The 54275-nt window shown below is 67.7% G+C and carries 56 protein-coding genes (2 of these 56 only partly in view); 35 read left to right on the top strand and 21 right to left on the bottom strand.

From position 1 onward, the window contains the following. The 5 genes from ACZ5V4_RS12280 to ACZ5V4_RS12260 form a co-directional block, all read left to right on the top strand. Positions 1-134, top strand: partial view of an AraC family transcriptional regulator gene (locus ACZ5V4_RS12280; RefSeq protein WP_464315145.1) — the final stretch only. The gene continues 697 nt to the left of window position 1, outside the view; the window shows 134 of its 831 coding nt (coding positions 698-831); its start codon lies beyond the left edge, outside the window; its stop codon occupies positions 132-134. Positions 135-327: 193 nt separating this feature from the next. Further along, a complete protein-coding gene (locus ACZ5V4_RS12275; protein WP_464315144.1) occupies positions 328-1188 on the top strand; it encodes a DMT family transporter in 861 nt (286 codons plus the stop codon). 71 nt (positions 1189-1259) lie between these two features. Beyond that, positions 1260-2699 carry a UTP--glucose-1-phosphate uridylyltransferase gene (locus ACZ5V4_RS12270; protein ID WP_464315143.1) on the top strand — a complete coding sequence of 480 codons (1440 nt, stop codon included), beginning with the start codon at positions 1260-1262 and terminating at the stop codon, positions 2697-2699. Between the two features lie 2 nt (positions 2700-2701). Further along, the gene (locus tag ACZ5V4_RS12265) at positions 2702-3388 is read left to right on the top strand and encodes a winged helix-turn-helix domain-containing protein (RefSeq protein ID WP_464315142.1); all 687 of its coding nucleotides are present in this window, start codon (positions 2702-2704) and stop codon (positions 3386-3388) included. After that, on the top strand, positions 3366-4841 hold the full coding sequence (locus ACZ5V4_RS12260; RefSeq protein WP_464315141.1) for a sensor histidine kinase: 1476 nt from the start codon (positions 3366-3368) through the stop codon (positions 4839-4841). The genes ACZ5V4_RS12265 and ACZ5V4_RS12260 overlap by 23 nt, the downstream gene beginning before the upstream one ends. Here ACZ5V4_RS12260 and ACZ5V4_RS12255 read toward each other — a convergent pair. Beyond that, positions 4824-6065 carry a glycosyltransferase family 87 protein gene (locus tag ACZ5V4_RS12255; protein ID WP_464315140.1) on the bottom strand — a complete coding sequence of 414 codons (1242 nt, stop codon included), beginning with the start codon at positions 6063-6065 and terminating at the stop codon, positions 4824-4826. The two genes, ACZ5V4_RS12260 and ACZ5V4_RS12255, sit on opposite strands and share 18 nt — an antisense overlap. A 246-nt stretch (positions 6066-6311) precedes the next feature. Here ACZ5V4_RS12255 and ACZ5V4_RS12250 point away from each other — a divergent pair, with 246 nt between their 5' ends. Beyond that, positions 6312-7697: a DegQ family serine endoprotease gene (locus ACZ5V4_RS12250; protein WP_464315139.1), complete on the top strand. Its 1386-nt coding sequence runs from the start codon at positions 6312-6314 to the stop codon at positions 7695-7697. A 181-nt stretch (positions 7698-7878) separates the two neighbouring features. On the opposite strand, the gene ACZ5V4_RS12245 is transcribed toward ACZ5V4_RS12250, so the two are convergent. Further along, a complete protein-coding gene (locus tag ACZ5V4_RS12245) occupies positions 7879-8298 on the bottom strand; it encodes a hypothetical protein (protein ID WP_464315138.1) in 420 nt (139 codons plus the stop codon). A gap of 126 nt (positions 8299-8424) precedes the next feature. On the opposite strand from ACZ5V4_RS12245, the gene ACZ5V4_RS12240 reads away from it, so the two are divergent. Then, positions 8425-10305 (top strand): potassium transporter Kup, encoded by a 1881-nt coding sequence (locus ACZ5V4_RS12240; protein WP_464315137.1) that lies wholly within the window; start codon positions 8425-8427, stop codon positions 10303-10305. 10 nt (positions 10306-10315) lie between these two features. On the opposite strand, the gene ACZ5V4_RS12235 is transcribed toward ACZ5V4_RS12240, so the two are convergent. After that, a complete protein-coding gene (locus tag ACZ5V4_RS12235) occupies positions 10316-10726 on the bottom strand; it encodes a response regulator (RefSeq protein WP_464315136.1) in 411 nt (136 codons plus the stop codon). A gap of 110 nt (positions 10727-10836) precedes the next feature. Continuing rightward, positions 10837-11589, bottom strand: a complete 753-nt coding sequence (gene surE / locus ACZ5V4_RS12230; protein WP_464315135.1) for a 5'/3'-nucleotidase SurE — start codon at positions 11587-11589, stop codon at positions 10837-10839. Between the two features lie 120 nt (positions 11590-11709). On the opposite strand from surE, the gene ACZ5V4_RS12225 reads away from it, so the two are divergent. The 7 genes from ACZ5V4_RS12225 (at position 11710) to ACZ5V4_RS12195 (ending at position 16642) form a co-directional block, all read left to right on the top strand. Next, positions 11710-12741, top strand: a complete 1032-nt coding sequence (locus tag ACZ5V4_RS12225; protein WP_464315134.1) for a 3'-5' exoribonuclease YhaM family protein — start codon at positions 11710-11712, stop codon at positions 12739-12741. Next, on the top strand, positions 12717-13346 hold the full coding sequence (tmk, locus tag ACZ5V4_RS12220) for a dTMP kinase (protein WP_464315133.1): 630 nt from the start codon (positions 12717-12719) through the stop codon (positions 13344-13346). The genes ACZ5V4_RS12225 and tmk overlap by 25 nt, the downstream gene beginning before the upstream one ends. 222 nt (positions 13347-13568) lie before the next feature. Next, positions 13569-14369, top strand: a complete 801-nt coding sequence (locus tag ACZ5V4_RS12215) for a transporter substrate-binding domain-containing protein (protein WP_464315132.1) — start codon at positions 13569-13571, stop codon at positions 14367-14369. Positions 14370-14417: 48 nt separating this feature from the next. Further along, positions 14418-15206 (top strand): amino acid ABC transporter permease, encoded by a 789-nt coding sequence (locus tag ACZ5V4_RS12210; RefSeq protein ID WP_464315131.1) that lies wholly within the window; start codon positions 14418-14420, stop codon positions 15204-15206. Then, on the top strand, positions 15203-15454 hold the full coding sequence (locus ACZ5V4_RS12205; RefSeq protein ID WP_464315130.1) for a glutaredoxin family protein: 252 nt from the start codon (positions 15203-15205) through the stop codon (positions 15452-15454). Before ACZ5V4_RS12210 ends, ACZ5V4_RS12205 begins: the two co-directional genes overlap by 4 nt. Before the next feature lie 4 nt (positions 15455-15458). After that, positions 15459-15803 carry a ferredoxin-thioredoxin reductase catalytic domain-containing protein gene (locus ACZ5V4_RS12200; protein WP_464315129.1) on the top strand — a complete coding sequence of 115 codons (345 nt, stop codon included), beginning with the start codon at positions 15459-15461 and terminating at the stop codon, positions 15801-15803. A gap of 194 nt (positions 15804-15997) precedes the next feature. Further along, positions 15998-16642 carry a response regulator gene (locus ACZ5V4_RS12195; protein WP_464315128.1) on the top strand — a complete coding sequence of 215 codons (645 nt, stop codon included), beginning with the start codon at positions 15998-16000 and terminating at the stop codon, positions 16640-16642. Between the two features lie 91 nt (positions 16643-16733). On the opposite strand, the gene ACZ5V4_RS12190 is transcribed toward ACZ5V4_RS12195, so the two are convergent. From ACZ5V4_RS12190 to ACZ5V4_RS12165, 6 genes are all read right to left on the bottom strand, one after another. Then, on the bottom strand, positions 16734-17036 hold the full coding sequence (locus ACZ5V4_RS12190) for an Hpt domain-containing protein (RefSeq protein WP_464315127.1): 303 nt from the start codon (positions 17034-17036) through the stop codon (positions 16734-16736). Then, positions 17033-18424: a sigma-54-dependent transcriptional regulator gene (locus ACZ5V4_RS12185; protein WP_464315126.1), complete on the bottom strand. Its 1392-nt coding sequence runs from the start codon at positions 18422-18424 to the stop codon at positions 17033-17035. Before ACZ5V4_RS12185 ends, ACZ5V4_RS12190 begins: the two co-directional genes overlap by 4 nt. After that, the gene (locus ACZ5V4_RS12180) at positions 18421-20148 is read right to left on the bottom strand and encodes a two-component system sensor histidine kinase NtrB (protein ID WP_464315125.1); all 1728 of its coding nucleotides are present in this window, start codon (positions 20146-20148) and stop codon (positions 18421-18423) included. Before ACZ5V4_RS12180 ends, ACZ5V4_RS12185 begins: the two co-directional genes overlap by 4 nt. 3 nt (positions 20149-20151) lie before the next feature. Continuing rightward, the gene (locus ACZ5V4_RS12175) at positions 20152-21366 is read right to left on the bottom strand and encodes a DUF4405 domain-containing protein (protein ID WP_464315124.1); all 1215 of its coding nucleotides are present in this window, start codon (positions 21364-21366) and stop codon (positions 20152-20154) included. A 160-nt stretch (positions 21367-21526) separates the two neighbouring features. Continuing rightward, positions 21527-22057, bottom strand: coding sequence for a periplasmic heavy metal sensor (locus ACZ5V4_RS12170; protein ID WP_464315123.1), 531 nt, complete (start codon positions 22055-22057; stop codon positions 21527-21529). Between the two features lie 47 nt (positions 22058-22104). Continuing rightward, entirely contained in the window at positions 22105-22377 is a 273-nt protein-coding gene (locus ACZ5V4_RS12165; protein ID WP_464315122.1) for a hypothetical protein, read from the bottom strand. A 232-nt stretch (positions 22378-22609) separates the two neighbouring features. Between ACZ5V4_RS12165 and ACZ5V4_RS12160 the strand changes: the two genes are divergently transcribed. From ACZ5V4_RS12160 to ACZ5V4_RS12150, 3 genes are all read left to right on the top strand, one after another. Next, positions 22610-23587 carry a GDP-mannose 4,6-dehydratase gene (locus ACZ5V4_RS12160; RefSeq protein ID WP_464315121.1) on the top strand — a complete coding sequence of 326 codons (978 nt, stop codon included), beginning with the start codon at positions 22610-22612 and terminating at the stop codon, positions 23585-23587. After that, positions 23584-24675 (top strand): GDP-mannose 4,6-dehydratase, encoded by a 1092-nt coding sequence (gene gmd, locus ACZ5V4_RS12155; RefSeq protein WP_464315120.1) that lies wholly within the window; start codon positions 23584-23586, stop codon positions 24673-24675. The genes ACZ5V4_RS12160 and gmd overlap by 4 nt, the downstream gene beginning before the upstream one ends. 173 nt (positions 24676-24848) lie before the next feature. Beyond that, positions 24849-25703 carry a PEP-CTERM sorting domain-containing protein gene (locus ACZ5V4_RS12150; protein ID WP_464315119.1) on the top strand — a complete coding sequence of 285 codons (855 nt, stop codon included), beginning with the start codon at positions 24849-24851 and terminating at the stop codon, positions 25701-25703. Between the two features lie 79 nt (positions 25704-25782). Here the strand turns inward: ACZ5V4_RS12150 and ACZ5V4_RS12145 are convergent, their stop codons facing one another. The 5 genes from ACZ5V4_RS12145 to ACZ5V4_RS12125 all read right to left on the bottom strand — a co-directional run bounded on the left by ACZ5V4_RS12145 (position 25783) and on the right by ACZ5V4_RS12125 (position 32085). Next, positions 25783-26553 carry a sulfite exporter TauE/SafE family protein gene (locus ACZ5V4_RS12145; RefSeq protein WP_464315118.1) on the bottom strand — a complete coding sequence of 257 codons (771 nt, stop codon included), beginning with the start codon at positions 26551-26553 and terminating at the stop codon, positions 25783-25785. Positions 26554-26632: 79 nt separating this feature from the next. After that, positions 26633-27163: a cyclase family protein gene (locus ACZ5V4_RS12140; RefSeq protein WP_464315117.1), complete on the bottom strand. Its 531-nt coding sequence runs from the start codon at positions 27161-27163 to the stop codon at positions 26633-26635. Then, complete coding sequence (locus ACZ5V4_RS12135; protein WP_464315116.1) at positions 27150-30272, bottom strand: efflux RND transporter permease subunit; 3123 nt, start codon at positions 30270-30272, stop codon at positions 27150-27152. The genes ACZ5V4_RS12140 and ACZ5V4_RS12135 overlap by 14 nt, the downstream gene beginning before the upstream one ends. Further along, the gene (locus ACZ5V4_RS12130; RefSeq protein ID WP_464315115.1) at positions 30269-31447 is read right to left on the bottom strand and encodes an efflux RND transporter periplasmic adaptor subunit; all 1179 of its coding nucleotides are present in this window, start codon (positions 31445-31447) and stop codon (positions 30269-30271) included. Before ACZ5V4_RS12130 ends, ACZ5V4_RS12135 begins: the two co-directional genes overlap by 4 nt. Continuing rightward, positions 31447-32085 (bottom strand): CerR family C-terminal domain-containing protein, encoded by a 639-nt coding sequence (locus tag ACZ5V4_RS12125; protein ID WP_464315114.1) that lies wholly within the window; start codon positions 32083-32085, stop codon positions 31447-31449. Before ACZ5V4_RS12125 ends, ACZ5V4_RS12130 begins: the two co-directional genes overlap by 1 nt. A gap of 94 nt (positions 32086-32179) precedes the next feature. Between ACZ5V4_RS12125 and ACZ5V4_RS12120 the strand changes: the two genes are divergently transcribed. Beyond that, positions 32180-33595 carry a DHA2 family efflux MFS transporter permease subunit gene (locus tag ACZ5V4_RS12120; RefSeq protein WP_464315113.1) on the top strand — a complete coding sequence of 472 codons (1416 nt, stop codon included), beginning with the start codon at positions 32180-32182 and terminating at the stop codon, positions 33593-33595. Positions 33596-33655: 60 nt separating this feature from the next. Continuing rightward, positions 33656-35212, top strand: a complete 1557-nt coding sequence (locus ACZ5V4_RS12115; RefSeq protein ID WP_464315112.1) for a hypothetical protein — start codon at positions 33656-33658, stop codon at positions 35210-35212. A 69-nt stretch (positions 35213-35281) separates the two neighbouring features. On the opposite strand, the gene ACZ5V4_RS12110 is transcribed toward ACZ5V4_RS12115, so the two are convergent. Together ACZ5V4_RS12110 and ACZ5V4_RS12105 are read right to left on the bottom strand one after the other, a co-directional pair. Further along, on the bottom strand, positions 35282-35959 hold the full coding sequence (locus ACZ5V4_RS12110) for a hypothetical protein (RefSeq protein ID WP_464315111.1): 678 nt from the start codon (positions 35957-35959) through the stop codon (positions 35282-35284). A 173-nt stretch (positions 35960-36132) separates the two neighbouring features. Next, entirely contained in the window at positions 36133-37230 is a 1098-nt protein-coding gene (locus ACZ5V4_RS12105; RefSeq protein ID WP_464315110.1) for a VgrG-related protein, read from the bottom strand. A 32-nt stretch (positions 37231-37262) separates the two neighbouring features. Here ACZ5V4_RS12105 and ACZ5V4_RS12100 point away from each other — a divergent pair, with 32 nt between their 5' ends. Next, positions 37263-37541: a cysteine-rich small domain-containing protein gene (locus ACZ5V4_RS12100; protein WP_464315109.1), complete on the top strand. Its 279-nt coding sequence runs from the start codon at positions 37263-37265 to the stop codon at positions 37539-37541. Positions 37542-37640: 99 nt separating this feature from the next. On the opposite strand, the gene gltX is transcribed toward ACZ5V4_RS12100, so the two are convergent. After that, on the bottom strand, positions 37641-39026 hold the full coding sequence (gene gltX / locus ACZ5V4_RS12095) for a glutamate--tRNA ligase (protein ID WP_464315108.1): 1386 nt from the start codon (positions 39024-39026) through the stop codon (positions 37641-37643). Positions 39027-39315: 289 nt separating this feature from the next. On the opposite strand from gltX, the gene ACZ5V4_RS12090 reads away from it, so the two are divergent. The 4 genes from ACZ5V4_RS12090 (at position 39316) to ACZ5V4_RS12075 (ending at position 42925) form a co-directional block, all read left to right on the top strand. Continuing rightward, positions 39316-39720: a DUF2318 domain-containing protein gene (locus ACZ5V4_RS12090; RefSeq protein ID WP_464315107.1), complete on the top strand. Its 405-nt coding sequence runs from the start codon at positions 39316-39318 to the stop codon at positions 39718-39720. A gap of 10 nt (positions 39721-39730) precedes the next feature. Then, complete coding sequence (locus ACZ5V4_RS12085) at positions 39731-40891, top strand: ABC transporter permease (protein ID WP_464315106.1); 1161 nt, start codon at positions 39731-39733, stop codon at positions 40889-40891. A gap of 9 nt (positions 40892-40900) precedes the next feature. Next, the gene (locus tag ACZ5V4_RS12080) at positions 40901-41572 is read left to right on the top strand and encodes an ABC transporter ATP-binding protein (protein ID WP_464315105.1); all 672 of its coding nucleotides are present in this window, start codon (positions 40901-40903) and stop codon (positions 41570-41572) included. 114 nt (positions 41573-41686) lie between these two features. After that, the gene (locus tag ACZ5V4_RS12075) at positions 41687-42925 is read left to right on the top strand and encodes a GGDEF domain-containing protein (protein ID WP_464315104.1); all 1239 of its coding nucleotides are present in this window, start codon (positions 41687-41689) and stop codon (positions 42923-42925) included. 190 nt (positions 42926-43115) lie between these two features. Here ACZ5V4_RS12075 and rpmB read toward each other — a convergent pair whose 3' ends face one another. Beyond that, positions 43116-43328: a 50S ribosomal protein L28 gene (gene rpmB / locus ACZ5V4_RS12070; RefSeq protein ID WP_464315103.1), complete on the bottom strand. Its 213-nt coding sequence runs from the start codon at positions 43326-43328 to the stop codon at positions 43116-43118. Positions 43329-43478: 150 nt separating this feature from the next. Here rpmB and ACZ5V4_RS12065 point away from each other — a divergent pair, with 150 nt between their 5' ends. The 11 genes from ACZ5V4_RS12065 (at position 43479) to ACZ5V4_RS12015 (ending at position 53089) form a co-directional block, all read left to right on the top strand. Next, positions 43479-44015, top strand: coding sequence for a YceD family protein (locus ACZ5V4_RS12065; protein WP_464315102.1), 537 nt, complete (start codon positions 43479-43481; stop codon positions 44013-44015). A 12-nt stretch (positions 44016-44027) separates the two neighbouring features. Then, complete coding sequence (gene rpmF, locus ACZ5V4_RS12060; RefSeq protein ID WP_173086757.1) at positions 44028-44213, top strand: 50S ribosomal protein L32; 186 nt, start codon at positions 44028-44030, stop codon at positions 44211-44213. After that, positions 44197-45249, top strand: coding sequence for a phosphate acyltransferase PlsX (gene plsX, locus ACZ5V4_RS12055; protein WP_464315101.1), 1053 nt, complete (start codon positions 44197-44199; stop codon positions 45247-45249). Before rpmF ends, plsX begins: the two co-directional genes overlap by 17 nt. A 13-nt stretch (positions 45250-45262) precedes the next feature. Then, positions 45263-46258 (top strand): beta-ketoacyl-ACP synthase III, encoded by a 996-nt coding sequence (locus ACZ5V4_RS12050; RefSeq protein WP_464315100.1) that lies wholly within the window; start codon positions 45263-45265, stop codon positions 46256-46258. A gap of 70 nt (positions 46259-46328) precedes the next feature. After that, a complete protein-coding gene (gene fabG / locus ACZ5V4_RS12045) occupies positions 46329-47075 on the top strand; it encodes a 3-oxoacyl-[acyl-carrier-protein] reductase (protein WP_464315099.1) in 747 nt (248 codons plus the stop codon). Positions 47076-47116: 41 nt separating this feature from the next. Further along, positions 47117-47350, top strand: coding sequence for an acyl carrier protein (gene acpP / locus ACZ5V4_RS12040; RefSeq protein ID WP_464315098.1), 234 nt, complete (start codon positions 47117-47119; stop codon positions 47348-47350). Between the two features lie 64 nt (positions 47351-47414). Beyond that, positions 47415-48659, top strand: coding sequence for a beta-ketoacyl-ACP synthase II (gene fabF / locus ACZ5V4_RS12035; RefSeq protein ID WP_464315097.1), 1245 nt, complete (start codon positions 47415-47417; stop codon positions 48657-48659). Positions 48660-48784: 125 nt separating this feature from the next. Then, positions 48785-50023 carry a serine hydroxymethyltransferase gene (gene glyA, locus ACZ5V4_RS12030; protein ID WP_464315096.1) on the top strand — a complete coding sequence of 413 codons (1239 nt, stop codon included), beginning with the start codon at positions 48785-48787 and terminating at the stop codon, positions 50021-50023. A gap of 119 nt (positions 50024-50142) precedes the next feature. Further along, a complete protein-coding gene (locus ACZ5V4_RS12025; protein WP_464315095.1) occupies positions 50143-50604 on the top strand; it encodes a deoxycytidylate deaminase in 462 nt (153 codons plus the stop codon). 10 nt (positions 50605-50614) lie between these two features. Continuing rightward, positions 50615-51712, top strand: coding sequence for a bifunctional diaminohydroxyphosphoribosylaminopyrimidine deaminase/5-amino-6-(5-phosphoribosylamino)uracil reductase RibD (ribD, locus tag ACZ5V4_RS12020; protein WP_464315094.1), 1098 nt, complete (start codon positions 50615-50617; stop codon positions 51710-51712). A gap of 18 nt (positions 51713-51730) precedes the next feature. Further along, positions 51731-53089: a DUF945 family protein gene (locus ACZ5V4_RS12015; protein WP_464315093.1), complete on the top strand. Its 1359-nt coding sequence runs from the start codon at positions 51731-51733 to the stop codon at positions 53087-53089. Positions 53090-53093: 4 nt separating this feature from the next. Here the strand turns inward: ACZ5V4_RS12015 and ACZ5V4_RS12010 are convergent, their stop codons facing one another. Together ACZ5V4_RS12010 and ACZ5V4_RS12005 are read right to left on the bottom strand one after the other, a co-directional pair. After that, entirely contained in the window at positions 53094-53999 is a 906-nt protein-coding gene (locus ACZ5V4_RS12010; RefSeq protein ID WP_464315092.1) for a hypothetical protein, read from the bottom strand. A gap of 84 nt (positions 54000-54083) precedes the next feature. Continuing rightward, on the bottom strand, positions 54084-54275 hold the 3' end of the coding sequence (locus ACZ5V4_RS12005; RefSeq protein WP_464315091.1) for an O-antigen ligase family protein. 1740 nt of this gene lie beyond the right edge of the window; only the last 192 of its 1932 coding nucleotides appear in the window; the start codon falls outside the window, past its right edge; the stop codon is at positions 54084-54086.

The following is a 54275-nucleotide window of genomic DNA, read 5'->3' as shown; positions in this document are numbered from 1 at the left end:
TGCTGGCGGACGGGGCGACCATCGCCAGCGCGGCCGCGGAATCCGGCTTCACGGACCAGAGCCACTTGAACAGGGCCTTCAGGCGCTACGCCGGGGCCACCCCCGGGCAGTACCGGGCCGCCTCCGGCGGCTAGTGTGGCGCCCGCCAAACAAGCGTACATTTATTTTGTGGATAATAATTTGAAATAGTTATTCTTATCCCTGAGGGGCATGTTCATGCCCTTCAAGGGCGCGACGCCAGGAAAAGCGCGCCCGCGCAATTTCATCCAAGAAATCCCGGCCCGCCGGCGCTATCCCCCACGCATCCGTTTCTCCTGGGGGTTTTCCATGATTCGTGGAGGTTTCGCCGCGTTCCCGGCCCTGTGCGCGGCCGCGCTGTTCTGGGGGCTGTCCTTCACCGCCACCAAGGTGGCGCTCGAGCACCTGCCGCCGTTCACCATTCTCTTCCTGCGCTTCGCCCTGGCCTTCGCCCTGCTCGCGCCCGTCGCGCTCCGCGGGCTGCGGGGGGTCCCGCCCGGGACCCACGCCAAGGCCTTCGCCATATCCCTGCTCTTCCCGGGCTGCTACTTCGCCCTGGAAACATACGCCCTGCGCCTGACTTCGGCCGTGAGCGCCTCGCTCATCTCGGCGGCCATCCCGGTGATGGTCCTGGCCCTGGCCTCGGCCTGGCGCCGTGCCTGGCCGGGGGGGCGAAGCGTGGCGGGCGTGGCGGCCTCCCTGGCGGGGGTGTGCCTGCTGGTGGGAATATCCACCGGCCCGGTGAACGCGGGCGACGTGCTGATGCTCTTGGCCGTGGCCTCGGCCTCGGTGTACATGGTGGCCACGGCGGGCCTCGCCAGGGAGCTCTCCCCCCTGTCGCTCACCTGCCTGCAGATGTTCTGGGGCCAGGCGTTCTTCCTGCCCTTCTTCGCGGCCTCCCCGCCGGACTGGGCGGCGGTCCCCGCGGCCGCGCTCGCCGCCGTGGCCGCGCTCGGGCTCTTCGCCACGGTGGGGGCCTTTTTGGCCTACAACTATGCGCTCTCCAAGGTGCAGGCCTCCACGGCTTCGCTCTTCATCAACGCCGTGCCCGTGGTGGCCGTGGCCGGGGCGCACTTCGGGCTGGGCGAGCCGGTGTCCTGGGCGCAACTCGCCGGTGGCGCGCTGATACTCGCCTCGGCCCTGGCCACGGCCGCGCGCGAGCCGTCTTGACGCGGGGGGTCATTTCACGCACACGGGGGATGAAACCGACGTGACACACGCACGCGCAAGGACATTCCGCCATGATAATGGACTGCATGAAGACCGCCGATCCCCAGATGATCGAGATGTTCCGCCCCTTCGGCCTGAAGATGGAGGAGCAGGGCATCCCGCCCATCGTCATCAACATCTTCAAGTGCTACTACGCCCGGCTGCTCTACGGGGCGCAGGGCAAGCTGCCCGAGGACGAGCTGCTCCCGCTCACCGAGCACGAGGTCCCGGACTACGACACCCTGGCCCCCTACGCCGAGGCCGGGCGCGAGGCCATCGCCCACTGCGCGGTGATCAAGCTGAACGGCGGGCTGGGCACGTCCATGGGCCTTGAGAAGGCCAAGAGCCTGATCACGGTCAAGGACGGCATGAGCTTCCTGGACCTGATCATCGGGCAGATGCGCGTGTTGCGCAAAAAGCACGGCAAGAACATCCCGCTTCTGTTCATGAACAGCTTCAAGACCCACCTGGACACCATGCTCAAGGTGGAGGGCTTCGACAACGGCCCCGGCGGGCTACCCCTGGCGTTTTTGCAGCACCGCTACCCCAAGATACTGCTCAAGGACCACTCCCCGGCGGTCTGGCCCGGCAACCCCGAGCTGGAATGGAACCCCCCGGGCCACGGCGACCTCTACACCGCGCTGGTGACCTCCAAGGTGCTGCGCAAGCTTTTGGACCGGGGCATCCACTACGCGTTCATCTCCAACTCGGACAACCTGGGCGCGGTGATGGACGAGCGCCTGCTCGGCTTCATGGTCAAGGAGGGCGCGCCCTTCGTCATGGAGGTGGCGGGCCGCACGCCCTCGGACCGCAAGGGCGGGCACCTGGCCAGGCTGCGCACCAACGGACGCCTCGTGCTGCGCGAGATCGCCCAGTGCCTGGAGCGCGACCTGGGCTCCTTCCAGGACATCAACCGGCACAGGTTCTTCAACACCAATTCCCTCTGGATCGACCTCAGGGCCATGGAAAAGGTCTTCGTGGCCAACGGCATGATGCCCCTGGACCTGATCCTGAACCCCAAGACCCTGGACCCGCGCGACCACAAGTCCCCGGCGGTGATCCAGATCGAGACGGCCATGGGCTCGGCCGTGTCCGCGTTCGAGTCGGCCCAGGCCGTGAAGGTGCCCAGGACGCGCTTCGCCCCGGTCAAGACCACCTCGGACCTCCTGGTGGTCATGTCCGACTGCTACCGCGTCAGCGAGGACCAGACCGTGGTGCCCTCCCCGGACGTCGAGGGCCACATGCCCGAGGTGCACCTGGACTCCAGGTTCTTTAAAAAGATCGACGACTTCATGTCCCGCTTCCCCCACGGCGCACCCTCGCTCAAGGCCTGCCAGTGCCTGGCCGTGAAGGGCGACGTGCTCTTCGAGGCCGGGGTGAGCGTGACCGGCGCGGCCACCGTGATCAACGAAACCGGCAAGCAGGCGGTGATCCGGGAGGGGACCGCGCTCTCCGGCGAGGTGAGGCTCTAGCCGTGCGCGTGCTGCTGGTGGAAGACGACCCCCAGGCCGCGTCCTACCTGGTCAAGGGCCTCAAGGAGCAGGGCATGGCCGTGGAGCACGCGGCCGACGGCCGCGACGGGCTCTACCGGGCCACGGCCGGAGGCTTCGACGTGATCATCCTGGACAGGATGCTGCCCGGCATGGACGGCATCTCCATACTCAAGGCCGTGCGCGCCGCCGGGGACACCACGCCCGTGCTGGTGCTCTCCGCGCTCTCGGACGTGGACGCCCGCGTGGAAGGGCTTCGCGCCGGAGGGGACGACTACCTGACCAAGCCCTTCGCCTTCGCCGAGCTCATGGCCAGGGTGGAGGCCCTGGGCCGCAGGGCCCGGGCCGAGAAGCCCGCCACCACGCTCGCCGTGGCCGACCTGGAGCTCGACCTCACGGCGCGCACCGTGAAGCGCGCGGGCAGGGCCATCGACTTGAAACCCAAGGAGTTCGCCCTGCTCGAGTATTTCATGCGCCACGCCGGGCAGGTGGTCACGCGGACCATGCTCCTCGAGCGCGTGTGGGACTACGCCTTCGACCCGCAGACCAACGTCATCGACGTGCACGTCTCCAGGCTTCGCGGCAAGATCGACAAGGACTTCGACAAGCCGCTCCTGCACACCGTGCGCGGCGCGGGATACATGCTGCGTGATACGTCCGAAGCTCCTTAAGACCTTCAGCTTCCGGCTGGCCCTGTGGTACGTGGCCCTGTTCGCCATCTCGGCCACGGTGGTCTTCGGGTTCATCTGGTGGGCGGCCGTGACCTTCATGATGCGCCAGACCGACGAGCTCATCGAGTCCGAGGTCTGGAGCCTGGTGGAGCAGTACGACGAGCGCGGGCTGGCCGCGCTCTCCATGCAGATCTCCAGCCGCCAGCGCAGCGAGGCCTCGCGCTCCAACATCTATTTGCTGGTGGACCGCGAGTTCCACTACCTGGCCGGAAACATGCGCGTCTGGCCCCGCTCCATCGACCCCAAGGGCTTCCCCGAGTGGCACACCATCCCCGTGACCGCCGAGAACGACCCCAAGCCCCTGGAGGCCAGGGTGCGCGTGGTCACGCTCTTCGGCAAGGTGCACATGCTCGTGGGCCGCGAGCTCTCGGACGTGTTGCGCGCGCGCACCATCATGGCCCGGGCCATGGCCAGCGGCATCTTCATCACCGTGATCATGGGCCTCATCTGGGGCCACGTGATGAGCCTGAAGTTGCTCAAGCGCCTGGACGAGGTCAATTGCGCCAGCCAGGAGATCATGGGCGGCGCGCTGCACAAGCGCATCCCGCTCTCGGGCTCGGGCGACGAGTTCGACCGGCTGGCCGGGAACTTGAACGACATGCTCGACCGCATCGGCGAGCTTCTGGCAACCGTGCGCCAGGTCTCGGACAACATCGCCCACGACCTCAGGAGCCCGCTCACGCGCCTGCGCTCGCGCCTGGAGCTCGCGCTCCTCGAGCCGCCGGACCCGGCTTCCCAGCGCCAGGCCATGGAGGAGGCCATCGCCCAGGCCGAATCCATCATCGCCACGTTCAACGCGCTCTTGACCATCGCCCGGGCCGAGTCCGCCGCCGCCGGGAGCGAGTTCCGGGAACTCGACCTCGCGGCCCTGGCCCGCGACGCCGTGGAGCTCTACGAGCCCCTGGCCGAGGACAAGAACATCACCCTGGCCGCGCACTGCGAGGAGGGCCTCATGGTGCGCGGCAACCGCCACCTGCTCTCCCAGGCCGTGGCCAACCTCCTGGACAACGCCGTGAAGTACACGCCCGAGGGCGGCAGCGTGCGCGTGGAAGTGCGCCGCGCGGCCTGCGCCCCGGGGGCTCGCCCGGCCGACTCCGGGCTGGCGGACGCGGCCCCGGAGTCCCCGGCGCGCAACTCCAAGGGCTCTCCCGACGCCTGCGCGGGCGCGGTGGCGCTTCTCGTGGCCGACACGGGGCCGGGCATCCCCGAGTCCGAGCGCGCCAACGTGCTCAAGCGCTTCTACCGCCTGGACGAGAGCCGGGGCACCCCCGGTTCGGGCCTGGGGCTCTCGCTGGTGGCCGCCGTGGCCCGGCTGCACGGGGCCAGGCTCGATCTACTGGAGGGCGGGAGTGGAGGATCAGGCCTGACTGTGAGCCTATCCTTCCCGTGCTGACGTCCTGCGCGTTGAAGGGGACAAGAACGGCAACGGGCTGACACCGTATTTTCCGCATGCGCCGGTAAACAGCATGACGAGCGATGCCACGGCCAACAAATCCACGAGCATGGCCCTCCCCCTGTTCACCACTCCCCAGCCGCTCGAGAGCACGCCCTGGACGATCAGGCAAGCCAACAGCGAATAGGCGCATATGGCGAGGTAGCCGACAAGCGTAAGCCCGCGCGCGAGGCGCACGGCCCTGCCACTGGTGAGCCCCGTGAGTTGCCTCATCCTGCTGCCGAAAATCATGACGAAAAATGGCAGGCACAACACGAAATCGTAAAGGCTGTTGTACGTCCAAGACATGGAGAACACTCCGGCGTACACGACTCCATCCTTGCCGAAAATCCTGCCGGACAGATAGGCCGCGACGAACGCGCCCCCCAGAAGCAAATACCTCAGATACCACACCGCGTCGGCGGTCATGCTCCAGTGCTTGTTCCACCCGTAGTACCATCCGACCCGGAACCATTGCCGGTAAAGCTCCTGTACGGCTGTCCCCGTCATGACGGCGACGACCAGTGAAAACGCCAGGCACAACGCAACGCAGACCGCCACGGCGAGCCACCTTTTCCCCCCGGTGAACAACGCGAGCAACGGCACCCCCATGGTCGGCTTGAGCATGACCAGGAAAAGGGCGGCTCCCGCGACCAGCGGCCGGTCTTCGTTGTCCAAGGCCCAGAGCAAGCCCGCCAGGACCATGATCGAAAACTGCCCTATCTCCAGGGCGAAGAGCACGGGCACAAACGCCAGCGTCAGAATCAGGTTTTTTTGAATCCCGAAAAGAGCCTCTCCCCTCAAGGAAGACATTGTCGGCGAATGTGTCAGTGAGAACAGAAATGCCAAGTTAACCAGAAACCAACACAACGAAACGGCCCATTCGTCCCGTAGGAAGCCCATCGTGACGGTGAGGGACCCAAGCGCCGCAGGGCTATATGTCGTGTCCGTCGGGCGACAGGCATCGACCAGCGACCCTTGGCCACCCAACATAACCTCTCGTATTTCTGTTATATTCTTGAGCTTGGCAGCACTATCACCCACAAAATTATCGAGAACATTCAGCGCGACTGAATAAGGGTTAACACCATTCATTATACATCTTGTCGCTGCCCACTGCTTGAGAATGTCGTTGAAGTGATTGGTTACCAACAAAGATGCGGACAAAACGATCCATGCCGTCACGAGCAACACCGTTGGGCGCCGTCCCCCCATTCCCTCCCTCCTCATTCTGCGAACGTGGGCCCATTCCGTAAGGCAAGGGTCCCCGGCATATAAATGGGGAGAACTGGAAATCGCAGAGAGGAACACGGAGTGAGTCCTCCCCCACATGAACATCTGTTCATATCCTGGAAAGATTCCTGTCATTTACAGGCACTAATTCCCCGCATCACGGGTAGCGGACCGCTGCCCGGAAATCAGGAGAGAACAATGCACCGGACGACTTTCATGCGCACCACCTTCTTGAGTTCCCTCATCGTCCTGCTCATGGCCAGCCAGGCCCTGGCCGAACTGCCCAAGATCGCCGACCTGGCCGAGAAGGCGGGACCGGCCGTGGTGAACGTGTTCACCGAGACCGCGCCCAAGCAGACCCAGCGCCAGCCGAGGATGCAGATCCCGCGCGGAACCCCCTTCGACGACTTCTTCGACCAGTTCGACCAGTTCTTCAACCAGCAGCCCCAACGCCGTTCCCGTTCGCTGGGCTCGGGCTTCCTGATCTCGGCCGACGGCTACATCCTGACCAACAACCACGTGGTGGAAAAGGCCGACAAGATCAGCGTGAAGCTGCAAAACGGCGAAAAGACCATCCAGGCCAAGGTCATCGGCACCGACCCCGAGACCGACCTTGCGCTCATCAAGATAGACAACGGCAAGTCCCTGCCCTTCCTGAAGCTGGGCGACTCCGCCAAGATGCGCGTGGGCGACTGGGTGGTGGCCATCGGCAACCCCTTCGGCCTGGCGCACACCGTCACGGCGGGCATCATCTCGGCCAAGGGCCGCATCATCGGCGCCGGCCCCTACGACGACTTCATCCAGACCGACGCCTCCATCAACCCCGGCAACTCCGGCGGCCCGCTCATCAACCTGGAGGGCGAGGTCATCGGCATCAACACGGCCATCGTGGCCTCGGGCCAGGGCATCGGCTTCGCCGTGCCCTCCAACATCGCCAAGGAAGTGGTCGAGCAGCTGAAAAACAAGGGCAAGGTCCGCCGCGGCATGATGGGCGTGACCATCCAGCCCGTGGACGACAACACCGCCAAGGCCCTGGGCCTGTCCGCCGCCAAGGGCGCGCTGGTCAGCCAGGTGGGCCCGGGCAGCCCGGCCGAGAAGGCCGGCCTGGCCGCCGGCGACGTGATCACCGAGGTCAACGGCAAGGCCGTGACCGACGCCCACGACCTGACCACCCGCATCGGAGCCATGCCCCCGGGCGAGTCCGTGAACGTGACCTACGTCCGCAAGGGCCAGTCCAAGACCGCCAAGGTCACCCTGGTGGAGCGCGACCTCAAGCAGGCCGGGCAGCAGGACGGCGATTCCGCCCAGTCCGGCGACACCCTGGGCATGACCCTCTCCACCGCCGACCCGCGCACGGGCCGCCCGGCCGGGGGCCTCATGGTGGTGAACGTGGAGCCCGGCTCCGCAGCGGCCGAGGCCGGCATCCGCAAGGGCGACGTGATCGTGGAGATCAACCAGCGGCCCGTGGCCACCCCCGAGGAGGCCGCCGCCGTCATCAACAAGGAAGGGAAGGCCAACGGAGCCGTGCTGGTTCTGGTGAAGCGCCAGGGACAGCCCATGTTCCGGTCCATCCCCGTGCAATAGAAATGTCCCTCATCCCGGCCCGGGGAAATAAGCCACCCCCGGGCCGGTCCTCCTCCACCCTCGCATCAGCCCCCCTTCCTCAGGGGGGCTGGTGTTTTGGGGGTCCGGCAAGACGAAGGCCCGCCCTCGCCGGATGGCGCAGGCGGGCCTTACGTTTCGCACCCCGGGCATCCAAACCCGGTCAGGGCTTCATGCCGCAGCCGGAGTACCAGCTGTCGCAGCCGGACACGCAGGCGTCGATGTCGTAGCGGGACTTGTTCATGGGGTCAGACTTGCACTTGGCCACGCAGTCCTGGTAGACGCGGCGGCAGTATTCCGGAGTCTCCTCGGCCCCGCCGGAGGGCTGGCGGCGCTCGCCCTGCACGGCGGGCGGGACCACGGGCGCCTTGCTTCCGTCCTCTTCCATCACGTGCAGCCTCGCCACGCAGACCATGTTGCAGTCCACGCACTCGTGGTTGCAGGTGACGCTGGGCTCGCCGGACTTGTCGGTCACGGTGCAGACCACGGTGCCGTCGGGACGCACGCACTGGTAGACCTTTTGCTGGGCGTACGCGGGGGCGGCCGCGCAGAGCACGGCCAGGGCCAGGAGGATTTTAGTCATGACTGCTCTCCTTGGTTTTTCGAGTCTCGCCCCAGATACCCCGCCAGGACCGCCCGCGCAAGCCTTGCCGGAAAATTCCCGCACAGGTTTGACAGGCCGCGAACCCGGGCGATACATGGGGAGCCGATGAGCACGGGCGACGCTTCCGGTTCCAAAAGGACCCTCCTTCTCGCGCTGGGCGCGCTGGGCGTCGTCTACGGCGACATCGGCACGTCCCCGCTCTACGCCGTGAAGGAGTGCTTCCACGGCCTGCACGCCATCGAGCTGACCCCGGCCAACGTGCTGGGGGTTCTTTCGCTGATCTTCTGGTCGCTCACCGTGGTGATCACGGTGAAGTACGTGTCCTTCATCCTGCGCGCGGACAACAAGGGCGAGGGCGGCATGTTCGCCCTGATGGAGCTTCTGCCCGTGAAGAAGCTCGGCGGCGCCACGGCCGCCGTTTCGGCGCTTCTTGGGCTTTGCGGTGCGTCGCTTCTGTGCGGGGAGGCCGTGATCACGCCCGCCATCTCGGTGCTCTCGGCCATGGAGGGCCTGGAGGTGGCCACGGACAGGGCCGGGCCCGTGGTGGTGCCCCTGACGCTGTGCATCATCCTGGGCCTGTTCATGGTCCAGAAGCACGGCACGGCGGGCATCGGCCGGGTGTTCGGGCCGGTGATGCTCTTGTGGTTCCTGGTGATCGGCGGGCTTGGCGTCATGCAGATACTCAAGCACCCGGACGTGCTCGCGGCGCTGAACCCTGCCCACGCCGTGGACTTCTTCGCCCGCAACCATTTCCACGGCATCGTGGTGCTGGGTTCGGTGGTGCTGTGCATCACCGGCGGCGAAGCCCTCTACGCGGACATGGGCCACTTCGGCAAAACAGCCATCCGCCTGTCCTGGCTCGTCTACGCCTACCCGGGCCTGCTGCTCAACTACTTCGGCCAGGGCGCGGGGCTCATCGCCAACCCGGCCATCGTGGCCAACCCGTTCTACGGCATCGTGCCCATGGCCTTCGTCTACCCCATGGTGGCGCTCTCGACCATGGCCACCATCATCGCCTCCCAAGCCATGATCTCGGGCATCTTCTCCATCGTGCGCCAGGCCGTGCAGCTGGGCTACTTCCCGCGCGTGCGCATCATCCACACCTCGCACCACATGGAAGGCCAGATCTACATCCCCGAGATCAACACCATGCTCATGTGGGGCTGCATCGCGCTGGTGCTCATCTTCAAGGAATCGAGCCGCCTGGCCGCGGCCTACGGCATCGCCGTGACCGCCACCATGACCATCACCTCCTGCCTGTATTTCCTGGTGGCGCACAAGCGCTGGGGCTGGCCGCTGTGGAAGGTGCTGCCGCTGCTCGCGCTTTTCTTGAGCTTCGACATCTCGTTCTTCGGCTCGAACCTGCTCAAGATCTTCGACGGCGGGTGGATACCGGTGGTCATCGCGGTGTCGGTGGTCACGTGCATGATCACCTGGAAGCACGGGCGCGCGGCCCTGGGCCAGGCCCTGCACGCCGGGGCCATGCCCCTGGAGCTCTTCCTGAAGGACGTGGCCTCGAAAAACCCGCACCGGGCCAAGGGCGCTGCGGTGTTCCTCTCGGTGTCGCCCTCGGGCGCGCCCGTGACGCTTTTGCACTTTTTCAAGCACACCAAGATGCTGCACGAGAAGGTGATCATCCTCTCCGTGCAGTCCTCGGATGAGCCCTACACCAGCCTGGCGAACAGCCTGAACATCGTGGGGCTCGGGGAAGGGTTCTTCCGGGTCGTGGCCATCTGCGGCTTCATGCAGACCCCGGACGTGCCCCAGATACTCGAATACGCGCGCGCGGCCGGGCTGGCCACGGACCCGGCCGACACCACCTACTTCCTGGGCCGCGAGTCGCTCTTCACCACGGGCAAGGCGCCCATGGCCCAGTGGCGCAAGCGCCTGTTCGAGTTCATGAGCCGCAACTCGCGCCCTGCCTCGTCGTACTTCAACATTCCCCCGGGCCGGGTCATGGAGCTGGGCGTGCAGGTGGAGCTGTAGCGGCCGGGGCTCAAGCCAGCCGGACCGGCAGCCCAAGCCCGGCCAGGGCCTTGCGCAGCACCAGGTCGTCCAGGGGCTTGGTCAGGTAGACGTCCGCCCCGCAGGCGTAGAGCGCGTCGATCTGCGTCTCGCGCTCCTCCACGGAGGAGAGCATGACGATCTTGGGCCGCCTCTCCAGGGGGACCCTGTGCTCGTTGTAGAGCCCGACGATCTCGCTGACCGCCTTGAGCCCGCCCAGGCCCGGCATCATCACGTCCATGAGGATCAGGTCGTAGCGCTCCCCGGACTCGATGGACCCGCGCACGCGGGCGATGGCGTCCTCGCCCGAGCAGGCCAGGCGGTTGCGCCCCAGCGGAAGCAGAAGCTGGCTGGCGTGGAACTGGGTGACCTCGTCATCGTCGACGATGAGGATGTTCAGCATACCGTTTGCCGCCTTTACGGTATTGTTTTGCGGCAGACTACACTATTTACGTTTACACGCAACGCAAAAAACCCCTTGCGGGGCCGTTTTTGAAGGCGCGAGAGGGCCGGTCACCAGTTCAGGCCCGAGAGCTTCTCCATGGTCTCGTGGTCGGTGAAGTCGAAACGCAGGGGGGTGAGCGTCATGTAGCCCTGGGTGAGCAGGGCGCGGTCCTTGCCCGCGGAGACGCGCTCGGGCGGGATGACGCCGGTGAGCCAGTAGTATTTCTTGCCCCTGGGGTCCACGCGCTCCTCGTACCAGTCGTTGTAGCCCGCGCGCGTCTGAGGGCAGACCCGCATGCCCTTTACCTGGGCCAGGGGCAGGTCCGGGAAGTTCAGGTTCAGCACGCAGTGCCTGGGCAGGGCCGGCCAGTCCACCGTTTCGAGGAATTCAGCGGTCTTGTCGCCCTGCTCCGCGAGGTCCCCGGGGTTGAAGCCGTCAAAGGAGACGGCCAGGGCGGGCAACCCCATGAGCGCGCCCTCGGTGGCGGCCGAGACCGTGCCGGAATAGAGGATGTCCACGCCCACGTTGGCCCCGGCGTTGATGCCCGAGACCACGAGGTCGGGCTGGGATTCGAGAAGCGTGGTCAGGCCGAGCTTCACGCAGTCCGCCGGGGTGCCGGACACGCCCTGGCCGTAGAAGTTCTTCTCGTCGAAGACCTTCACGCGAAGGGGCGCGGCCAGGGTCACGGCGTGGCCCACCGCGCTCATCTCCGTGACCGGGGCCACCACGTGCACCTCGTGCCCGGCGCGCACGAGCGCGTGATAGAGCGAGCGCAGGCCCACGGCCTGGATGCCGTCGTCGTTGGTCAGAAGGATTCTCATTCGCTTTCTCCAATGATGCCGGGAAAATCCGCCGCGTCGATTGACAACCCCCCTGCCCTCGGGGCAGTTTCGCCGTGGCATTGCGGGCAAGTACCGCATGCCCTTGTCGGAGGCAAGCCGGTGACCGAGAAACGAATCTTCGTGCGCGACCTGTCCGTTGGCGACCAGGTCAGCGAATCCTTCCTGCTGGCCCAGGCCTCCAAGGGCCAGGCCCGCAACGGCCCGTTCTGGACGCTCAAGCTCCAGGACTGCTCGGGCACCATCGAGGCCAAGCTCTGGTCGCCCGGGTCCATGGCCTTCGACGAGCTCCCCGCAGGGCAGTTCGTGGTCGCCTCCGGGACCGTGACCACCTACCGCGACCAGCGCCAGCTGAACCTCGACTCCCTTGAAACGCTCGGCCCCTCGCCCGAGGGCGTGGACTACGGCAGCTTCCTGCCCGAGAGCGCGGAAAAGCCCGAGGCCCTCTACGCCCAACTGGAGGAGTTCCTGGCCGCCAACATAGGCCACGCGCCCTGGCGGCGCTTCTGCCGCAAGGTGCTCTCCGACCCGGCGATCAAGGAGAAGCTCCTGGCCGCGCCCGGGGCCAAGGCCATGCACCACGCCTACCGGGGCGGGCTCGTGGAGCACACCCTGGCCGTGTGCCGGGTGACGCTCTCGCTCTGCCAGCTCTACCCCGCGCTGGACCGCGACACCCTGCTGGCCGCTGCCGCGTTCCACGACATGGGCAAGGCCTGGGAGCTCTCCTCGGGGCTCACGCGCGAATACACCGACGAGGGCCAGATGCTCGGGCACATCGTGCTGTCGCTGGGCATCCTGGAGCCCTTCCTGGCCAGGGCCCGCGACCTGGACCCCGGGCTGGCCCTGCACTTCAAGCACATGCTGGTGAGCCACCACGGCGAGCTGGCCTTCGGCTCGCCCAAGACGCCCATGACCCCGGAAGCCATGATCCTGCATTTCGCGGACAACATCGACGCCAAGATCCACCAGTTCCAGGCCGCCGTGGACGACCCCGAGAAGGTGGGCGTGACCGGCTACGTGAAGGCCCTGGAGCGCTACGTGTTCAATCCCGTGCGGGTGAAGCCCGAGTCCGCCCCCCCGAAAAAGCCCCAGGAAAAGGGCCCGTCCCAATGTTCATTACCTTTGAAGGTGTAGAGGGCGCGGGCAAGTCCACCCAGATCGCGCTCGCGGCGGACTGGCTCGCCAATCTGGGCCGCAGCGTGCTGACCACCCGACAGCCAGGCGGCTGCGCCCTGGGCCTTGAGCTCCGGCGCATCCTGCTCGACGCGCGAAACACCCACCTGGACCCGGCGGCCGAGCTCTTCATGTACCTGGCCGACCGCGCCCAGCACGTCTCCGAGGTGATCCGCCCGGCCCTGGCCCGGGGAGCCGACGTGCTCTGCGACCGCTACCACGACTCCACCGTGGCCTATCAGGGCTTCGGCCGGGGCCTCGACGTGGAGCGGCTGCTGATGTTTGGTGAAGTGGCCACGGGCGGGCTCTCGCCGGACCTCACCGTGGTGCTGGACCTGCCCGTGGAGGCGGGGCTCGCCCGGGCGCGCGGGCGCAACATGGCCCATGGGGCCAGCCAGGCCGAGGGCCGCTTCGAGGCGCTGGAGACGGCCTTCCACCAGCGCGTGCGCGACGGGTTCAAGGCCCTGGCCGCGCGCGAGCCCGGCCGCTTCGCGATGATCGACGCCACGGGCGACCCCGGGGCGGTGTTCAAGGCCGTGCGCCGGGCCGTGGAGGCCCGGTTCTAGTGTGCGCCACAAAATGAACGCCCCTTTATTTTTTGGATAATAATTGGAAATAACTATTTTTATCCCTGAAAAACATGTTCCTGTTTTTCAGGGACGCGTAACCGGCCGGGCCAGGCCCGGGGATGCCTCGCATCCCTAAGCTGGCAAACGCAAAAAACGCTTTCACGCTCCCGCGCTTCTGGGCTAAGAGGGGGCAATCATCGCTACCCGGGAGGATGCCCCATGCTGCGCAGATCACTCGTCATCATCGCCGCCGTTCTCCTGGCGGCGCAGTCCGCCTTCGCCCAGACTCCCTTCGAGATCAACAAGCAGAGCCTGCTCACGGAGATCGTGAGCCGCAAGAAGCTCATCGTGGGCATGGAGCTCAAGTACCCGCCCTTCGAGTCCACCGACGAAAAGGGCCAGCCCGTGGGCCTGGACGTGGACCTGGCCAGGCAAGCCGCCAAGGACCTGGGCGTGGAACTCGAGATCAAGGACATGGAGTGGACCGGGCTCATCCCCGCGCTCCAGACCGGCAAGATCGACCTGATCATCTCCGGCATCACCGGGACGCTCGAGCGCGCCAAGACCATCACCTTCACCAGCGCCTACTTCACCACCGGGCTGTGCGCGCTGATCTCGACCAAGCGCGCCCCCGACGTGGACAGCGTGGACAAGCTCGACGACCCGAAGCGTGTCATCGCCGTGAAGACCGGCACCACGGCGGACATCCTGGCCACCAAGCGCTTCCCCAAGGCCACCATCAACCGCTACAAGGACGAGTCCGCCTGCGTGCAGGAGGTGGTCAACGGTCGCGCCGACGCCTTCCTCTACGACCAGCTCTCCATCGCCAAGCACGCCAGGGAGTTCCCCCAGGCCACCAAGGCGCTGCTCAAGCCCTTCACCTATGAGCCCTTCTGCATCGCCATGCGCAAGGGCGACTTCGACCTGTGGAACTGGTTCGAGATGTTCGTCTCGCTGCGCCGCTCCGACGGCACCCTCGAGGAGCTGCGCAAGAAACACGTGGAGCCGGCGCTTCAGTAGCCTCCCCGCCCGGGGCCAGCCCAGAGCTGGCCCGGGGCAACGGCCTCTATGCCCAAACGAATCGCAGTCCGCCTGACCCTCATGGCCGTGGCCGCCGCGGCGCTCGCGGCCATGATGTCCACGATCCGCTACAACTGGGACTGGAGCGTGGTCTGGCAGTACCGCGAGCTGTTCATCCAGGGCTTCGCCAACACGGTGGCCGTCTCCTGCGGGGCCATCGTGCTGGGCCTGGCCATCGGCCTGACCGGGGGGCTCGCCCGCGTCTCGGAGAACATCTGGCTGCGCGAGGCCGCCACCATCTACGTGTGGATCTTCAGGGGCACGCCGCTTCTGACGCAGATCTACATTTTCTACTTCTGCTTCGCGGTGATCGTGCACGTGGACAACCCCTTTTTCACGGGCATGGTCACCCTGGCCTTCTTCGCCGGGGCCTACATCACGGAGATGGTCCGCGCGGGCATCGAATCCATCCCCCAGGGGCAGTGGGAGGCCGCGCGCTCCACGGGGCTGACCCACGCCCAGGCGCTCAGGAGCGTGGTCTTCCCCCAGGCGGTGCGGCGCATCATCCCGCCGGTCACCGGACAGTTCGTCTCGCTCATCAAGGACTCCTCGCTGCTTTCGGTCATCGCGGTGCGCGAGCTGACCAAGGGGGCGGAGATCGTCAACGCGGCCACCTACAAGACCTTCGAGGCCTACCTGCCGCTGGCGCTTTTCTACCTGGTCCTCACCTACCCCTTGAGCATCTTGACCTACCGCCTTGAACGGCGGATAATATATCAGTCCGCTCCGCGCAGCCGGGGCCGGACCCCCGCCAAGCAAAAAGGAGCTCCCAAATGACCAGGAAAATAAAGGTTTTCGCGCTCTCAACCTGTATCCACTGCAAGCACTGCAAAGAGTACCTGGACGAGCGGGGCCACGAGTACGAGTGCGTGTACGTGGACAGGCTTTCCGGAGAGGAGCGCAACGAGACCATCGCGTACATCAAGAAGGTCAACCCGGCCCTGTCCTTCCCCACGGTGGTCGTGGACGAGAAGGTGGTGGTCGGCTTCGACCGCGAGGAACTCGACAAGGCCCTCGGAGACTAAAACCATGGACGCCCAGGAACTGCACGGCAAGCTCAAGGCCTTCCAGGAGAAGAAGGGCTACTTCTTCAACCGCGACACCAAGATGGTCATGGAGCTCCTCGAGATGCTCCTTGTGAACAAGGAGCGCTACGGGCACATGGCCTGCCCCTGCCGCCTGGCGTCCGGCAGCTTCGAGATGGACAAGGATATCGTCTGCCCCTGCGCCTACCGCGAGGAGGACGTGAAGGAGTACGGACAGTGCTTCTGCGGCCTCTACGTCAGCAAGGAGTTCAACGAGGGCGGGCTTCCCCTGCGCGTGGTCCCGGAGCGCCGTCCACCCGAGAAGGTGCTGGCCGGGCTCGGGTTGTAACACGGCGCGAGCCTGCGGTCCGCATGTCGGAACGCCGGCACAGGCAAGGCCGCCGCAAAACCGGCCTGGCCGGTTTCCCACAGCCGATATACGTTGGCCCCGGCCTCTGCACGGGGACTTTATCATTGACTCGAATTGCTTTTTTGCTATCGTTGTTGTGCCGATGTGTCCGCAACTTCATCTGACCGGACATCATGAAACGAATTCGACTGCTTCTCGCCGAGGATATGGAGATAGTCCGTAAAGGGCTCAAGGCGCTTCTCACGTCCAATCCAGGATTCGAAGTCGTCGGCGAGGCCTCTGACGGACATTCCGCCGTGACCCTGGCCGGCTCACTGGGCCCCGACGTGGTGCTCATGGACCTCTCCCTGCCGCGCATGGACGGGGTGGAGGCCATCCACGAGATCAAGTCCCGCCATCCGCGCGTGCGCATCCTGGCCCTCACCGCCCACGGAAAGGACAACTACCTCACCTCGGCCGTGCAGGCCGGGGTGGACGGCTACCTGCTGAAGAACAGCCCCAGCGAGGAGCTCTTCGCGGCGATATCCGCCGTGGCCTCGGGCCAGTCGTTCTTCTCCCGCGAGGTCTCCGCCATGCTGGCCCAGGTCTGCCGCATGGGCAACAAGACCGCCGATCCGCTGGAGCGCCTCTCCAAGCGCGAGCGCCAGGTGCTCAAGCTGGCCGCCAAGGGGCAGACCAACAAGGAGATCGCGGACGCCATCTTCGTGAGCGTGAAGACCGTGGAGAAGCACAAGACCAACCTGAAGAAGAAGCTCGTGCTCAAAAGCTCGCTGGAGCTGGCCGCCTTCTGCCTGGAAAACGGCCTCATCGAGGAATGACCTTCCGGGGCGGACGCCGCCCCTTCCCACCGGACCAACCACCGTTTTTTGCCCCGAATCACTGGAGCACCGTTCAGGAACACGGCGCGCGTCAGCCCAAGGCCTCGCCAAGCGCCGCGAGAGCGGCCGCAAACACGTCCAGCGCGAGGGCCGCGTTCCGCCCGTTCCCGGCCAGGGCCGCGTCCTCGGCCCGGGCAGCGTGCGCGCCCATTTCCTCAAGGCCGAAGCGCATGCACGCGCCCTTGAGCCCGTGCGCGCCCGCTGCCGCATCCCCAAGCGCACCCCGCTCAAGCGCACCACGCGCCTGGGACAGCAAGTCCTCAAGCGCCCGCGCCAGCTCCGGCAGCAAGGGCCGCAGGGCCTCGGGCACGTTTCGGACCACGCTGGCGCTCATCGCTTGGCCAGCCCGAACTTCTTGAGCTTGTACTGGAGGGTGCGCCTGCTGATGCCCAGGGCGTCCGCCGTGCGCTCCCGGTGGCCCTCGTTGGCCTCCAGGGCCTTGACGAGTATCTGGCGCTCGGCCTCCTCGAAGCTCTCCGGGGCCTCCCCGGCGGCCGCGCGGGACCTGTCCTCGCGGGCCGTGCCGCCGGTGGGCGCGGCGGGCTCCAGCAGGTGCGGGGGCAGGGTCTCCGGGGTGAGCTGGTCCGAGCGCGTGAGGATCACGGCGCGCTCGAGCACGTTCTCGAGTTCGCGCACGTTGCCGGGCCACGGGTAGCGCGAAAGCGCCTCCAGGAAAGCCGGGCTCACCGAGCGCACGGTCTTCTTGTTCCTGGCCCCGAGCTTGTCGAGCAGAAAGGCGGCCAGCTGCGGCAGGTCCTCGATGCGCTCGCGCAGGGGGGGGATGGCGATCTCGAGCACGGCCAGCCTGAAATAGAGGTCCTCGCGGAAATTGCCCTTGGCCACCTCGGCGCGCAGGTCGCGGTTTGTGGCCGCCAGGATGCGCACGTCCGTGGCCACCGGCTTCACCGAACCCAAGGGCTCCACCACGCGCTCCTGCAGGGCGCGCAGGAGCTTGGCCTGAAGGCTGACGGGCAGCTCGCCCACCTCGTCCAAAAAGAGCGTGCCCCCGTGGGCCAGTTGGAAGCGCCCGGGCTTGTCCTTCACCGCGCCCGTGAACGCGCCCTTCACGTAGCCGAAGAGCTCGCTCTCAAGGAGCTCGTTCGGAAGCGCGGCGCAGTTCACCTTGATCAGCGGGTGCTCCCGGCGCGGGCTCATGGCGTGCACCAGCTCGGCCACAAGCTCCTTGCCCGTGCCCGATTCGCCGAGGATCAGCACCGTGGCCTCGGCCGGCCCCACTTGCGCGGCCAGCTCGCGCACCTGGCGCATGGCCAGGCTGTCGCCGATGAGCCTGGAGGACGCGTCCGCCTCGCCCACCCGGCGCTTGAGGTCCCTGTTCTCGCCGAGCAGCCTGCCGTACTCGAAGGCCTTGCCGAGCACGGCCTTCAACTCCTCGTTGTCCGCAGGCTTGGTCAGGTAGTCGAACGCCCCGCGCTTCATGGCCTCCACGGCCGAGCCCACCGTGCCGTAGGCCGTGAGCATGACCACGGGCAGTTGCGGGAAGATTTCGCGGATGGCGGCCAGGGCCTGCATGCCGTCCATGCCCGGCATCTTCATGTCCAGGAGCACAACGGACGGGCACCCGCCGTCGCGGCAGCCGCGCAGAAGCGTAAGCCCGGCCTCGGCGGACCCGGCCTCGGACACGCGCCAGCCCGCGTCCTCCATGACCGCCCGCACCATCAGGCGATGGCCCGGCTCGTCGTCGATGACCAGCAGTGACTTCATGTTCCTCCACCGGAAAGGGCCGCGGCCTCGAAGGACACGGGCCCCTTCCTGAACCTGAGCGTGACCACCGTGCCTTCGCCCTCGCGGCTTTCGATCTCAATCGCGCCCCGGTGGTCGCGCACGATCTTGTGCACGATGGACAGCCCCAGCCCGGACCCCTCCTTGCGGGTGGTGAAGAACGGCTCCAGCACGCGCTGACGCTCCTCCTCGCCCATGCCCCGGCCGTCGTCCTCCACGGCAACCAGCGTGTCCGCCCCGTCTTCGCGCGTGGCGAGCGTCACGTGCCCGCCCGCCCCGGGCAGCGCGGCCAGGGAATTCAGGATCAGGTTGATGAGCGCCTGCTTGAGCCCGTCCGGGTCCGCGAACACGACGGCCGCTTCGAGCCTCGCCGTGAACGCCGCTCCCGCGCGCTCCAGGTCGAAGCGCAAGAGTTTCTCCAGTTCCCGCGCCAGCCCCTCCATGTCCATGGCCACGGGCTCCATGGGCCTCGGCCTGGCCAGGTAGAGGAGGTCCGTGACCACGCGGCCCAGGCGGTCGGCCTCCTGGACCATGGTGTTGGCGTAGGACTCCTCGGGGTCCCTGCCCTTGAGCTTGGAGGCGAAGAACTGCGCGAAGCCCCGAAGCGCGCTCAGGGGGTTTCTTATCTCGTGGGCCACCCCGGCGGCGAGCCGCCCCACGGCGGCCAGGTGGCGCGACTGCTCCAGGTCGCGCTCCAGCGAGCGCAGCTGGGTGCGGTCGCGCACGAGCACCAGGGTCTCGCCCTCGATGGGCGCGGCCAGGGTTTCGAGGTTGCGGCCGTCCAGTTCCTGCTGACGCCAGGTGCAGGCGTCCGGGCAGCCCTCCAGGCTGCGCGACACGGGCAGCTCCGCGAAGGGCCGGCCCACCAGGTTCTCGCCCAGGATGGCCTTGGCCGCCGGGTTCACCGAGGAAACCACGCCCGAGGCGTCCACGGTCAGAAGCCCCTCGGGCAGCGAGTCCAGGAGCCTGGAATGGAAGCTCTCCAGGCGCACGAGCTTGCGCCCCTGCTCGCGCCTGCGCAGATAGGCCAGCATGACGATCCACAAGAGCGCGGCCGTGCCCAGCACGAACCCGGTCTGGAACAGTGCGGCGTTCCGGAAGTTCACGAACTGGGCGTAATGCTCGTCCAGGCTCATGCCCACCAGGAAGTACACGGGGGGCTGCTCCTGCCGCTGTTGCTGCCGCGGCGGCCCTCCCCGGCGTCCATGCCCCGGCCCGGGGGAGATCCCGGCCAGGCCCGGGCGCGCGGCGGCCGCGTAGCCGAGCATGGTCACCCCGCCCAGGGGCAGGCTGCCGAACCACTCGCCCGTGAGCGCGAGGTCCGAGAGCGCGAGCTGGTCCAGCGGGGCGTCGAGCATGGCCCGGGCCTCGGGCGGGGCCGAGGAGACCAGCAGGCGCCCTTCCTCGTCGTAGACGCCCAGGAACATGATCCCGCCGGATTCGGCGGTCTCGCGGAAGAGCTCCTCCAGGCGCTCGTGGGCCTCCTCGGGCTGCATGCGCCCGAGCATGGGCATCACGCGGGCCAGGTTGGCCTCCACGCCGCGCAGGATGGCCCGGGCCGCGTAGAGCACGTGCTGGTCGATGAGCCTGCGCTGGTCCACGAGGTTGCGCCACGTGACCACCGAGAGCGCCGCGCCCAGGAGCACCAGGGCGAGCGCGGCCAGGGCCAGGAGGCTCTTGGAGGTTCTCGGGGCGCTTACGTCCATGGCCTAACGCGTCATGAGGTCCATGACCTGCTCCGGGGTGAGGTTGTTCTCGATGGCCAGTTCGCGGAAGGTCATGTCCGAGAAGGCCACGATGCCCTTGGCCCGGAGCCTGGCCAGGGCCTGGGCCGTGTCGATGTTGCGGTCCCGGCAGAAGGCGGCCAGGGTCATGCGGTCGAGGCCCTCGGGGGCGGCGGCCGGAGCCTGCGTCTGCGCGCCCGGAGCGGGCTGCTGTACGCCGGGGGCCTGCTGCTGGGGCTCGGCCGGAGCGGCCGGGGCCTGCGGGGCCGGAGAGGGGGCGGGGGCAGGCTGGGGAACCGGCTGCGGAGCGGGGGCGGGCGCCTGCGGCGAGTCCGCCGGGGGGCGCTGGGGCGTGCCGCGCAGGGCGTCGTAGACCTCCACGGGGAGCATCAGGTTGTTCTGGGCGATCTGACGCAGGGTCTGGTCGCCGGAGGAGCGGATCCCGGCCTTGCCCAGGGTTTCCACGGCCTTGGCGAGCGGCAGGCCGTACTGCTCGCACACGTCGGCCAGCTTGAGCCTGCCGAGGCCCGGCGGGGGGTCGGCGGGCAGCTGCGGCGGCGGGGGGGGAGCCAGGGCCGGGGCGGTCTGCACCGGGGCGGGGGCCGGAAGCCTGGGCTCGCGCCCGCCGCGCAGGGTCTCGTACACGGCCGCCGGGACCAGCCCGTTCTGCCGGGCGATCTCCTCGATGGTGGCGTCCGGGGAGGAGAGCTTCACGTTGTGCAGGGCCAGGTTGGTCAGGGCCTTGCCCGGGTCCAGGCTCAGGCGCTTGGCCAGCTCCGTGGGGCTCATCTTCGCGGCCCCGGCCACGGGCGGCTCGCCGAAGCTCTTGGCGTGCCAGGACTTGAGGGATTCCGACATGCCCACCAGCGTGCCGCCCGGGGGCAGCATGAGCGCGCTGGCCGCGAGCACGGAGGCGAAGATCACCACGGCCGTGACCCACGCGGGCCCGGCGTCGGGCTCGTCCTCGCCCCCGGCCATCACCCGCCGCCCGCCCAGGGCGAGCGAGGCGAGCCCGGAGAGCGCGAGCAGGGCGCCCACGCCGAAGTGCAGGGCCTCCCAGCGCGGGCGCGTGAGCCCGAGGAAGGTCCAGCCCGACCACATGGCCACGTCGCCCGAAGGACCGGCGAACAAGGCCAGGGACGAGGCGGTGACGCCAAGCAGGGAAAAGGCGAACAGCAGCCAGAAGAGACGGCGGATCATCGGATGCTCCTCAAGGGATGGGCATGGGGGCGCGCCCCCTCGCCACCGTCTAGCACCGTGGGCGCGCACAAGGCAATCGGCCCTGAAAAGGCGGAACCCCGCCGGTGAGGGGTGGCGGGGTTCCTTGAGGCGAGGTGGATGGGAACAGGATGAAGTATGCTTACTGCGCCTTCTGGTCCGAAGGCTGGCCGGGCTGCGGACAGCACGGGGGAGCGGCCTGCTGGCCCGCGCCGGGGCCGGGGTTGCCCATCATGGGACAGCCGCCGGGGCCGTAACCGTAGCCGCCGCCACCGCCGCCGCCGGGGCAGCCGCCGCGCCCGGGGCCGCCGGCCAGGGGCAGGTTCACGCCGGTCTCCTTGAAGATGCGCTGCTGCAGGGCCACGCGCTCCTGGTAGACCATGGAGCTCAGGTTGCCGATCTCCTTGGCCAGGGCCTCTATCTTGGAGGAGTCGGGCTTGTCGGAGGCCAGCAGGGCGTTCAGTTCGGCCTGGCGGGTCCACTTGCGGCTCTCGAGCTCGTAAATCTTCTGGCGGCCTTCCATGTAGAGCTTGGCCACCTGCTCCTGCTTCTCCTGGGGCAGCCCGGCCATCCAGCCGTGGAAGCCGCGCCCGTAGGGCTGGGCCAGGGCCAGGGACGCGGAGGCCAAGAGGGCCGCCACCACCAGGGGCACGGTCATCAGACGAAATTTCATTGTCATTCTCCTCGGTTGTGCTCCCGCGCTTCAGGCGGAAGCGAAATCTACTTGCCCGCCGGGGCCTGCGGCGCGGCCGGAGCCTGGGGGGCGTTCAAGCCCTGCTGCATCATCCAGCCGCGGCCCTGGCCGTAGCCCTGGCCGCCGCGCGCCCAGGCGGGGCAGTTGCCGGGGCCGTAGCCCTGCGCCGGGGAGGCCTGGGCCACCTGACACCATCCGTTGCCCGGGCCGCGCATCCAGCCGTGGCCCCGGGCCTCGGCAGTGGCCGCCAGGCCGCCCAGAAGCGCCATGGTCAACATCATCAGAGCGAGAGTTTTCATAGCCGTCTCCTCGCGGCGAGCGTCGTTGCGCCGCGCCGGTCATGTAGCAGCAAGCGTGCCACAGGAAACACCATGGAAAATCAACAGGATGACGCCATCTGAAAAACACCTCGGGCCGGTTTTGTGCAAAGGGCTGCACATGCACTTGCACAGCACTTTCCGCCGCGCGCATTGACAGAAGACCACGATTGGCACATTGAAGGCTGCTTAAGCCGAACGATCTGGAACACCCATGAAATCCGCCCTCATCATTGGCGTCACGGGCCAGGACGGAGCCTACCTGGCGAAGCTTCTTTGCGACAAGGGCTACGCCGTGGCGGGCACGTCCCGCGACGCGTCCATGGCCAACACCTCCGCCCTGCGCGCCCTGGGCGTGGCTGACAAGGTGGGCATCCACTCTGCCTCGCTGACCGACTTCAGGAGCCTCTGGCAGGTGATGGAGAAGGTCCGGCCCGAGGAGATCTACAACCTGGCCGGGCAGAGCTCCGTGGGGCTCTCCTTCGAACAGCCCCTGGAGACCTTCGAGTCCGTGGCCGTGGCCGCCTTCAACATCCTGGAGCTCCTGCGCCTCCTGGGCAAGCCGGTGCGGCTGTACAACGCCTGCTCCTCGGAGTGCTTCGGCAACTCCCCCGAGCCCGCCGGGGAGGACACGCCCTTCAAGCCGCGCAGCCCCTACGCCGTGGCCAAGTCCGCGGCCTTCTGGGCCGTGGCCAACTACCGCGAGGCCTACGGGCTCTACGCCTGCTCGGGCATCCTGACCAACCACGAGTCGCCCATGCGCCCCTCGCGCTTCGTCACGCGCAAGATCGTGTCCACTGCCGCGCGCATCGCGGCCGGCTCGGGCGAGCGCCTGAGCCTCGGCAACACCGACGTGGTGCGCGACTGGGGCTGGGCCGGGGAGTACGTGGACGCCATGTGGCGCATGCTCCAGCAGGACAGGCCGGAGGATTTCGTCATCGCCACCGGCAAGAGCTACTCCCTTCTCGATTTCACGGCCCGGGTCTTCGCGGAGTTGGGCCTTGACCATACCGAACACGTCGATCTCAATTCCAGCCTCCTTCGCCCCACCGACATCCTGGTGAGCCGCGCCGACCCTTCCAAGGCGGAGCGCGTGCTCGGCTGGAAGGCCACCATGGACATGCCCGAGGTGGTGCGGGCCATGGTCAAGGCCGAACGCGAGAGGCTCACTGCCCAAGGAGAAACGAAATGAACAAGAAAGTCGCCCTCATCACCGGCATCACCGGCCAGGACGGGGCCTATCTGGCGGAACTGCTCATCGAGAAGGGCTACGAGGTGCACGGCGTCAAGCGTCGCGCCTCGCTCTTCAACACCGACCGCATCGACCACCTCTACCAGGAGCCCTCGGTCAAGGACCGCAACCTGATCCTGCATTACGGCGACCTGACCGACTCCACCAACCTGATCAGGGTGATCCAGCAGGTGAAGCCCGACGAGATCTACAACCTGGCGGCCCAGTCGCACGTGGCCGTGTCCTTCGAGACCCCGGAGTACACCGCCAACTGCGACGCCCTGGGCACCCTGCGCTTGCTGGAGGCCGTGCGCATCCTGGGCCTCACCGAGAAGACCAGGATCTACCAAGCCTCCACCTCGGAGCTCTACGGCAAGGTCCAGGAGATCCCCCAGACCGAGAAGACGCCCTTCTACCCGCGCAGCCCCTACGCCGTGGCCAAGCTCTACGGCTACTGGATCACGGTGAACTACCGCGAGGCCTACAACATGTTCGCCTGCAACGGCATCCTGTTCAACCACGAGTCCCCGGTGCGCGGCGAGACCTTCGTCACCCGCAAGATCACCAGGGCCATGGCCAGGATCAAGCTGGGCCTGCAGGACTGCCTGTACCTGGGCAACCTGGACGCCAAGCGCGACTGGGGCCACGCCCGCGACTACGTGGAGATGATGTGGCTCATGCTCCAGCAGGACGAGCCCGACGACTACGTGATCGCGACCGGCAGGCAGTTCAGCGTGCGCCAGTTCGTGCAGGCCGCGGCCAAGGAGCTGGACATCCCCCTGCGCTTCGAGGGCCAGGGCGCGGACGAGAAGGCCTACCACGCCGAAACCGGCAAATGTCTGGTGGCGGTGGACCCGCGCTACTTCCGTCCGACCGAGGTGGATACCCTGCTGGGCGATCCCTCCAAGGCCAGGGAGAAGCTGGGCTGGGTGCCGCGCATCAGCTTCGAGGAGATGGTGGCCGAAATGACCCGCGCCGACCTGCGCGACGCCGAGCGCGACGACATGTGCCGCACCAGGGGCTACAAGACCTTCGACTTCAACGAATAGCATCCCCCGCACGCTTCCAAGGGAAAGGCCGGGTCCGCCCGGCCTTTCTTTTTGCCGTCACGCCCCGGCCATCGGTACGACGCTTGCAAAACATCCCCGCAAGACGCTTGTTTTCCCGCTTTTCCGGATGAAAATGTTAGAAAAACCATAAAAAAGCGTCGGGTAGTCTTACAATGCGAGACAAACGCCCCACTTCACGTCCGCCCAAGGCAGCCTCCGGCAAGAGCGCGGTGAAGATCATCGCCCCGGTTCTCGCGATCCTGCTGGCCTTCATCGGCCTGGCCGGAGCCACGGAAGGCACCGCGATCCGCGAACTGTTCTCGAACCTGGACATCCCGTTCGGAAGCGACGATGACTCCGTTCCGCCCACGGCGTCCGGACGTCGCTCCGTGATGGACGACAGGGTGAAGACCGCCAAGGTCAAGCCCTCCAGCGAGTCCATCTCGTTGGAGGTGGAGCCCGCGCTGTTCAAGGAGCTCTTCTCCGTGCCCGGTCCCGAGCAGGAGGCCGGGGGCGGCGCTGGCGCGCACTCCTGGACCCCGGGCGTGGACCCCTCGGGTTACGCCGGCAGCGGGCTTGGCTCGCGCATGCCCGGCACGAGGTTCTTCCTTCCGGCCGCGTTCTCCCAGGGCGGCTTCTCCTCCGGGTCCGGCGGCTCGGGCGGCGGATCGGCCGGAGGTTCCGGCGGCGGATCCACGGGGACCAGCAGCGCGCCGCGCTCCACGGCCACGCAGCCCTTCGACGCCCAGGAGATCGCCCAGGTGCTGCCCATGGCCAGGATACTGGGTGACCCCGGCTCGTCCGGCGACGGCGGCTCTCCCTATTCCTACTCCCCGAGCGGCCCTTCCAAGAACCTGCTCGATTCGCCCAGGGACCTGCTCGACCCCAGCGACCCGGCCACGGACCCCACGGGCCCGGACGCGGCGAACGGCCCCGTGCCCACCCCGGAACCGGCCTCGATGTTCCTGAGCGGGCTGGGCCTGGCGGGCATCTGGGCGGCCAGGCGGCGCGCGGCGAGAAAGGGCTAGCGCACCCGCGCCGAAATCACAAAAGAGCCCCCCGGACGCCTGGCGTCCGGGGGGCTTTGCCATTCCCATTCCGTCCGCTCTAAAAAAAACCGGCGGCCAGGCCCAGCGCGATGGCGGCCATCATCCAGGCCACGGCGCGGCGCACGCCTTCGAGCGTGACCTTGCGCACCAGCCTGCGCCCGATCCAGGCCCCGGCGAACGCGGCCACCGACGCGGCGGCCACCAGCCAGGCCCTGTCCGCCACTTCCGGACGGGCCAGGTGCCCGGTGTAGACGGCCAGGCGGCTTGCGTCCACCACGCAGGCCAGGACCACGCCCGTGGCGATGAAGGCCTCCTTGGAGAGCCCCGCCTTGAGCAGGTAGGCGCTACGGAAAGCGCCCTGGTGGCCCGAGAGCCCGCCGAAAAAGCCGCTCAAAAGCCCGCCCGCCACAAGCCCGCCCCAGGCCGGACCCTTCTTGATGGAACCCCTGAGTTCCGCGAAGGCGAAAGAGCCCATGAGCGCGGCCAGGGCTATCTTGACCACGCTGACCTGGCGCTCGGCCCCCAGGGCCTCGTAACCGAAGAGGGGCGGGACGTCCGAGAGCAGCACCAGGAGCCTGGCCCCGGCGTAGGCCGCGATCATGGCCGGGACGCCGAAGCGTAGGGCTGTTTTCAGGTCGGCTTGGCGCCAGAAGAGCGCGAGCTTGAAGGCGTTGTTGGCCATGTGCACCAGGGCGGTCTGGGCGATGGCCACGTCCACGGGGAAGAACAGGGCGAAGGCCGGGAAGAGGATGGTCCCCAGGCCGAAGCCGGAAAAGAGCGTGAGCCCGGAAGCGGCCAGGGCCACGGCGCAGACCAGCACATACTCCATCGTGATATCTCCGAAGCCTTGCGCGAAGCGAAAAGCCGGGTCCAGGGGGAGGCTTCTCCCCCTGGCCGCCGGAGGCATCCTACTCTTCTTCCAGTATCGCCACCGCCCGCACGGGCGCGCCGTCGCCCTGCACGGCCAGGGGCAGGCCCGCAAACAGGAAATCCCGCCCGCGCGGCAGCAGATGCGTATTGGCCAGGTTCTCGAAGCTCGCGATCCCGGCCTCGCACAGCGCGCGCTCGATGGCCTCGTCCAGGGGCCACTGAACGGCCTGGCCCACGAAGGCCGGGCCGGACGCCAGGAGTTCGGGCAGCATGGCGGCAGTGAGCGGCGCGTCCGCGTAGACCACGCCCATTCCGGGCTCGTGCGGCCCGCCCGCCACCACCGCCCGGGCCACGAAGCACGCAAGCGGCAGCTCCTCCAGGCGCGCGCCCCCTTGGGCCATGTGCCAGGGCGCGTTGACGTGGGTGCCCGCGTGGCTGCCGAAGCACAACTCGTGCAGCCTGAACCCGTGCGTCTCGAGGTCGCGCACCTGGCGCACGCGCACGGGCGGGTCGCCCGGGTAGCCGGGCGTCAGTTCACCCAGGGGCAGGGTCAGGTCAAGCAGCCGCATGGGGCGCGCCCTCGGCGCGCTTCTCCCCGTTGGTCCTGAAGCGCTTGCCCAGCCAGGTCTGGAAGCGGTCCAGGTACACGTAGTAGACCGGCGTGAAGTAGAGCGTGAGCAGCTGCGACACAAGAAGCCCGCCGACCACCGCCAGGCCCAGGGGCCGCCTGGCCTCCGCGCCCGCGCCGAAGCCCAGGGCGATGGGCAGCGTGCCCATGAGCGCGGCCATGGTGGTCATCATGATCGGGCGGAAACGCACCATGGCCCCCTTGAAGATGGCCTCGGCCGGGGTGAGCTTCTCGTCGCGCTGGGCCTCCAGGGCGAAGTCGATCATCATGATGGCGTTCTTCTTCACGATGCCGATGAGCATGATGATGCCCACGAACCCGTAGATATCCAGATCCATCCTGAAGAGCATGAGCGTGGCCAGCGCGCCCACGCCCGCCGAGGGCAGGCCGGACAGGATGGTCAGCGGGTGGATGAAGGACTCGTAGAGGATGCCCAGCACGATGTAGATGACCACGATGGACATGATCACCAGAAGCGACATGCCCGCGAAGGAGGACTGGAACGCCTGGGCCGTGCCCTCGAACTTGGTGGAGAAGCTGGCGGGCAGGGTCTGGCGGGCCATGTTCTCCACGGCCTCCACGGCCTGGGAGAGCGAGGCCCCGGGGCGCAGGTTGAAGGAGATGGTCACCGAGGGCAGCTGGCCGGAGTGGTTCACGGACAGGGGCCCCACGCCCAGCTGGCGCTTGACCAGCACGTCCAGGGGCACGAGCTTGCCCGTGGCCGGGGAGCGCACGTAGAGCCGCGACATCAGCGAGGGGTCGCCCTGGTACTGGGGCAGAAGCTCCATGATCACCTGGTAGTCGCTGTTGGGCGCGTAGATGGTGGACACCTGGCGCGAGCCGTAGGACGTGTAGAGGGCGTCCTCGATCTGGTGCGCGCTGATGCCGAGCGCCGAGATCTTGTCGCGGTCGAACTCCAGGAAGACCTGCGGGCTCTTGAGCTGGAGGTCGGAGTTGACGTCCTGGAGCACGGCCACGTCCTTGAGCTTCTCCTCGAGCTCGGCGGAATACTTGAAGAGCTCCTGGGTGTCCGGGTTCTGGAGCGTGAACTGGTAGAGGCCCTTGCTGAAGTTGCCGCCCAGGCGGATGGCGGGCGGGTTCTGCAAAAAGCCCATGATTCCGGGCACCTGGGCCAGTTTCGGCCTGAGCTTCTGGATGAGCTGGTCCGCCGAGAGCGGGCGCTCGTGCCGGGGCTTGAGCTTGATGAACATGCGCCCGGAGTTCAGCGTGGACACGGGCCCGCCCGCGCCCACCACGGACATGAAGCCCTGGACGTTCTCGTCGGCGGCGATGATGTCCATGAGCCGCTTCTGCTTCTCCACCATGGCCGGGAAGCTGATGCCCTGCTCGGCCTCGGTGACCATGGCCAGCTGGCCGATGTCCTCGCTGGGCAGGAAGCCCTTGGGGATGGCCGTGAACAGCCAGCCCGTGACCACCAGGAGCGACAGCGAGAAGAGCATGGTCAGCCGCCGGTGGGAGATGACCCAGGCCAGCGAGCGTTTGTAGGTGGAAAGCAGGCCCTCGAACACGGCCTCGATGAACATGTACACCCGGCCGTGGCGCTCCTGGCCGTGGGCCTTGAGCCACTTGGCGCAGAGCATGGGCGTGAGCGAGAGCGACACGAAGCCCGAGAACAGGATGGCCACGCAGATGGTGACCGCGAACTCCTTGAAGAGCCTGCCCACCACGCCGCCCATGAAGAGCACGGGCAGGAACACGGCGGTGAGCGAGATGGTCATGGAGAGGATGGTGAAGCTCACCTCCCTGGACCCGTCCTGGGCGGCCATGAGCGGCGGCTTGCCCATCTCCATGTGGCGCACGATGTTCTCGAGCATGACGATGGCGTCGTCCACCACGAAGCCCACGGAGAGCGTGAGCGCCATGAGCGAGATGTTGTTCAGGCTGAACCCGGCCTGGTACATGAGCGCGAACGTGCCCATGAGCGACAGGGGCAGGGCCAGCGAGGGGATGATGGTGGCCGAGATGTTTCGCAGGAAGAGGAATATCACCAGGATGACCAGGAACACCGTGAGCACCAGGGTGAACTTGACGTCCTCCACCGACTCCTTGATCGACTCGGAGCGGTCGATCATGATCTCCATGTTCACGGCCTGGGGCAGCTGGGCCTTGAAGGCGGGCAGGAGCTTCTTCACCGCGTCCACCACGGCCACGGTGTTGGTGCCGGGCTGGCGCTGGATGGCCAGCACGAAGCCGGGCTCGCCGTTGTAGAAGTTGCGGCGGCGGTCGTTCTCCACGGAGTCCACGGCCCGGCCGATCTCATTGAGCCTTATGGGCGCGCCGTTCTTGTAGGCCACGATCACCGGCCCGTAGAGCTCGGCCTTGGTCAGCTGGCCCGAGGCCTGCACCGTGTACTCGCGGCTGGGGCCGGACACGGTGCCCGTGGGCACGTTGGAGTTGGCGGCGCGCACGGCGCTGGCGATCTCGTCGATGCCTATCTCGCGGCTGGCCAGGGCGTCCGGGTCCAGCTGGATGCGCACGGCGTACTTCTGCGAGCCGTAGACCACCACCTGGGACACGCCGCTGACCATGGAGATGCGCTGGGCGAGCATGTTCTCGGCGTACTCGTTCAGGTCCGAGAGGCGCATGGTGGGCGAGGTGAGCGCCAGGTAGAGCACGGGCGAGTCCGCCGGGTTCACCTTGCGGTAGGTGGGCGGGGTGGTCATCTCCGTGGGCATGTTCCGGAAGGCCTGGGCGATGGCCGTGTTCACGTCCTGGGCCGCGGCGTCGATGTTGCGCGAGAGGTCGAACTGGAGCGTGACCTTGGTCATGCCCAGGGTGGAGTTGGAGTTCATGGAGTCCAGGCCCGCGATGGTGGAGAACTGCTTCTCCAGGGGCGTGGCCACGGACGCGGCCATGGTCTCGGGGCTGGCCCCGGAGAGCGTGGCCGTGACCTGGATGGTGGGGAAGTCCACGTTGGGCAGGTCGGACACGGGCAGCGAGTTGTAGCCCATGACGCCGAAGATCATGAGCGCGGCCATGACCAGCGTGGTCATGACCGGACGCTTGATGAATCCCGATGAAAGGCTCATTGGGCCTTGCCTCCCTGGGCTTTCGCCGCGCCCCCGTCAGCGGCCTGGGCCTTGGCGGGCTGCTGAGCGTCGCCGCCCTTGACCTCCACGGGGGCGTTGGGGGCCAGGCGCACGTGGCCGTCGGTGACCACGGTCTCCCCGGCCTCGAGGCCCTTGGCGATGATGAAGCGCTCCCCGGCGCTGCCGCCGGTCTCCACGAGCCTGAACTGGACCGTGTTCTGGGGCGTGACCACGTAGACGTAGCTGCCCTGGAGCCCCTGCTGCACGGCGGCCGAGGGCACGCTCAGCACGCCCTCGCGGTTGGCCAGCTTGAGCGTGACCTTGGCGAACTGGCCGGGCCAGAGGCGCTTGCCCGCGTTCTGGAACAGGGCCTTGAGCTTGATGGTGCCCGTGGCGCGGTCCACGGCGTTGTCCACCGAGACCAGCTCGCCGGTTTCCGGGGCACTGGCGTCGCCGACCAGGAAGGCGTCCACGGGCAGGGAGGCCTTGCCCATGCGCGAGGATATCTCGGGCAGGTACTGCTCGGGCACGGAGAAGCTCACGTAGATGGGCTGGATCTGGTTGATCACAAGCAGGTTGCGGTCGTCGTTGGCCTTGATGACGTTGCCCACGTTGACCAGCACCTGGCCCACGCGCCCGGCGAAGGGGGCCTTGATCACGGAGTAGTCCAGCTGGATGCGGGCCTGCTCGATCTGAGCCTCGGAGAGCTTTATGGAGGCGCGCAGGCTTTTGGCGTCGGTCTGGGCCTGGTCGTACTGCTGCTGGCTGACCACGTCCTTCTGCTTGAGCCCGGTGTAGCGGGTCAGGTCGTCCTCGGCCTTCTTGAGCAGGGCCTGGTCGCGCTCGAGCTTGCCCTGGGCCTCCTTGAGCGCGGCCTGGAAGGGGCGCTGGTCCAGCACGAAAAGCACGTCGCCGGCGGCCACTTCCTGGCCGTCGCGCACGCGCTGCTCCACGATGAGCCCGCCCACCTGGGTGCGCACGGCGGCCGTCTGGAAGGGCTCCACGTTGGCAACGGTCTGGATGCTCACGGGGATGGCCCCGGAATCCACCTTGGCCACGGCCACGGGCACCGGCCGCCTGGCCGGGGCGTTCGCCTTCTTGTCGTCGGAGCAACCGGCGGCGAGCGCCAACATCACGAGTGCGCCCGCGATGCAGGCGGCCTTGAAGCGTCCCATTATGATCCTTCCTGACGATAGCCGCGCATGGCGGCGAGGCTGAAGGTGAGAATATGGCGTGAAAGAACGTCGATGCCCGCGGTGTCCCAGGTTACGTCCGGGAACAAGATTTCTATGGCCGCGCGGCAGCGGTAGTAGTGCTGGCACTGCCCGGCCACGGAGAGCGCGCAGTTGCGCACGTCCTCGGCGCTGGCCCCGTCGCCCAGGATGAGGGCCACGATGGACATGAGCCGCTCAATGTTCGGGCGCACCGAGCCGTTGACCATGCGGTCGAGCCCCGGGGAGGGCTCGCCCATCTCCCGGGCCATGAGCCTGGTGCTCCAGGCCGGGCTGTCCTCGGCCAGGGTGCGGTAGAGGAAGGAGCGGATGAAGGCCTCCAGGGCCTCTTCGGGCGTGGCGTCGTCCGTGACCCCGGCCGTGGAGGGGTAGCGCATCAGGCCCCGGCGGTGGCAGTGCTCCAGGAGCGCCTGGTAGAGGCCCTCCTTGCCGCCGAAATGGTAGTTCACGGAGGCGAGGTTCGTACCGGCCCGGGCGCAGATCTCCCTGATCGTGCCCTGCCGGTAGCCCTTCTCCGAGAAGACCTCGCCCGCGGCCTCCAAAAGCCTGAGCTTCGTCTCGTCCTGCTCCGCATGCTGCATGAAGGCCTCAAACACTTGTTTCAATCGCGCGTTTAGCGAACATTGCCACTAGCTGTCAAAAGGCGTATTGGCTAGCCCCTGCGACATTACCGTGATGAAAAGTAACCAATCCGACAACCCCTTCTCGGCCAAGCCCTGGGCCTGCCTGGGCGTTTCCGTCACGGGCACCTTCATGGCCACCCTGGACGGCGGCATCGTCAACGTGGCCCTGCCCGTGATCGCCCAGCAGTTCGGCGCGGACCTGCCCTTCGCGCAGTGGGTCATCACCATCTACCTGCTGGTCATCGCCTGCCTGCTGCCCGCCTTCGGCCGGCTGGGCGATTTGAGCGGGCGCAGGAACAAGTACCGCGCGGGCTTTCTCGTCTTCACCCTGGGCTCGGCCGTGTGCGGCGCGGCCCCGGGCATGTGGTGGCTGATCGCGGGGCGCGCGGCGCAGGCCGTGGGCGCGGCGCTCCTGATGGCCAACGGCCCGGCAATCGTGATCATGAGCTTCCCCGGCCCCGAGCGCGGGCGGGCGCTCGGCATCATCGGCATGGTGGTGTCCCTGGGGTCGCTGGCCGGGCCAAGCCTGGGGGGGCTCCTGGTGGGCTGGCTGGGCTGGCCGTCCATCTTCTACGTCAACGTGCCCGTGGGCATCCTGGGAATGATCCTGGCCAGCCGCGTGCTGCCCGACGACAAGCGCGAACCCGAGGGTGGCTTCGACCTGCCGGGCTCGGTCCAGTACGCCGCGGCCGTGGTCTTTCTGCTCACGGCCATCACCCACGGCGGGCGCTGGGGCTGGCATTCGCCGGGGATACTCGCCTGCTGGGGCGCGTCCCTGGCCGCGTTCGTGCTCTTCCTGCGCCGCCAGGCCACTGTGCGCCACCCGGTGGTGGACCTCTCGCTCTTTCGCATCCGCACCCTGGCGCTCGGCAACCTGGCCTCGCTCTTGGCCTTCATGGCCCTTTTGACCAACGCGGTGATGCTGCCGTTCTTCCTGGACCGCGTGGCCGGGTTCGGCGCGCAACAGACCGGGCTGGTCATGGCGGTGATGCCCCTGGCCATGGCCTTCACGGCCCCGCTTTCCGGCTACGCCTCGGAGAAGATAAGCCCCGCGCTGCTCACGGGCGTGGGCATGACCGTGGCCGCGTGCGCGCTCTACTCGCACACGCAGCTCACGGCCTCGTCGGACTTCTGGCGCTGCGTGGCCGGCCAGGCCGTGCTGGGGCTCGGCTTCGGGATGTTTCTTTCGCCCAACAACAACGCCGTGCTGGGCAGCGCCCCGCTCTCGAAAAGCGGCGTGGCCGGGGCGGTGATGGCCCTGGTGCGCAACCTGGGCATGGCCAGCGGCATCGCGGTGTCCACGGCCGTGTTCGAGGCCGCGCGCAACAGCGCGCTGGCCAGGGGCCTGGCCGAAAAGGCCGCGTTCGCCTCGGGCTTCGACGCGGCCCTGACAGTGGCCGCGTGCCTGGCGCTCGGCTGCGTGCTCCTCGCCTTCGCGCGCATGGGGGCGCGCACCGGGTCCGGCTAGGCATTTGCCCCGACCCTTGATACGGTGGCCGCAAGAGACCCACAGCCCGGGGAAGACCGCATGAGCCAGGACGACTCCTCGACCCGCATCGACAGCTACCTCCAGGCGCTGCGCCGCCTCAAGGAAACTTCCGCCCGCAGGGACGTGGCCGAGCGCGAAATCTTCCTGGCCGTGCTTTTGGCCAACAAGGCCAGGCTCACCGAATCGCCCACCCTGGACAACGACCAGCAGAACCTGGCCTCGGCCATCGCCACGCGCGGCGAACCCCACCCGGCCCACGAGCTGTACCGCGACTGGATGTCGCAGTTCCTGGTCACGCTCAACCAGTACGAGGTGGCGGCGCGCACCGGCCAGGAGGAGCAGTCCTCGGCCCTCCTGGGGCAGCTTCTCAACCTCGAGTCGCTCCTGGCCAAATGCCTCCAGGGCTACATCCTGCTCTCCGGGGTGGTGCGCGACGACTTCAACGACGTGATCATCCGCCGCTTCGGCGAGACGGCCCTGGCCGACATCGACGAGGTGACCCACGCGGGCTTCTCCGACGACCGCTACTGGAAGGCCCTGCTGGAGCGCTTCGCCCTGGGCTTCGTGAACCGCTCCTACCCGGAGCTCATCGCCAGGGAGCGCTTCAAGCTCGGGCGCGAGGGCGCGTTCGTGGCCGTGCGCGTGCCACTGGACGGGCTTTTGGAGCTTCTGCCCGGCACGGACAAGGACATCGACAAGACCCGCCTCCAGACCCTTTTCGACTCCGCGCGCCAGGACCCCCAGGCCGGGCGTTGCGCCCAGGCCGCGGCCTCCATGCTGGCCGGGCTGGGCACGCCGCTTTTGCCCGGCAAGCCCGCGCGCCACGACCTGGACATCCTGGCCCGCGTGGCCTGCATGGACCCGGTGGCCGCCCGCTTCGTGGAGATCTTCGCGGAGGGCAAGCCCCTAAGCGACGAGGAACTGCCCCCCGAGCCCGACGCGGACAACCCCGAGCGCAGGGCCGCGCGCGAGCAGGCCGCCCGCGAGTTCATCAGGAACCAGATGACGGCCATGGCCGCCGGGGCCGCCCTGGCCCTGTGCATCCTGCGCGAGGACATCGCCAAGGCCATGCAGTCCTTCCCCCCGCGCGACATCGAGAAGCTCCTGGCCGTGGCCCAGGCCTTCGACCCGGCCTCCCTGGCCCAGGCGCACACGCTCATGCTGGAGCTGGCCCTGTGCAGGCTTTTGGCCGAGAAGACCCAGGAGGAAGGGGCCAAGGTGCAGATCAAGTGCCTGAGGCAGCACCGGGCCGCGCGCAGGGACGTGGAGGCCCTGGCAGGGGCCGGGTTCAACCGCATCCGCCAGAAGGTGTTCTTCGAGGACGACCCCGGCTCCCGGGACTGGCTCATCTTCAAGGACAAGACCCCCCAGGAGCTGGCCCAGGCCATCAAGCTGGCCAACATGGGGCCGGAGCTCTCCCAGGCGCTCACCGGGCTGTGGATGCGCATGGAGTTCAAGACCGAGGTGGTGCTGCTGGTGAACCTCCAACTCGTGGCCAAGGCCTCCACCAACGTCCAGGCCAGGCTGGCCGAAATCCTCTCCAGGCTGGGCATGGTCAAGCCCGCCCCGGCTCCGGCCCCTCCGGCCGGGGCCTGATCCCCCTTCCGGACGGCAAAAAAAACGGCGCGGGAGACCGCGCCGTCCGTTTTTCGATCCTTCCCGGGCCTACTGCTGGGTGTTCTTGCGGTAGCGCGGGATATCCACCTTGAGGAGCTTCTCGCCCTCGCGCAGGTACTTGAGCACGTCGATGCCCACGTACTCCTCCTGGCCGGCCGGGGCGGCCGACGAGGGGGACTTCACCTGGGGGGTGCCGGGGGGGAGCATCCTGGCCAGATCCTCGGCGGAGGGGTCCGCGTCGGCCTGGAGGGCGTCCAGGGTCACGGCCACGGGCTGGTAGTAGAAGGAGAGCTTCACGGCCCCGTCCTGGTCGCGCTTGAGCTTCACGCGCACGGGCCCGGTGCGCCAACTGGCGACCTCGCCGTCGTCGGACTTGGCCAGCTTGCCCTTGCCGTAGATCTTGCGCAGTTCGGCCAGCAGCTTGTCGTAGCCGGAGCCGTCCTTCAGGCGCAGGTGCACGGCGTAGAGCCTGCCCCCGGCCTGGCCGTAGAAGACCGTGGGCTTGCCGTAGCCCTTGAACTCGAAGCGTTCGCGCAGGTTGACGTAATAGTCGATCCCGTCCTGGGAGCGCAGCTTCATGAAGCCGTCGCGCCTGCCCACGTCCTCGCCCCAGGCCACGGCGCCGAAGCCTTCGGCGAGCACGCCCTTGGCCGCGGCCAGGCACGTCCCGGACATCGCCAGCAACAAGACGAGAACCATCGCCAACCGGGTCACCATTGCGGACACGAGCGCCTCCCTTGGGGTCGTATTTTCTGAAGATAGCCGCAGGCCTTCCGCGTTGCAAGCCCGGCGCCGGGTGCCGCCTCCTTGAAAAACATGGACGTTTTTTCCAAGGATAAAACAATCATTTCGGATCATTACCCACGAAATGACTGTACACTCATTTCGCGGGCGCCACACTAGCTGACGTTGCGCCCGCCCAGCATGGCCAAGGCGGACTGCTTCTCGTCGGCCAGGCGCGAGGTCACGGCCACGCGCAGCCTGCCGCGCCCGGCGAACTGGACCATGCGCTGCCCGTAGACCTCCTCGATGAGGTCCTTGTCGGACTTGGACTTGCCCGAGGCCTGGAGCTTCTCCAGGGCCTGGGTGAAGATCTCGGAGGCCCCGTTGGGTCCGTGCTGCACGGCGGTGCTCCAGAGCACCTCGCGCACGGCCTGGGAGCGCGTGGACATGTCCTCGCCCGTGGTCATGCTGATGGACTTGAGCGCGGGCTGGTAGTGCGTGGAGGAGATGAACTCGTGCTGCAGGGCCTCGAAGCGGTTCGGGTGCTCGGCCGCGATGCGCCGCCACTCCTCGGCCATGGCCCCGCTCCTGCCGCCGGTGTTGGCCGGGCCGGAGGCGGCGAGCCGCACGGCCAGGTCCGGGGCCTTGGTTTCGAGGTAATCCATGAAGCGGCCCATGGTGCCCACGCCCGAGGCGATCTGGTAGGTGCCGTAGGACGTGCCGCCGCGCCCGTCGTAGCCGATGGCGTCGATGGCCCCGCGCGACTCGTAGGTCGCGGACAGCACGCCCAGTCTGTCGGACTTGGCGTAGCGGGCGTCCTCCTTGCGCACGGCGGCCTGGCGCTTGGCCGCCAGGAACTTGGACTCGGCCGCGGCCGCGGCCAGCAGGAGGTCCTCCTCGTCCTTGGTGAAGCCCTGGGGCAGCGCGCCCTTGGCATTCGCGCCCGGAAGATGGCCCAGGTCCTCGGGGTGGCGCGCGTTGCGGTCGATGCCGCCCCGCACCTCGTTGGAGGCCGCCGCGCCCCTGGCCGCCGGGGGCTTGCCCGCCGGAAGGTTGACGTCCACCACCCCGTCCTTGCGCGCGGCGGGCATGGAGGACAGCATGGAAAGCACGTCCTTGCCCTTGCCGCCGAGCACCTCCTGGCTTACACCGAGCTGGCTGGTGAGCATGGCCTTGAACGTCGTCTGGTCCTGCGAGAGCTTGTTATTGCCGAACCTTTGCAGCTCCGGCCTGGCCGCCAGGGCGGCCTTGATGTTCTGTGGCGTCATCGCCATGACGTGAACCCCCTTCCACGAGACTGCGACCCATGTCACAGCAATCACCGTGCCAGCCGCCCGCCCACCAGTTCTTCCAGAACCGGGCCTGCCGCTACTACCCCTGCCACCCCGGGGCCGACCCCGAGGGCTTCAACTGCCTGTTCTGCTTCTGCCCGCTGTATTTCCTGGAGAACTGCGGCGGCGACTTCCGGGACGCGAACGGCGTGAAGGACTGCACCCCCTGCCTGAAGCCGCACCACCCCGGAGGCTACGAGCACGTGCTCAAGCGGCTGAAGGAAGAATTCGCGAAAAGGCGCTCGGGGGGATAGGCCAGGAAACGCGAACGCCCGGCGATCCGCGCCTCGCGCGAACCGCCGGGCGATAATCCGGCACGATGATCAAACGGCCGCCCGTTCGCGGCCGCCCTCCTACTTCGCCTGAACCCGGTCCAACCTCGCGAGCACCCGCTCGCGCCCCATGGCCTGCATCATCTCGAAGAGCCCGGGGCTCGCGGTGCGCCCGGTGAGGGCCACGCGCAGGGGCTGGGCCACGGTTTTGAACTTGAGGCCCTTCTCGTCGAGGTAGGCCTTGGCGGCGGCCTCCAGGGGCTCCTGCTCGAAGGCCGGGGCCTGGGCGAAGATCGCGCGCAGGGCGGCCAGGTGCGGCAAGACGTCCTCGGTCAAAAACTTCGTCGCTGCCTGGGCGTCCATCTCCGGGGCCTCGGCCACGAACATCTGGGCCTGGTCGGCCATCTCCACCAGGGTGCGCGAGCGCGGCTGCAAGAGCGGGATGAAGGCCTCCAGGTAGGCCTTGTCCAGGTTCGTGAAGCCCCGCCCCGCCAGCACGCCCTCCAGGAGCCCGGCCAGGCGGGCCACCGCGCTCTCCTTGATGTAGTGCTGGTTGAGCCAGAGGAGCTTCTCGCGGTCGAACACCGAGGCGGACTTGCCCAGGTTCTTGAGCGAGAAGAGCTTCACGAGCTCCTCGCGGCTGAAGATCTCCTGGTCGCCGCTGGCCCAGCCCAGGCGCACCAGGCAGTTGAGCATGGCCTCGGGCAGGATGCCCTCGGCGTCGTACTCGTACACGGCAGTCGCGCCGTGGCGCTTGGAGAGCTTCTTCTTGTCCGGCCCCAGGATCATGGGCACGTGGCCGAACACGGGCAGGGGCAGGCCCAGGGCCTTGTAGATGAGGATCTGCTTGGGCGTGTTGTTGATGTGGTCGTCGCCCCGGATGACGTGGGTGATGCCCATGGCGCTGTCGTCCACCACCACGGCCAGGTTGTAGGTGGGGGCGTTGTCGGAGCGGCGCAGGATCATGTCGTCGAGCTCGGAGTTCTCGAAGGCCACGGCCCCGTGCACCACGTCGTCCATCACCGTGACCCCGGCCAGCGGGGCCTTCAGGCGCACCACGCGCCCGGGGCCGGGCCCCAGGCCGCGCTCGCGGCAGCGGCCGTCGTACTTGGGCTTGAGTCCCTTGGCCCGGGCGGCCTCGCGCATGGCCTCCACTTCCTCGGGCGTGCAGGAGCACCAGTAGGCCTGCCCGGTCTCGATCATCCGGTCGATGGAGGCGTTGTAGATGTCGAAGCGCCTGCTCTGGTAGATGGGCTCGCCGTCCCAGTCCAGGCCCAGCCACTTCATGGAGGCCAGGATGCCCTCGGTGTAGGCCGCCTCGGAGCGCACGGTGTCGGTGTCCTCGATGCGCAGCAAAAACGTGCCCCCGGCCTGGCGGGCCAGGAGCCAGTTGAAGATGGCCGTGCGCGCGCCGCCGATGTGCAGCTGACCGGTGGGGCTGGGAGCGAAACGGGTTATGACGGTCATGTGGCCTCCGCGAAATCGTTGTGCAGGGCTGGTACGCGCCGGAGCGGGCGGCTGTCAACGCGCGCGGCACCGGATTGCACACACCGGCCGCAGGTGCAGGATGTTGCACAAGCACGGAGCAACGCGAAATATTTATCTCGTTATTCCGTGCGTATAGATTGCGGCATGAATTCTGCTTAAAATGGTCGGCTTTGACTGCCCGCATCCGGTGCTTAGGTTTGCGGACGTCCCGGCTCGCGGGGCGGAACTTCAGGCCCTTGGCGAGCACACCATTTCGAGAGGATACCACGTGAAACGCATTCTTTTCCCCCTGCTCCTGCTTCTTGCCCTGCCCCTGGCCGCCCGCGCGGCCGACGACACCGTGAAAGTCCCGCTCGGGGACGTGAGCGACACGGCCAAGTACTACAAGTTCGACGCCGACGGGACCACGGTGAAGTACTTCCTGATCAAGGCCCCGGACGGCACCGTGCGCTCGGCCCTGGACGCCTGCGACGTCTGCTTCCCCGAGAAGAAGGGCTACAAGCAGGCGGGCGAGTTCATGGTCTGCGTCAACTGCGGGATGAAGTTCCACGTCTCGCGCGTGGGCATGGTCAAGGGCGGGTGCAACCCGCACCCGGTGGCCAACAAGGTCGAGGACGGCCAGGTAGTGCTCTCCAAGGCCGAGCTCGCTTCGGGCGTGAAATACTTCAAGTAGGAAAGGGCCCATGAACCTGCTCACCCTTCCCGTGAGGACGCTCAGGCGCAAGTTCATGCGCACGGCGCTGCTCGCGGTGGTCTTCGCCGCGGGCATCTGCTCGGTGGTGGCGCTCAACTACGTGTCCAAGGCCGTGGGCGACTCCATGGAGAAGAAGCTCACGGCCTACGGCGCGAACATCATGCTCCAGCCCAAGGTGGACACCCTGGCCGTGGGCTACGGCGGGTTCAGCCTGGGCAGCGTGTCCTTCGACGTGAAGCACCTGACGCGCGAGCAGGTGGACAAGGTGCGCACCATCGAACTCAAGGAGCGCATCGCCTCGGTGGCCCCCAAGTTCATCGCCCTGGCCCACGTGGCGGACAAGTCCGTGGCCATGATCGGCGTGGACTGGGACGAGGAACTGCTCATCAAGAGCTACTGGGGCTTCGAGGGCCGCCCGGCGGCGGAACCGGGCGAGGTGCTCGTGGGCTCCAAGGCGGCCGAGGCTCTGGGCCTCAAGCCCGGGCAGGGCTTCGAGGCGCTGGGGCGGACGTTCAGCGTGGCCGGGGTGCTCACGCCCACGGGCAGCGAGGACGACAACGTGGTCTTCGCCGGGCTCATCGACGTGCAGGAGGCCATGGGCCAGCCCGGCGTGATCCACTTCGCCGAGGTGGCGGCCCTGTGCTCGGGCTGCCCCATCGACGAGATCGTGGCCGAAATCCAGTCCGTGCTGCCGGACGTGGACATCGTGGCCATGCAGAAGGTGGTGAAGAGCCGCATGTACACCATCCATTTCGTGCAGCACCTGGCGCTCATCGTCAGCGTGATCCTTTTGCTCACGGCCTGCTTCATGATCGCCCTGTCGCTTCTGGCCTCGGTGAACGAGCGCAAGAACGAGATCGGCGTGCTCAGATCGCTGGGGTTCTCGCGGGCGTCGGTGTTCTCCATCTTCTGCATGGAGGCGCTGATAATAGGCATGGCGGCCGGGCTGGCGGGCTATTTCGGCGGCTTCGGCGTGAGCGTGAAGGTCATGGCCATGCTGGACCTGGCCAAGGAGGCCGAGCTGGCCATGGAGGCCTGGCATTTGGGCGTGACCCTGGCCGGGGTGGCCGTGATCTCGTGCCTGTCCTCGGTGATCCCCGCGTGGAAGGCCGCGAAAACCGATCCCAGCCAGGCGCTGGTCATGCTGTAGGAGGCCCCGATGCTGCAAGCGCTCAACGTATCCAAGACCTTCGGGGACACCCAAGTGCTTAGGGGCGTGTCCGTGGACATCCCGGACGGCCAGTTCGCCTGCGTGGTGGGCCGCTCGGGCTCGGGCAAGTCCACCCTGCTGAACGTGCTCTCCACGCTGCTGCGCCCGGACGAGGGCCGCGTGGTCTACCAGGGCCGCGAGGTCACCTCCATGGGCGAGGGCCAGATCAACGGGCTTCGCCACAAGGACTTCTCCATCATCTTCCAATTGCACCACCTTCTGCCCTACCTGACGGCGCTTGAGAACGTGATGCTGCCCTACATGAATTCGCTGAAACCCGTGAGCGTCGAGATAAGGGACAAGGCCCGGGCCTGCCTGGAGCGCGTGGGGCTCGCCGGCAAGGAGGAGCGCCTGCCCGGCAAGCTCTCCGGCGGCGAGCAGCAGCGCGTGGCCATCGCGCGCGCCCTGGTGAAGAGCCCGGGCGTCTTGTTCGCGGACGAGCCCACGGGCAGCCTGGACAAGAAAAACGGCGACGGCATCATCGAGCTCCTGCGCGACCTGAACCGCGAGGGAGTGACCCTGGTGATGGTCACCCACGACCTGTCCTACGCCAGGCTTGCCGACCGCATGGTGGCCATGGAGGACGGCAGGATCGTGGACGGGCTGGCCGAGGCCTGCTGAACGCCCGCCCCGCCGCATCCATATAATTGTCGCGCGCCCGGCCCACGGAAGCCTCCGTGCGGCCGGGCGCTTTTTGCGTTGCCGGGGCCGGGGTCTTGCCGTAGGCATTTCCGCATGGATCGGTCGGAAAGGCGCGTTTTCAGGTTGTATTTCGCGGGGATCGGCATCGCCGTGGCCGCGAGCCTGGCCGTGGTGTTCCTGGCCCTGGCCTGGCGCAGCCGCCAGCTGGCGGACGAGGCCGTGCTCTCGCAGGCCCGGGCGCTTTTCGGCTCCATGGCGGTGATGCGCCAGTGGAACGCCTGGCACAGCGGGGTCTACACCCAGAAGAGGCCCGAGACGCCGCCCAACCCCTTCCTGGCCAGGCCCGAGGTGCTGACCCGCGACGGCGAGGCGCTGACCTTCATCAACCCCTCCACCATGACCCGCGAGATATCCGACATGTCCGGGCAGTCCGGCGGCGTGCGCTTTCGGATCACCAGCCTGAAGCTCGTCAACCCGGCCAACGCGCCCACGCCCTTCGAGCAGGAGGCCCTGCGCGCCTTCGCCCTGGGCGAGAAGGAATTCTTCGCCACCGAGGAAGCCGGAAGCGCACGGACCTTCCGCTACATGGCCCCGCTGGCCACCGAGGAGTCCTGCCTGCCCTGCCACGCGGCCCAGGGCTACCGCGTGGGCGAGCCGCGCGGCGGCATCAGCGTGAGCTTCGACGTGAGCGCCGTGCACCAAAGGCTCGGCCACGACACCCGGGTCATCGCCGGGGTGTCGCTGGCGGCCATCGCGGTGGTCACGGCCATGCTCGGCATGCTTATGGCGGCCATGCGCCGCAGGCTGGCCGAAAGCCGGGAGCGGCTCAGGCTGATGGCCGAGACGGACGCCCTCACGGGCCTGGCCAACCGCCGCAGGCTGATGGAGCGCCTGGACGAGGAATTCGAGCGCGCGCGCAGGCAGGGCGGAAGCCTGGCCTGCATCATGCTGGACCTCGACCATTTCAAGGCCGTGAACGACACCCACGGCCACCAGGCCGGCGACGCGGTGCTCGCCGCGCTGGGCGCGGTGCTGCGCGACGCCACGCGGGCTTACGACGTGCCCGGGAGGCTCGGGGGGGAGGAATTCCTGGTGGTGGCCCCCGGGATGGACCGCGAGGACGCCAGGGCGCTGGCCGGACGGCTGCGCCGGGCCGTGGCGGAGATGCTGCCGGGCCGGCCCGGGATCGCATCCGGGATCGCGGTCACGGCGAGCCTGGGGGTGACGGCCATGGAGAGCGGGGACGCCTCGGCCGAGGCCCTGCTCAGGCGGGCGGACGAGGCCCTGTACGCGGCCAAGGCCGCCGGGCGCGACAGGGTCGAGGCGCGCTAGCCGCAGCGCCCCTGGACGCCGGGCAACGCCCCTCGGGGAAGGCAACGGTTGTCCTGGACCGTCCACCGCCGGGCAGACGGCCGCTTACCCCGTGGACGCCGGGCCGGGAGGCGCGGCGCGAAACGCGAAAAGGCCGGACCGGGGTTTCCCCGGTCCGGCCGCGAATACGCGGACCAGGGCCGCGAGAGGCCTACTCGGCCTTCTGACGGGCGACGGGCTTGACCACCGTGCCGGAACGCAGGCAGCGGGTGCACACCGTGATGGTGGAAACCTCGCCGTTGGCCTTCATGGCGCGCACCTGGCGAAGGTTGGGGATGAAGCGGCGCTTCGACTTGTTGTTGGCATGGGAGACGTTGTTGCCGACCTGGGGTTTTTTCCCGCACTTTTCGCAAACCTTGGCCATATCGAACCTCCACGCGGGGTCATGCCCCTGGAAATGTAATGCTCGTCGAAAGGGAAGCGATGCTTACACGCTCTTTTCGAGGCTGGCAAGCTTTTTGTTGACAGAAGGCGGGGGCGCGATTACTCAGCGTTGTTTCCCGGAGGGCGAGAAATGGCCGAGCACTGGCTGGACATAACCGACATCCCGGCCGAGGGCCGCGAATACGTCATCGACGACCAGGAACTCTGGGCCGAGGGATGGCGCGAGTTCGGCATGGAGCTTGTGCCCGCGTCGCCCATGTCGGCCGCGTTCTCGGTGCAACCCCAGGAGCGCGGCGCGCTGGTGCGCGGAAAGATGACCGGAGCGGTCACCGCCCCGTGCGACCGCTGCACCGTACCGGTGCGCCTGGACATCGACCTGGGTTTCGACCGCTTCGAGCAGGAGGCCCTGCCCGGAGAGGAAACCCTCGAGCCCACGCTTCTGCGCAGGCGCGGGCGCGTGCTCGAGCTTGACGCGGGCGGGATGCTCTGGGAAGAGTTCCTGTTGGCCCTGCCGGTCAAGCCGCTGTGCTCCGAGGAATGCAAGGGGCTGTGCCCCGACTGCGGGCAGGACCTGAACCAGGGGCCCTGCAAGTGCTCCGGCGAGGAGCCCGATCCGCGCATGGCCGCCCTGCGCGGGCTTACCATCGCCAAGAAAGTCCAATCATAGAGGTATACGGAAATGGCCGTCCCCAAGAAGAAAGTCTCCAAGTCCCGCAAGGGCATGCGCCGCTCCCACGACGCCCTGACCCCGCCCAACGTGATCCTGTGCTCCTGCGGCGAGCCCACCCTGCCCCACAGGGTGTGCCCGAGCTGCGGCACCTACAAGGGCCGTCAGGTGCTCAAGCGGGATGAACCCCAGTCCTAACCGGCCTCGCATCGCCGTGGACGCCATGGGCGGGGACTTCGGCCCCCACGTGGTCGTCCCCGGCGCGGTCCAGGCCGCCAAGAGAAAGCAGTACGACCTGATCCTGGTCGGGGACGAACCGCGCATCGCGTCCGAGCTCTCCAAGCTCGACACGCGAGGCGTGGTCGTTCGCGTCGTGCACGCCACCCAGGTGGCGGAAATGCACGACAAGCCTTCCGAAGCCCTGCGCAAGAAGAAGGACTCGTCCATCCAGGTGGCGTGCAACCTCATCCGCAAGGGCGAGGCCGACGGGCTGATCAGCGCCGGGAACACCGGCGTGGTCTTGGCGTGCAGCCTGTTCACGCTGGGGCGCATCGAGGGCGTGGACCGGCCCGCGCTGGCCACCATCCTGCCCACGGAGCGCACGCCCAGCGTGCTCATCGACGCCGGGGCCAACGTGGACTGCAAGCCGCTCAACCTGCTTCAGTTCGGCATCATGGCCGATGTGATGTCGCGGGTGCTCCTGCGCTGCCCGGAACCCCGGGTGGCCATCCTCTCCAACGGGGAGGAGGAGGGCAAGGGCAACCAGCTGGTCAAGGAAGCCTTCGAGCTGTTCAAACACTCCTCGCTCAACTTCGTCGGGAACATCGAAGGGCGAGACCTCTTCACCGGCGAGGTGGACGTGGTGGTGTGCGACGGCTTCGTGGGCAACGTGGCCATCAAGCTGGCCGAGGGCCTGGCCTCGTCCATGGGCAGGCTCCTCAAGGGCGAGCTGCGCCGGGGCTTCTTCGCCAAGATCGGCACCACCCTGGCGCTCTCGGCGCTCAAGCGCTTCTCCAGGCTCATGGACTACGCCGAGTACGGCGGCGCGCCGCTTCTGGGCCTCAACGGCACCGTGATCGTCAGCCACGGGGCATCCAACCAGAAGGCCATCGCCAACGCCGTGGACATGGCCGGCACGCTCGTGCGCCTGGAGGCCGCAAGCCTCCTCCAGGCCGGGCTCGCCGCCAACAAGGACTTCGCCCATTTCATCAAAAGACCGGCCCACGCCGAATAAAGACCCCCACCACATGCACGGACGCTTCACCCTCGAAGGCTTCGGCCGTCACGTACCCGAACGGGTTCTCACCAACGCCGAACTGGAGACCATGGTCGACACCAGCGACGACTGGATCACCACACGCACCGGCATCAAGGAGCGCCACATCGCCGCCCCGGGCGAGGCCTCCAGCGACCTGGCGGTCCGGGCCTGCTCCAACGCCCTGGCCGACGCCGGGCGCACGGCCGAGGAAGTCACCCACATCTACTACGCCACCTTCACCCCGGACTCCTTCTGCCCGCCCGCTTCCAGCATCCTGCAGGAGAAGCTCGGCATCAGCGGCCGCCCGGCGGTGGACATGAACGCCGCCTGCTCCGGCTTCCTCTACGCCCTGGAGGCGGGCATGGGCGCGGTGGCCCTGCGCCCCGGGTCCGTGGCCCTGGTCACGGCCTCCGAGATCACCACCAGCCGCACCAACTGGGCCGACCGCGCCACCTGCGTGCTCTTCGGCGACGGCGCGGGCGCGGTGGTCCTCTCCGACCGCGAGCCCAAGCCGGGCCAGGCCGTGATCGAGGACATCGTCCTGCACTCCGACGGCTCGCTGTGGCCTTTGCTCACGGTCAAGAGCGGCGGGTCGGCCTGGCCGCTGAAGCTCGGCGACATCGTCGGCGAGAACTTCTTCATCGAGATGAACGGCCCCGAGGTCTACAAGAACGCCGTGCGCTCCATGGGCTCGGTGTGCGAGGAGATCGTGGAGCGAAACGGCCTGACCCTTAACGACGTGGACCTCTTCATCCCGCACCAGGCCAACTTGCGCATCATCGAGGCAGTGGGCAAGCGCCTGAAGTTCTCGGGCGAGCGCGTGATGATTACGGTGGACCGTTACGGCAACACCTCGGCCTCCTCGGTGGCCATGGCCCTGGCCGACGCCAAGAGCGAGGGGCGCGTGAAGTCCGGCAGCCGCGTGCTGCTGACCACCTTCGGCGGCGGCTTCACCTGGGGCGCGGCCCTGCTGCGTTTCGTCTAGAAAATGCCATTTGAGTTTGCCCGGCAATTACGTTAGGGAAAAAATTCTTTAGCCCATACCGGAACACCCCATGAGCAACCCACCCCGGCTTACCGCACTCGTCACCGGCGGCTCGCGCGGAATCGGCGCGGCCGTGGCCAAACGCCTGGCCAAGGACGGCTACTCCGTCATCTTCACCTACGTCAGCAAGCCCGACGAGGCCAACGCCGTGGCCGCCCAGATCATGGCCGAAGGCGGCGAGGCCCAGGCCCTGCGCCTGGACGTCTCGGACCGCGAGGCCGTGCCCGCCTTCTTCAAGGAGCACATCGAGGGCAAGGCCGACCTGCACGTGCTGGTGAACAACGCCGGCATCACCAAGGACGGCCTGCTCGTGCGCATGAAGGACGAGGACTGGGACCGCGTCATCGGCGTGAACCTCACCGGTGCCTTCACCTGCCTGCGCGAGGCGGCCAAGATCATGATGAAGCGCCGCGCCGGGCGCATCGTGAACATCGTCTCCGTGGTGGGCCAGAGCGGCAACGCGGGCCAGGCCAACTACGTGGCCGCCAAGGCCGGGCTCATTGGCCTGACCAAGACCGCCGCGCTGGAGCTCGCCTCGCGCGGCGTCACGGTCAACGCCGTGGCCCCGGGCTTCATCGAGTCCGACATGACCGCCGTGCTCCCCGAGGCGGTCAAGACCAATTTCCTGGAACAGATTCCGCTGAAAAAGATGGGCGCTCCCGAGGACGTCGCCTCGGCCGTTTCCTATCTCGCCTCGCCCGAAGCCGGGTACGTCACCGGCCAGGTCCTGGCCGTGAACGGCGGGCTCTACCGCTAATCAAACGATCAACCATCCCACAGTTATCTGGAGGAAAGACCATGTCCGTCGTCGAAAAAGTCAAAGAGATCATCGTGGACCAGCTGGGCGTGTCCGCTGACGAAGTGAAGCCCGAGGCCAAGTTCGTTGACGACCTGGGCGCCGATTCCCTGGACCTCACCGAGCTGATCATGGCCATGGAAGAGGAGTTCGGCGTCGAGATCGCCGACGAGGACGCCCAGAAGATCGTCAAGGTCCAGGACGCCATCGACTACGTCCAGTCCAAGCAGGGCTAAATAAGCAAGGGCGGCCGGCCGCGCCTGGCCCGGCCGCCTCATTTCCCCCAAGGTGCCAATGCCAATGAAGCTCAAACGAGTCGTCGTCACCGGCATGGCCACGATCACGCCCATCGGCAACGATCTGGCCACCAGCTGGCGGAACCTCCTGTCCGGCGTCTCCGGCGCGGGCCCAATCACCCGCTTCGACGCCACGGGATACGACACCACCTTCGCCTGCGAGGTGAAGGACTTCGACCCCGCCACGCACATCCCGCCCAAACAGGCGCGGCGCATGGACCATTTCACCCAGTACGCCGTGGCCGCCGCGCAGATGGCGGTCAAGGACTCCGGGCTCGAGATCACCCCCGAACTCGCTCCCGAGGTGGGCGTGCTCATCGGTTGCGGCCTGGGCGGCCTGAACACCATCGAGGAGCAGCACAAGAAGCTCCTGGCCGGCGGGCCCTCCAAGGTCTCCCCGTTCTTCATCCCGGTGCTCATCGCCAACATGGCCGCGGGCCAGGTGGCCATCTTCACCGGGGCCAAGGGCCCCAACGTCTGCACCACCACCGCGTGCGCCTCGGGCGCGCACGGCGTGGGCTACGCATACACCGACATCATGCTCGGCCGGGCCAAGGCCATGATCTGCGGCGGTGCCGAGTCCACTGTCGCGGGCATGGGCGTGAGCGGCTTCAACGCGCTCAAGGCCCTCTCCACCCGCAACGACGACCCCACCAAGGCCTCCAGGCCCTTCGACAAGGACCGCACCGGCTTCGTCATGGGCGAGGGCGCGGGCATCCTGATGCTCGAAGAACTGGAGTTCGCCCAGGCGCGCGGAGCGCGTATCCTGGCCGAGGTGGCCGGTTTCGGCGCCTCCGGGGACGCCTTCCACATGACCGCCCCGCCGGAGAACGGCGAAGGCGCGGCTCTGGCCATGCGCGCGGCCCTGCGCGAGGCGGGCATGGAGCCCGGCGACATCGACTGCGTGAACGCCCACGGCACCTCCACGCAGCTCAACGACGCCTGCGAGACCAAGGCCATCAAGTCCGTTTTCGGCGACCACGCCTACAAGCTGGCGGTCACGGCCAACAAGTCCATGATCGGCCACTGCCTGGGCGCTGCCGGAGCCATCGAGAGCGTGTTCTCGGTCAAGTCCATGATCGAGGGCATCGTGCCCCCGACCATCAACTACGAGACCCCCGACCCCGAGTGCGACCTGGACTACACCCCCAACGCCCCCGCCAAGCGCGAGGTGCGCACGGTGATCAACAACTCCTTCGGGTTCGGCGGGACCAACGCCTGCGTGATCTTCAAGAGGTTCGAGGCGTAGCCCGGGCTGAACTTTTTATGAGGCGCGGCACACGGCCGCACCCTTCGACCTTCAACGCTTAACGGGCTTCGCGGGCATACGCCGCCAAGTCCGTTAAGCATTTTGCGGGGAACAAGGAGATTTCCATGGACGAGATATTCATCCGCGATCCCGAGATCGCCGCGGCCATCGCCAGCGAGATCGAACGCCAGGTGGGCGGGCTCGAGCTCATCGCCTCCGAGAACTTCGTCTCCGCCGCCGTGCGCCAGGCCCAGGGCTCGGTGATGACCCACAAGTACGCCGAGGGCTACCCCCACAAGCGCTACTACGGCGGCTGCGAATTCGTGGACGTGGCCGAGGACCTGGCCCGCGACAGGGTCAAGCAGCTCTTCGGGTGCGACTACGCCAACGTACAGCCCCACTCGGGCTCCCAGGCCAACATGGCCGTGTACTTCTCGGTGCTCAAGCCCGGGGACACCGTGCTCGGCATGGACCTCTCCCACGGCGGCCACCTGACCCACGGCAGCCCGGTGAACTTCTCCGGCCGCTTCTACAACATCGTGTTCTACGGCGTGTCCCGCGAGACCGGCACCATCGACTACGACGCGCTCCAAGCCCTGGCCCGCGAGCACAAGCCCAGGATGATCGTGGCCGGGGCCAGCGCCTACCCGCGCACCCTGGACTTCGACCGCTTCCGGGCCATCGCCGACGAGGTCGGGGCCATGCTCATGGTGGACATGGCCCACATCGCGGGCCTGGTGGCCGCGGGCGAGCACCCCACGCCCATCGGCAAGGCCCACTTCACCACCTCCACCACGCACAAGACCCTGCGCGGCCCCAGGGGCGGGCTCATCCTCGCGGGCGAGGACGAGGCCAAGAAGATCGACTCGCAGATCTTCCCGGGCATCCAGGGCGGCCCGCTCATGCACGTGATCGCGGCCAAGGCCGTGGCCTTCGGCGAGGCCCTGCGCCCCGAGTTCAAGGCCTACCAGGCCCAGGTGGTGAAGAACGCCAAGGTCATGGCCGAGGGCCTCGTGTCTCTGGGCTACGACCTGGTCTCGGGCGGCACGGACAACCACCTGATGCTCGTGGACCTGAACAACAAGGACGTGACCGGCAAGGAGGCCCAGATCGCCCTGGACGCCGCCGGGATCACGGCCAACAAGAACACCGTCCCCTTCGAGACCCGCTCGCCCTTCGTGACCTCGGGCATCCGCTTGGGCACCCCGGCGCTGACCACGCGCGGCATGAAGGAGGCCGAGATGGAGAAGGTGGTGGGTTGGATCGACGCGGCCATCAAGGGCCGCGAGAACGAGTCCGCCCTGGCCGCCATCAAGGCCGAGGTGAAGGCCTTCGCCAGCCGGTTCCCGCTGTTCGGCTGGTAGGAAAGCGCGTTTCGACGCCCCAGGGGCCGCGCCGGGAAGCCGCGCGGCCCCTTTCTTGTTTCTTGACAAAGGGGCGCGCCGCAATCACTTTCGCTCAAAACAAGGGGAGTCCCATTCTCATGGACCAACGCCTGCCCTGGCCCGAATACTTCATGCGCATCGCCTTTCTCGTGGCCGAGCGCTCCACCTGCCTGCGCCGCAAGGTGGGAGCCGTGGCCGTGAAGGAAAAGCGCATCCTGGCCACGGGCTACAACGGAGCGCCCGCGGGCACGGCCCACTGCCTGGACATCGGGTGCATGCGCGAAAAGCTGAACATCCCCTCGGGCCAGCGCCACGAGCTCTGCCGGGGCCTGCACGCCGAGCAGAACGTGATCATCCAGGCCGCCGTGCACGGCGTGTCCATCGCCGGGGCGGACCTCTACTGCACCACGCAGCCCTGCATCATCTGCACGAAGATGCTCATCAACTGCGGCGTGCGCAACATCCACTACGCCGAGGGCTACCCCGACGAACTCTCGCGGGACATGCTCGAGGAATCCGGAGTGAAATTTGATACCCTGCCCAGCCCCGAAAAACCCTGACGAAGCCTTCATGGCCGAGGCGCTCGCGCTCGCGGCCAGGGGCAAGGGATCGACCGCCCCCAACCCCTGCGTGGGCGCGGTTCTCGTGCGCGGCGGCCAGGTGGTGGCCGGGGGCTGGCACAAGGTCTGCGGCGGCCCGCACGCCGAGGTGAACTGCCTGGCCGACGCCCGCGCCAAGGGCGTGGACCCGGCCCAGTGCACGCTCTACGTGACGCTCGAGCCCTGCAACCACCACGGCAGGACCCCGCCCTGCACCAAGGCCGTGCTCGAAGCCGGGATCACGCGCGTGGTAGTGGGCTGCGCCGACCCCAACCCGCGCGTGGAAGGTGGGGGCGCGGGCTTCCTGCTCACCCACGGCCTGGACGTGACCGTGGGGGTGCTGGAGCGCGCCTGCAAGGACATGATCGCGGATTTCGCGGTCTGGCAGTTCACCCCGCGCACCTACAACATCCTCAAGATGGCGGCCACGCTCGACGGCCGGATAGCGGCGCGCACCGGGCACTCGGCCTGGGTCAGCGGCCCCGAGTCGCGCGCGGCCGTGCACGAGCTGCGCACGCGCGTGGACGCCGTGCTCGTGGGCGGGGCAACCCTGCGCCACGACAACCCCCAGCTCACGGCCAGGCCCGAAGGCCCGGCCCCTGAAAGGCAGCCCCTGGCCGTGGTGGTCACCTCGCTTCTGCCCGAGGCCTCCGCCCCCTTCACGCTTCTCAGGCAGCGCCCGGAGCAGACCATCTTCTGGACCGACTCGGCCAACGCCGTGTCCGTGCGCGCCGAGGCCCTGCGCGCCATGGGCGTGCGCGTCTGGGAGCTTCCCGCCTCGGGCGAGCGCCTGGACCTTGCCGCCGGGTTCGCGAAGCTCAGGCTGGAGGCCGCCTGCCACACCACGCTCTGCGAGGGCGGCGGCAGGCTGGCCCTGTCGCTGGCCAGCCAAGGCCTCATGGACGAGTTCCGCTACTTCCTCGCTCCCAAGATACTGGGAGACGCCGAGGCGGTGCCCGTGTTCGCGGGCGGGGTGGCCGAATCCATGCGCCAGGCCTTGCCCCTGCGTTTGGCCGCGTTCGCCCAGAGCGGCCCCGACCTCATGCTCACCTACGTCCCGATCTCCTGAAACCGCCCCGGAGGCCCAGTGAAGAGATTTCTCGCCATCGCCGTCGCCCTTTGCGCAGCCCTGCTCGGCTCCTACTACCTCGTCGGCACCCGGGTGGAGCCGCTGGTCTCTGACTACTTCGCCAAGGCCGCCGCCGAGAATCCCACCCTCGCGATCACTCCCAAGAGCGCGGAAAAGGGCCTCTTCTCCAGCCGCTACGTCTACACGCTGGACATGGCCGTCCCCGAGGACCGCCCCGCAGGGTCGAAGCCCACGCGCCTCGTGCTGGACGCGGCGGTGGACGTGGCCCACGGGCCGTTCCCCTTCGCCTCCGGCCAGGCCTCACTGGCCCAGGCCGTGGTCGCGACCACGTTCGCCCTGAATCCGGCCAGCGACCAGGACGTGAAGGACTTCTTCGCCAAGTTCCCCGAGCTCATGGCCACGAAATGCGTCACCCGCGTGGCCTTCGGGGGCGATTGCGAGACCAGGCTCACCGTGCCGGGCTTCTCCCGGACGGTGTCAGCGGGCGGCCAGCCCCTGGACGTGGACTGGCAGGGCATGACCATCGACGCCACCCACGACTCGGCGCTGACCCGCGTGCAGAGCAGCGCCAAGGCGCCTCTTCTTCTTATGAAGGACGGGCAGGCCAGCATGGCCATGCGCAACATGACCCTGGAGAGCAAGGCCTCGCTGGCCACCAAGCTGATCTGGGCGGGCGAGCACAAGCTGCGCATCGACGCCGCCGAGTACAAGGCCGCCGGGCAGGCCCAAGGCGGCGCGCTCGCGGGCCTGGCCCTGGACGCGTCGCTTACGCCCAAGGGCGAGGTGGCCGATTATTCCCTGGCCCTGGGCGGGAACCTGGAAACGGGAGCAGGCAAGGCCCAGCCCTTTCGCCTGCGCATGCAGCTTTCGGCCATCGACCTGGCCGCGCTGAACGACCTCGTCGCGCTTTTGCAGTCGAAGCGCGCCCTGGCGGCGGGATCGCCGCCACTGGGCGAACCGGAGCTGCGCGCCATCGGCAACGCCATGCTCCCGCGCTCGCCTTCGGCCGGCCTGGAATTCGGATTCTTCGAGGGTGAGGACGCCTTCAGCTTTTCCTGCGAAGTGAGGCCCGAGGGCATGCCCGCCATCCCGGCCACGGCCGAGCAGGCCCTGCCGCTTTTGCGCGCCAAGGCCGACCTCTCGGGCAAGCTGGACGTCATCGTCCGGACAGTGTGCACGGTGGCGGCCAGCGACAAGAAGGCCGGAGTGGACCAGGCCCAGTGCGCGCAGGAGCTGTTCGCCCAGGCTGTCCAGTTCGTCGCCATGGGTTTGGCCACCGTGGACGGCGGCAGGATCGCCTCCTCGGCCGCGTGGGACGGCAAGGTCCTGACCGTGAACGGCCGCTCCCTGAACTGAGGGGCTACCTGCTGGCCTTGGAGAGCCTCGCGTTGATGAGCTCCTGAAGCTCGTTGAGGAAGGACTCGCACGCCGCGGCGGCCACGCGCCTGCGGTCCATGAGCAACGCCAGGGACTTCACGTCCGAATTGATGCGCGAGAGCCTGAGCACCGCCTGGTTGGTGGCCTCGAAATCCTCGAACGCCCTGGAGGCCTCGGCCATGCGCGCGGCGGCCTCTCCCGAGGCGAGCGCGGACCCTTCGGCCAGGGATTTCCTCGCGGCTTGCGAGGCCGCCTGCATGCGCTCCTCGATGCGGTCCATGCCCGCGTCGGTGGCCTCGCCGATGTGCGGGGCCTGGAGGGCCAGGATCACGGACGCCTGGGCCACGGCGTCGAAGCAGGCCACGGCCAGCTTTTCCCCGCCTGGCGAGCCGGAGGAAGACTGCACGGCCGCGCGCAAGGCGCGCTCGAGGCGCTCGAGGATCTCGAGCCCCTGGCCCTGCGAGAGCTTCGAGGCCTGCTCGTTGGTCTTCTGGACCACCAGCGCCAGATATTCCTCGTCGATGGCCCGGACCTCTCCCCAGGCCTTGGCAAAGTTCTCCACGACCTTGCGCTGCGCCTCGAACCCGTCACGGTCCGAGATGTCCTTGAGTTCGACAAGCCCTGCGTCCACCGCCTTGGAAGCGGCACGCGCCTGGTCGGCATAGGCCTTCGAGGATTCCGGGCTGTCAGCGAGCAACGCGTTCTTGCCCGCATCCACGGCCGAGAGCAGGCTCGCGCGGACCTGCGCGGTGAGCTGCACCTTGCGCACCTGCGTGGCCAGGAGTTCCTCCACGCGCCAGGGGCCGCGCGCGTTGCCCAGATAGAGCAGCAGGCCGAGCGTCAACGTCAAAAGCGCCGCCAACACCATCCACGGTTGGTTCTTTCGCATGTCGGGCTCCGCAGTTCGTCTGTGTCTCGCTGCTACCATCCCGGCCCGGCCAAGGCCAGAGGGGCGCCTGCGGCAATCTGCTTGCTAGCGCAAGAGGTACGCGTGCACGTACGGCCCCAGGATCCGCTGATCGTCCAGGCCGAAGGCGCTCGGGAAAAACACCCTGTTCGCGTTCAGGTAGACCCTGTCGCCGGTCTTGGCCGCATGGGGCGATATCCTCACCATTTTCGTCTCCGCGTCCCCGGGCAGGAAGCGCAACCTGGCCAGCAGTGAGCC

Source organism: Fundidesulfovibrio sp. YSD1 (assembly GCF_055397115.1).
This window is presented reverse-complemented; position numbering and strand designations above follow the sequence as displayed.

Bases quoted from the DNA above. Each gene is read 5' to 3' on its own strand.
- ACZ5V4_RS12025 (WP_464315095.1), top strand. From the start codon at position 50,143: ATGGACCAACGCCTGCCCTGGCCCGAATACTTCATGCGCATCGCCTTT.
- ACZ5V4_RS12270 (WP_464315143.1), top strand. From the start codon at position 1,260: ATGATAATGGACTGCATGAAGACCGCCGATCCCCAGATGATCGAGATG.
- plsX (WP_464315101.1), top strand. From the start codon at position 44,197: ATGAACCCCAGTCCTAACCGGCCTCGCATCGCCGTGGACGCCATGGGC.
- ACZ5V4_RS12185 (WP_464315126.1), bottom strand. From the start codon at position 18,424: ATGAAGTCACTGCTGGTCATCGACGACGAGCCGGGCCATCGCCTGATG.
- ACZ5V4_RS12105 (WP_464315110.1), bottom strand. From the start codon at position 37,230: ATGGCGATGACGCCACAGAACATCAAGGCCGCCCTGGCGGCCAGGCCG.
- ACZ5V4_RS12210 (WP_464315131.1), top strand. From the start codon at position 14,418: ATGCCCAAACGAATCGCAGTCCGCCTGACCCTCATGGCCGTGGCCGCC.
- ACZ5V4_RS12250 (WP_464315139.1), top strand. From the start codon at position 6,312: ATGCACCGGACGACTTTCATGCGCACCACCTTCTTGAGTTCCCTCATC.
- ACZ5V4_RS12010 (WP_464315092.1), bottom strand. From the start codon at position 53,999: ATGCGAAAGAACCAACCGTGGATGGTGTTGGCGGCGCTTTTGACGTTG.
- rpmF (WP_173086757.1), top strand. From the start codon at position 44,028: ATGGCCGTCCCCAAGAAGAAAGTCTCCAAGTCCCGCAAGGGCATGCGC.
- ACZ5V4_RS12205 (WP_464315130.1), top strand. From the start codon at position 15,203: ATGACCAGGAAAATAAAGGTTTTCGCGCTCTCAACCTGTATCCACTGC.
- ACZ5V4_RS12195 (WP_464315128.1), top strand. From the start codon at position 15,998: ATGAAACGAATTCGACTGCTTCTCGCCGAGGATATGGAGATAGTCCGT.
- ACZ5V4_RS12165 (WP_464315122.1), bottom strand. From the start codon at position 22,377: ATGAAAACTCTCGCTCTGATGATGTTGACCATGGCGCTTCTGGGCGGC.
- ACZ5V4_RS12140 (WP_464315117.1), bottom strand. From the start codon at position 27,163: ATGCGGCTGCTTGACCTGACCCTGCCCCTGGGTGAACTGACGCCCGGC.
- ACZ5V4_RS12130 (WP_464315115.1), bottom strand. From the start codon at position 31,447: ATGGGACGCTTCAAGGCCGCCTGCATCGCGGGCGCACTCGTGATGTTG.
- ACZ5V4_RS12085 (WP_464315106.1), top strand. From the start codon at position 39,731: ATGAACCTGCTCACCCTTCCCGTGAGGACGCTCAGGCGCAAGTTCATG.
- glyA (WP_464315096.1), top strand. From the start codon at position 48,785: ATGGACGAGATATTCATCCGCGATCCCGAGATCGCCGCGGCCATCGCC.
- ACZ5V4_RS12120 (WP_464315113.1), top strand. From the start codon at position 32,180: ATGAAAAGTAACCAATCCGACAACCCCTTCTCGGCCAAGCCCTGGGCC.
- ACZ5V4_RS12075 (WP_464315104.1), top strand. From the start codon at position 41,687: ATGGATCGGTCGGAAAGGCGCGTTTTCAGGTTGTATTTCGCGGGGATC.
- ACZ5V4_RS12100 (WP_464315109.1), top strand. From the start codon at position 37,263: ATGTCACAGCAATCACCGTGCCAGCCGCCCGCCCACCAGTTCTTCCAG.
- ACZ5V4_RS12170 (WP_464315123.1), bottom strand. From the start codon at position 22,057: ATGAAATTTCGTCTGATGACCGTGCCCCTGGTGGTGGCGGCCCTCTTG.
- ACZ5V4_RS12065 (WP_464315102.1), top strand. From the start codon at position 43,479: ATGGCCGAGCACTGGCTGGACATAACCGACATCCCGGCCGAGGGCCGC.
- rpmB (WP_464315103.1), bottom strand. From the start codon at position 43,328: ATGGCCAAGGTTTGCGAAAAGTGCGGGAAAAAACCCCAGGTCGGCAAC.
- ACZ5V4_RS12080 (WP_464315105.1), top strand. From the start codon at position 40,901: ATGCTGCAAGCGCTCAACGTATCCAAGACCTTCGGGGACACCCAAGTG.
- ACZ5V4_RS12125 (WP_464315114.1), bottom strand. From the start codon at position 32,085: ATGCAGCATGCGGAGCAGGACGAGACGAAGCTCAGGCTTTTGGAGGCC.
- ACZ5V4_RS12115 (WP_464315112.1), top strand. From the start codon at position 33,656: ATGAGCCAGGACGACTCCTCGACCCGCATCGACAGCTACCTCCAGGCG.
- ACZ5V4_RS12240 (WP_464315137.1), top strand. From the start codon at position 8,425: ATGAGCACGGGCGACGCTTCCGGTTCCAAAAGGACCCTCCTTCTCGCG.
- ACZ5V4_RS12190 (WP_464315127.1), bottom strand. From the start codon at position 17,036: ATGAGCGCCAGCGTGGTCCGAAACGTGCCCGAGGCCCTGCGGCCCTTG.
- ACZ5V4_RS12275 (WP_464315144.1), top strand. From the start codon at position 328: ATGATTCGTGGAGGTTTCGCCGCGTTCCCGGCCCTGTGCGCGGCCGCG.
- ACZ5V4_RS12215 (WP_464315132.1), top strand. From the start codon at position 13,569: ATGCTGCGCAGATCACTCGTCATCATCGCCGCCGTTCTCCTGGCGGCG.
- ACZ5V4_RS12145 (WP_464315118.1), bottom strand. From the start codon at position 26,553: ATGGAGTATGTGCTGGTCTGCGCCGTGGCCCTGGCCGCTTCCGGGCTC.
- ACZ5V4_RS12235 (WP_464315136.1), bottom strand. From the start codon at position 10,726: ATGCTGAACATCCTCATCGTCGACGATGACGAGGTCACCCAGTTCCAC.
- ACZ5V4_RS12050 (WP_464315100.1), top strand. From the start codon at position 45,263: ATGCACGGACGCTTCACCCTCGAAGGCTTCGGCCGTCACGTACCCGAA.
- ACZ5V4_RS12175 (WP_464315124.1), bottom strand. From the start codon at position 21,366: ATGATCCGCCGTCTCTTCTGGCTGCTGTTCGCCTTTTCCCTGCTTGGC.
- ACZ5V4_RS12160 (WP_464315121.1), top strand. From the start codon at position 22,610: ATGAAATCCGCCCTCATCATTGGCGTCACGGGCCAGGACGGAGCCTAC.
- ribD (WP_464315094.1), top strand. From the start codon at position 50,615: ATGGCCGAGGCGCTCGCGCTCGCGGCCAGGGGCAAGGGATCGACCGCC.
- fabG (WP_464315099.1), top strand. From the start codon at position 46,329: ATGAGCAACCCACCCCGGCTTACCGCACTCGTCACCGGCGGCTCGCGC.
- ACZ5V4_RS12245 (WP_464315138.1), bottom strand. From the start codon at position 8,298: ATGACTAAAATCCTCCTGGCCCTGGCCGTGCTCTGCGCGGCCGCCCCC.
- ACZ5V4_RS12180 (WP_464315125.1), bottom strand. From the start codon at position 20,148: ATGGACGTAAGCGCCCCGAGAACCTCCAAGAGCCTCCTGGCCCTGGCC.
- surE (WP_464315135.1), bottom strand. From the start codon at position 11,589: ATGAGAATCCTTCTGACCAACGACGACGGCATCCAGGCCGTGGGCCTG.
- ACZ5V4_RS12150 (WP_464315119.1), top strand. From the start codon at position 24,849: ATGCGAGACAAACGCCCCACTTCACGTCCGCCCAAGGCAGCCTCCGGC.
- gltX (WP_464315108.1), bottom strand. From the start codon at position 39,026: ATGACCGTCATAACCCGTTTCGCTCCCAGCCCCACCGGTCAGCTGCAC.
- ACZ5V4_RS12135 (WP_464315116.1), bottom strand. From the start codon at position 30,272: ATGAGCCTTTCATCGGGATTCATCAAGCGTCCGGTCATGACCACGCTG.
- tmk (WP_464315133.1), top strand. From the start codon at position 12,717: ATGTTCATTACCTTTGAAGGTGTAGAGGGCGCGGGCAAGTCCACCCAG.
- gmd (WP_464315120.1), top strand. From the start codon at position 23,584: ATGAACAAGAAAGTCGCCCTCATCACCGGCATCACCGGCCAGGACGGG.
- acpP (WP_464315098.1), top strand. From the start codon at position 47,117: ATGTCCGTCGTCGAAAAAGTCAAAGAGATCATCGTGGACCAGCTGGGC.
- fabF (WP_464315097.1), top strand. From the start codon at position 47,415: ATGAAGCTCAAACGAGTCGTCGTCACCGGCATGGCCACGATCACGCCC.
- ACZ5V4_RS12200 (WP_464315129.1), top strand. From the start codon at position 15,459: ATGGACGCCCAGGAACTGCACGGCAAGCTCAAGGCCTTCCAGGAGAAG.